Annotated in this window: 51 protein-coding genes, 1 other RNA gene and 2 pseudogenes (1 of these 54 cut by a window edge); 17 read left to right on the forward strand and 37 right to left on the reverse strand. The window is 63.5% G+C overall.

Features of this window, described 5'->3' with window-relative positions:
- Positions 1-222 carry the 3' end of a carboxypeptidase M32 gene (locus LB543_RS20495; RefSeq protein WP_140754794.1) on the forward strand. 1,266 nt of this gene lie to the left of the window's left edge, so the window shows 222 of its 1,488 coding nt (coding positions 1,267-1,488); the start codon falls outside the window, past its left edge; the stop codon is at positions 220-222.
- Between the two features lie 35 nt (positions 223-257).
- Here the strand turns inward: LB543_RS20495 and LB543_RS20500 are convergent, their stop codons facing one another.
- The gene (locus tag LB543_RS20500) at positions 258-2,057 is read right to left on the reverse strand and encodes an ABC transporter transmembrane domain-containing protein (protein ID WP_224615350.1); all 1,800 of its coding nucleotides are present in this window, start codon (positions 2,055-2,057) and stop codon (positions 258-260) included.
- A gap of 205 nt (positions 2,058-2,262) precedes the next feature.
- Here LB543_RS20500 and rpmE point away from each other — a divergent pair, with 205 nt between their 5' ends.
- Positions 2,263-2,484 carry a 50S ribosomal protein L31 gene (gene rpmE / locus LB543_RS20505; protein WP_010912060.1) on the forward strand — a complete coding sequence of 74 codons (222 nt, stop codon included), beginning with the start codon at positions 2,263-2,265 and terminating at the stop codon, positions 2,482-2,484.
- An 82-nt stretch (positions 2,485-2,566) separates the two neighbouring features.
- On the opposite strand, the gene LB543_RS20510 is transcribed toward rpmE, so the two are convergent.
- The gene (locus LB543_RS20510; RefSeq protein WP_224615351.1) at positions 2,567-3,196 is read right to left on the reverse strand and encodes a TetR/AcrR family transcriptional regulator; all 630 of its coding nucleotides are present in this window, start codon (positions 3,194-3,196) and stop codon (positions 2,567-2,569) included.
- A 147-nt stretch (positions 3,197-3,343) separates the two neighbouring features.
- On the opposite strand from LB543_RS20510, the gene LB543_RS20515 reads away from it, so the two are divergent.
- On the forward strand, positions 3,344-3,823 hold the full coding sequence (locus LB543_RS20515; RefSeq protein ID WP_224615352.1) for a DUF1772 domain-containing protein: 480 nt from the start codon (positions 3,344-3,346) through the stop codon (positions 3,821-3,823).
- 58 nt (positions 3,824-3,881) lie between these two features.
- Positions 3,882-4,043: a DUF3482 domain-containing protein gene (locus LB543_RS20520; RefSeq protein WP_224615375.1), complete on the forward strand. Its 162-nt coding sequence runs from the start codon at positions 3,882-3,884 to the stop codon at positions 4,041-4,043.
- A gap of 24 nt (positions 4,044-4,067) precedes the next feature.
- Here the strand turns inward: LB543_RS20520 and LB543_RS20525 are convergent, their stop codons facing one another.
- The 4 genes from LB543_RS20525 to LB543_RS20540 all read right to left on the reverse strand — a co-directional run bounded on the left by LB543_RS20525 (position 4,068) and on the right by LB543_RS20540 (position 6,516).
- A complete protein-coding gene (locus LB543_RS20525; RefSeq protein ID WP_140810707.1) occupies positions 4,068-4,361 on the reverse strand; it encodes a SelT/SelW/SelH family protein in 294 nt (97 codons plus the stop codon).
- A complete protein-coding gene (locus LB543_RS20530) occupies positions 4,358-5,149 on the reverse strand; it encodes an RDD family protein (protein ID WP_181178219.1) in 792 nt (263 codons plus the stop codon). Before LB543_RS20530 ends, LB543_RS20525 begins: the two co-directional genes overlap by 4 nt.
- Positions 5,150-5,245: 96 nt before the next feature.
- Positions 5,246-5,995 (reverse strand): YebC/PmpR family DNA-binding transcriptional regulator, encoded by a 750-nt coding sequence (locus LB543_RS20535; RefSeq protein WP_140810704.1) that lies wholly within the window; start codon positions 5,993-5,995, stop codon positions 5,246-5,248.
- A 197-nt stretch (positions 5,996-6,192) separates the two neighbouring features.
- Complete coding sequence (locus tag LB543_RS20540; RefSeq protein ID WP_224615353.1) at positions 6,193-6,516, reverse strand: ArsR/SmtB family transcription factor; 324 nt, start codon at positions 6,514-6,516, stop codon at positions 6,193-6,195.
- A gap of 51 nt (positions 6,517-6,567) precedes the next feature.
- Between LB543_RS20540 and LB543_RS20545 the strand changes: the two genes are divergently transcribed.
- Complete coding sequence (locus LB543_RS20545) at positions 6,568-7,050, forward strand: SRPBCC domain-containing protein (protein ID WP_224615354.1); 483 nt, start codon at positions 6,568-6,570, stop codon at positions 7,048-7,050.
- Positions 7,051-7,066: 16 nt separating this feature from the next.
- On the forward strand, positions 7,067-7,429 hold the full coding sequence (locus tag LB543_RS20550) for a hypothetical protein (RefSeq protein WP_224615355.1): 363 nt from the start codon (positions 7,067-7,069) through the stop codon (positions 7,427-7,429).
- A gap of 122 nt (positions 7,430-7,551) precedes the next feature.
- Here LB543_RS20550 and LB543_RS20555 read toward each other — a convergent pair whose 3' ends face one another.
- The 4 genes from LB543_RS20555 to ssrS form a co-directional block, all read right to left on the reverse strand.
- Positions 7,552-8,319 (reverse strand): TerC family protein, encoded by a 768-nt coding sequence (locus LB543_RS20555; RefSeq protein ID WP_224615356.1) that lies wholly within the window; start codon positions 8,317-8,319, stop codon positions 7,552-7,554.
- A gap of 68 nt (positions 8,320-8,387) precedes the next feature.
- Complete coding sequence (locus LB543_RS20560) at positions 8,388-9,212, reverse strand: YmdB family metallophosphoesterase (protein WP_224615357.1); 825 nt, start codon at positions 9,210-9,212, stop codon at positions 8,388-8,390.
- Positions 9,213-9,275: 63 nt separating this feature from the next.
- Entirely contained in the window at positions 9,276-9,863 is a 588-nt protein-coding gene (locus tag LB543_RS20565; protein ID WP_224615373.1) for a 5-formyltetrahydrofolate cyclo-ligase, read from the reverse strand.
- 96 nt (positions 9,864-9,959) lie between these two features.
- A non-coding RNA gene (gene ssrS, locus LB543_RS20570) (6S RNA) lies at positions 9,960-10,115 on the reverse strand.
- A 144-nt stretch (positions 10,116-10,259) separates the two neighbouring features.
- On the opposite strand from ssrS, the gene LB543_RS20575 reads away from it, so the two are divergent.
- The 6 genes and pseudogenes from LB543_RS20575 (at position 10,260) to msrB (ending at position 14,655) form a co-directional block, all read left to right on the forward strand.
- Entirely contained in the window at positions 10,260-11,099 is an 840-nt protein-coding gene (locus LB543_RS20575; protein ID WP_224615358.1) for an AAA family ATPase, read from the forward strand.
- 91 nt (positions 11,100-11,190) lie between these two features.
- Positions 11,191-11,637 carry a GNAT family N-acetyltransferase gene (locus tag LB543_RS20580; RefSeq protein WP_224615359.1) on the forward strand — a complete coding sequence of 149 codons (447 nt, stop codon included), beginning with the start codon at positions 11,191-11,193 and terminating at the stop codon, positions 11,635-11,637.
- 106 nt (positions 11,638-11,743) lie between these two features.
- Positions 11,744-12,136 carry a type II toxin-antitoxin system HicB family antitoxin gene (locus LB543_RS20585; protein WP_224615360.1) on the forward strand — a complete coding sequence of 131 codons (393 nt, stop codon included), beginning with the start codon at positions 11,744-11,746 and terminating at the stop codon, positions 12,134-12,136.
- A gap of 9 nt (positions 12,137-12,145) precedes the next feature.
- A complete protein-coding gene (locus LB543_RS20590) occupies positions 12,146-13,336 on the forward strand; it encodes a vWA domain-containing protein (RefSeq protein ID WP_224615361.1) in 1,191 nt (396 codons plus the stop codon).
- An 18-nt stretch (positions 13,337-13,354) separates the two neighbouring features.
- Positions 13,355-14,135, forward strand: a pseudogene (locus tag LB543_RS20595) (MBL fold metallo-hydrolase); the annotation flags it as partial.
- Between the two features lie 115 nt (positions 14,136-14,250).
- Positions 14,251-14,655 (forward strand): peptide-methionine (R)-S-oxide reductase MsrB, encoded by a 405-nt coding sequence (msrB, locus tag LB543_RS20600; protein WP_027141754.1) that lies wholly within the window; start codon positions 14,251-14,253, stop codon positions 14,653-14,655.
- A 63-nt stretch (positions 14,656-14,718) separates the two neighbouring features.
- Here the strand turns inward: msrB and LB543_RS20605 are convergent, their stop codons facing one another.
- The 13 genes and pseudogenes from LB543_RS20605 to LB543_RS20665 form a co-directional block, all read right to left on the reverse strand.
- Complete coding sequence (locus LB543_RS20605) at positions 14,719-15,018, reverse strand: hypothetical protein (protein ID WP_224615362.1); 300 nt, start codon at positions 15,016-15,018, stop codon at positions 14,719-14,721.
- Entirely contained in the window at positions 15,019-15,459 is a 441-nt protein-coding gene (locus LB543_RS20610; protein WP_140754830.1) for a hypothetical protein, read from the reverse strand. It abuts the gene before it with no gap.
- 49 nt (positions 15,460-15,508) lie between these two features.
- The gene (locus LB543_RS20615) at positions 15,509-15,769 is read right to left on the reverse strand and encodes a DUF2312 domain-containing protein (protein ID WP_015315223.1); all 261 of its coding nucleotides are present in this window, start codon (positions 15,767-15,769) and stop codon (positions 15,509-15,511) included.
- Between the two features lie 161 nt (positions 15,770-15,930).
- Positions 15,931-19,389: a pyruvate carboxylase gene (gene pyc / locus LB543_RS20620; protein ID WP_224615363.1), complete on the reverse strand. Its 3,459-nt coding sequence runs from the start codon at positions 19,387-19,389 to the stop codon at positions 15,931-15,933.
- Between the two features lie 340 nt (positions 19,390-19,729).
- Positions 19,730-20,848 carry a branched-chain amino acid ABC transporter substrate-binding protein gene (locus LB543_RS20625; protein ID WP_023771718.1) on the reverse strand — a complete coding sequence of 373 codons (1,119 nt, stop codon included), beginning with the start codon at positions 20,846-20,848 and terminating at the stop codon, positions 19,730-19,732.
- Positions 20,849-20,985: 137 nt separating this feature from the next.
- A complete protein-coding gene (locus LB543_RS20630; protein ID WP_140810687.1) occupies positions 20,986-21,333 on the reverse strand; it encodes a DUF6867 family protein in 348 nt (115 codons plus the stop codon).
- A 16-nt stretch (positions 21,334-21,349) separates the two neighbouring features.
- Positions 21,350-22,078, reverse strand: coding sequence for an ABC transporter ATP-binding protein (locus tag LB543_RS20635; protein WP_140754836.1), 729 nt, complete (start codon positions 22,076-22,078; stop codon positions 21,350-21,352).
- Complete coding sequence (locus LB543_RS20640) at positions 22,078-23,550, reverse strand: ATP-binding cassette domain-containing protein (RefSeq protein WP_140754838.1); 1,473 nt, start codon at positions 23,548-23,550, stop codon at positions 22,078-22,080. The genes LB543_RS20635 and LB543_RS20640 overlap by 1 nt, the downstream gene beginning before the upstream one ends.
- Positions 23,550-25,043 (reverse strand): annotated as a pseudogene (livM, locus tag LB543_RS20645) (high-affinity branched-chain amino acid ABC transporter permease LivM); the annotation flags it as partial. The gene LB543_RS20640 and the pseudogene livM, both read right to left, overlap by 1 nt.
- A 106-nt stretch (positions 25,044-25,149) precedes the next feature.
- The gene (locus LB543_RS20650; protein WP_127276526.1) at positions 25,150-26,052 is read right to left on the reverse strand and encodes a branched-chain amino acid ABC transporter permease; all 903 of its coding nucleotides are present in this window, start codon (positions 26,050-26,052) and stop codon (positions 25,150-25,152) included.
- 335 nt (positions 26,053-26,387) lie between these two features.
- On the reverse strand, positions 26,388-27,389 hold the full coding sequence (locus LB543_RS20655; RefSeq protein WP_224615364.1) for a 4-hydroxyproline epimerase: 1,002 nt from the start codon (positions 27,387-27,389) through the stop codon (positions 26,388-26,390).
- Between the two features lie 30 nt (positions 27,390-27,419).
- On the reverse strand, positions 27,420-28,739 hold the full coding sequence (locus LB543_RS20660; RefSeq protein WP_224615365.1) for an NAD(P)/FAD-dependent oxidoreductase: 1,320 nt from the start codon (positions 28,737-28,739) through the stop codon (positions 27,420-27,422).
- A gap of 66 nt (positions 28,740-28,805) precedes the next feature.
- The gene (locus tag LB543_RS20665) at positions 28,806-29,699 is read right to left on the reverse strand and encodes a dihydrodipicolinate synthase family protein (protein WP_140754844.1); all 894 of its coding nucleotides are present in this window, start codon (positions 29,697-29,699) and stop codon (positions 28,806-28,808) included.
- 111 nt (positions 29,700-29,810) lie between these two features.
- Here LB543_RS20665 and LB543_RS20670 point away from each other — a divergent pair, with 111 nt between their 5' ends.
- Complete coding sequence (locus LB543_RS20670; protein WP_224615374.1) at positions 29,811-30,461, forward strand: GntR family transcriptional regulator; 651 nt, start codon at positions 29,811-29,813, stop codon at positions 30,459-30,461.
- 1 nt (position 30,462) lies between these two features.
- On the opposite strand, the gene LB543_RS20675 is transcribed toward LB543_RS20670, so the two are convergent.
- Positions 30,463-30,768 (reverse strand): hypothetical protein, encoded by a 306-nt coding sequence (locus LB543_RS20675; protein WP_224615366.1) that lies wholly within the window; start codon positions 30,766-30,768, stop codon positions 30,463-30,465.
- Positions 30,769-31,101: 333 nt separating this feature from the next.
- Positions 31,102-32,598 (reverse strand): CoA-acylating methylmalonate-semialdehyde dehydrogenase, encoded by a 1,497-nt coding sequence (locus LB543_RS20680; protein WP_224591644.1) that lies wholly within the window; start codon positions 32,596-32,598, stop codon positions 31,102-31,104.
- A gap of 207 nt (positions 32,599-32,805) precedes the next feature.
- Between LB543_RS20680 and LB543_RS20685 the strand changes: the two genes are divergently transcribed.
- From LB543_RS20685 to LB543_RS20695, 3 genes are all read left to right on the forward strand, one after another.
- A complete protein-coding gene (locus LB543_RS20685) occupies positions 32,806-33,687 on the forward strand; it encodes a LysR family transcriptional regulator (RefSeq protein WP_224615367.1) in 882 nt (293 codons plus the stop codon).
- A 152-nt stretch (positions 33,688-33,839) separates the two neighbouring features.
- Positions 33,840-34,283 (forward strand): hypothetical protein, encoded by a 444-nt coding sequence (locus tag LB543_RS20690; RefSeq protein WP_140754854.1) that lies wholly within the window; start codon positions 33,840-33,842, stop codon positions 34,281-34,283.
- Complete coding sequence (locus tag LB543_RS20695) at positions 34,280-36,433, forward strand: phospholipase D-like domain-containing protein (protein WP_140754856.1); 2,154 nt, start codon at positions 34,280-34,282, stop codon at positions 36,431-36,433. The genes LB543_RS20690 and LB543_RS20695 overlap by 4 nt, the downstream gene beginning before the upstream one ends.
- Before the next feature lie 87 nt (positions 36,434-36,520).
- On the opposite strand, the gene LB543_RS20700 is transcribed toward LB543_RS20695, so the two are convergent.
- From LB543_RS20700 to rsfS, 10 genes are all read right to left on the reverse strand, one after another.
- Positions 36,521-37,777, reverse strand: coding sequence for a D-amino acid dehydrogenase (locus LB543_RS20700; RefSeq protein WP_140755021.1), 1,257 nt, complete (start codon positions 37,775-37,777; stop codon positions 36,521-36,523).
- Between the two features lie 112 nt (positions 37,778-37,889).
- Positions 37,890-38,435: a nucleoside-diphosphate kinase gene (locus LB543_RS20705; RefSeq protein WP_224591651.1), complete on the reverse strand. Its 546-nt coding sequence runs from the start codon at positions 38,433-38,435 to the stop codon at positions 37,890-37,892.
- A gap of 14 nt (positions 38,436-38,449) precedes the next feature.
- Positions 38,450-38,869 (reverse strand): nucleoside diphosphate kinase regulator, encoded by a 420-nt coding sequence (gene rnk / locus LB543_RS20710; protein ID WP_140754860.1) that lies wholly within the window; start codon positions 38,867-38,869, stop codon positions 38,450-38,452.
- A gap of 272 nt (positions 38,870-39,141) precedes the next feature.
- The gene (alr, locus tag LB543_RS20715) at positions 39,142-40,281 is read right to left on the reverse strand and encodes an alanine racemase (protein WP_224615368.1); all 1,140 of its coding nucleotides are present in this window, start codon (positions 40,279-40,281) and stop codon (positions 39,142-39,144) included.
- A 90-nt stretch (positions 40,282-40,371) separates the two neighbouring features.
- Positions 40,372-40,887: an RNA pyrophosphohydrolase gene (locus LB543_RS20720; protein WP_140754864.1), complete on the reverse strand. Its 516-nt coding sequence runs from the start codon at positions 40,885-40,887 to the stop codon at positions 40,372-40,374.
- Positions 40,888-41,041: 154 nt separating this feature from the next.
- Positions 41,042-42,223 carry a divergent polysaccharide deacetylase family protein gene (locus LB543_RS20725; protein ID WP_140754866.1) on the reverse strand — a complete coding sequence of 394 codons (1,182 nt, stop codon included), beginning with the start codon at positions 42,221-42,223 and terminating at the stop codon, positions 41,042-41,044.
- Between the two features lie 186 nt (positions 42,224-42,409).
- A complete protein-coding gene (locus LB543_RS20730) occupies positions 42,410-43,741 on the reverse strand; it encodes a S41 family peptidase (protein WP_167531416.1) in 1,332 nt (443 codons plus the stop codon).
- 1 nt (position 43,742) lies between these two features.
- Positions 43,743-45,092 carry a murein hydrolase activator EnvC family protein gene (locus LB543_RS20735; protein ID WP_140754868.1) on the reverse strand — a complete coding sequence of 450 codons (1,350 nt, stop codon included), beginning with the start codon at positions 45,090-45,092 and terminating at the stop codon, positions 43,743-43,745.
- 159 nt (positions 45,093-45,251) lie between these two features.
- Positions 45,252-45,734 (reverse strand): 23S rRNA (pseudouridine(1915)-N(3))-methyltransferase RlmH, encoded by a 483-nt coding sequence (gene rlmH, locus LB543_RS20740; RefSeq protein WP_224615369.1) that lies wholly within the window; start codon positions 45,732-45,734, stop codon positions 45,252-45,254.
- An 83-nt stretch (positions 45,735-45,817) separates the two neighbouring features.
- Entirely contained in the window at positions 45,818-46,195 is a 378-nt protein-coding gene (gene rsfS / locus LB543_RS20745) for a ribosome silencing factor (protein ID WP_140754872.1), read from the reverse strand.
- 241 nt (positions 46,196-46,436) lie between these two features.
- Here rsfS and LB543_RS20750 point away from each other — a divergent pair, with 241 nt between their 5' ends.
- A complete protein-coding gene (locus LB543_RS20750) occupies positions 46,437-47,282 on the forward strand; it encodes a mechanosensitive ion channel family protein (RefSeq protein ID WP_140810675.1) in 846 nt (281 codons plus the stop codon).
- Here LB543_RS20750 and LB543_RS20755 read toward each other — a convergent pair whose 3' ends face one another.
- Both LB543_RS20755 and LB543_RS20760 read right to left on the reverse strand, forming a co-directional pair.
- Positions 47,283-48,581: an MFS transporter gene (locus tag LB543_RS20755; protein WP_224615370.1), complete on the reverse strand. Its 1,299-nt coding sequence runs from the start codon at positions 48,579-48,581 to the stop codon at positions 47,283-47,285. It abuts the gene before it with no gap.
- A 97-nt stretch (positions 48,582-48,678) separates the two neighbouring features.
- A complete protein-coding gene (locus LB543_RS20760) occupies positions 48,679-49,266 on the reverse strand; it encodes a nicotinate-nucleotide adenylyltransferase (protein ID WP_140810769.1) in 588 nt (195 codons plus the stop codon).
- Positions 49,267-49,419 lie beyond the last annotated feature (153 nt).

Here is a 49,419-nt window from a genome sequence, read left to right on the forward strand (position 1 = left end):
ATGGCGGCGCAGCAATGGGCCGCGCTGGTGCGCGAACATCCTTCAGCCGACGACGACCTTGCGAAAGGGAATTTCGCGGCCATCAACGACTGGCGCCGCAAGAAGATATGGTCGCAGGGGTCGCGCTGGTCGACGCCTGACCTGCTCGAACGCGCCACCGGCGAAAGACTCAACGCCACGTATTTCACGGAGCATTTGCGCAAACGATATGGAACCGCGTGAGGCGACAGCTGTAGTCGCCGGCCGAAAAGCGCCCGCTATTCCGCCGCGCCCCTGAAGGCACTGGCGCCGGTCTCGAATTGCAGCTTGGCCAGCCGCGCATAGATGCCGCCCTTGACGACAAGGCTCTGATGCGTGCCTTCCTCGACGATGCGGCCGCCATCCATGACCAGGATCCTGTCGGCCTTGAGCACCGTCGCCAGCCGGTGGGCGATGACGATGGTGGTGCGGCCCTGCATCAACCGCTCGAGCGCCGTCTGCACCAGCGTCTCGCTTGCGGCGTCAAGCGCCGAGGTCGCCTCGTCGAGCAGCAGGATCGGCGCGTCACGCAGGATGGCGCGGGCGATCGCCACCCGCTGGCGCTGGCCGCCCGACAGCGTCACGCCGCGCTCGCCGACCTGGCTGTCATAGCCTTTCTCGAGCTTGAGGATGAATTCGTCGGCCAGCGCATCCTTCGCCGCCGCCCCGATCTCGGCCTCGCTGGCACCTGGTCGGCCAAAGCCGATATTGTCGCGCGCGCTCGCCGCGAAGATGGTGACGTCCTGCGGCACGATGGCGATGCGCTGCCTGACCGAGACGGGATCGGCCTCGCGCACGTCGACGCCATCGATCAGGATCTGGCCGGTTTCGGGATCATAAAAGCGCAGAATCAGCGAAAAGACGGTGCTCTTGCCGGCACCGGAGGGACCGACGATGGCCACCGTCTCGCCGGGCTTGACCGAAAAACTCAAGCAGTGGACGGCGGCGCGGTCGGGCCTCGCCGGATAGGAGAAGGAGACGTCATCGAAGACGATCGCGCCCTGGTCGGCCGCCGGCATCGGCTTCGGATCGGCCGGAGCCTGGATTGCCGGCGTCTCGGCCAGTATCTCGGTCAGCCGTTCGGCGGCACCGGCTGCTTGCGCGAGTTCGCCCCAGACTTCCGACAGTGCGCCGAGCGCGCCAGCGGCAAACACCGAATAGAGCAGGAACTGGCCCAGTGTGCCGGGTGACAGATTGCCGTCGAGCACGTCGCGCGAGCCGAACCACAGCACCGCAACGACCGACGAGAAGATCGTGAAAATGGCAAAGAAAGTGAGGAAGGAGCGCGCGAAGATCGAGGCGCGTGCGGCTTCGAAGGCGGCTTCCACCGCGCCCGAAAAGCGTCCGGTGACCAGTTTCTCGTTGGTAAAGGCCTGCAGCGTGCGCACCGCGCCTATCTGCTCGCTGGCATAGGCTGTCGCCTCGGCGAGTGTGTCCTGCGCCTGCCTTGACTTGCGCCGCACGGAGCGGCCGAAGGCGACCAGCGGCAGCACGATGATCGGAATGGCCGCTATGACCAGGCCTGACAGTTTCGGGCTGGTGACAACCATCATCCCGAGAGCGCCGAGGCCGAGGATGACGTTGCGCAGAGCGACCGAGGCCGTGGCACCTACCGCCGACTTGACCTGCGTGGTGTCGGCGGCGAGCCGCGACACGATCTCGCCCGACTGGGCGGTGTCGAAGAAGGCCGGCGACAGCGTCGTCACATGAGCGAAAACGTCGCGCCTGATATCGGCGACGACGCGCTCTCCAAGCGTGATGACGAAATAGTAGCGGCCGGCCGAGGCGGCCGCCAGCACGGCGGCCATCGCCACCAGCGCTGCAAAGTATTCGGCGATGAAGGTCGTGTTGGACGACGAGAAGCCGTGATCGATCATGCGTCGTACGGCCAGCGGCAATGTCAATGTCGTTGCCGCCGCGATGACCAGCGAGATGATGGCGCCGACGACCAGCGTGCGATAGTGCGCAATATAAGGGAACAGGCGCCTGAGCGGCTTGAGCGAGCGGCGGCGCTCGTCTGCGCTGCTGGATTGCTCCATCTCGGTGTTTCCTCTAGCCGCCTCAGCATATGCGCCTCAATATGCGCTAGCTGCGGCCTTGTGATTCAATTTCGGCTGATGTATAGCCACGCCGACCGTTTTAGAAGCCGTGGCTCCTCAATAGCTGCGGCTTCGAGTTTTAAAAAGGGGCGCATCGACGCAGGCTTATGCCAGTCAGCCGCGCCAGCAAGCCAGGAACCGAGCCATGAAGAGCGCTATTCATCCCGACTACCACACCATCAAGGTCGTCATGACCGACGGCACCGAATATACGACCCGTTCGACCTGGGGCAAGGAAGGCGATACGATGAACCTCGACATCGACCCGACCACCCACCCGGCCTGGACCGGCGGCCAGCAGACCCTGCTCGACCGCGGCGGCCGCCTGTCGAAGTTCAAGAAGCGCTTCGAAGGTTTCGGCCTCTAAGGCAAAGCGCTTTTTCGCAGATCAAGAGCCCGCCCTCGTGGCGGGTTTTTTGTTGCTTGGCCGAAGGCTGAGTTTTCGGCTCCTACTCCGCCAGCAATTCCGTGAGCGCCATGCGCTTGTAGGCCGCCACCAGCCTGTCGCCCTCCTGCCGCTCGACCGAGATAGCCAGCCGCATGGCCGCCTCGCCCATCTGCCAGACGAGAAACGCCGTGGTCTCCAGGGAGACGGGGTCGGCGCCGGGACGTAGCCGCTTCAGCACCGCACCGAGGAATTCGGCATTGGCCCGGCTGTCGGCAAGCTCGAGCTGGCGCAGCGCCTTGTCGGCCTGTGTGCCCGACCAGATGTCGCGCATCACCGGTTCGGCCAGGAACAGTCGGTAGTAGATGTCGACCAGCTCCGAAAACGCTCGGCCCAGCCCCTCTGCATCCGTAACGTCCTTGAGCGCCGCCGAGATGCAGGCCTGACTTTCCACCGTATAGCGTTCGGCCAGCGCCCAGACGATCGCCCGCTTGTCCGGGAAGAACTGGTAGAGCGATCCGATCGACACCCCGGCCCGTTCAGCGACTTCCCCCATACGCATGGCATCGCTGCCTTGCTCGGCGATCATCGCCGAGGCGGCGGCCAGCATGCGCTCGACCCGCTCGCGGCTGCGCTGCTGGCTTGGTGCCCGGCGCGGCGAAGCGATCTGCTCGTTGGCCGGTGTACCTTCCATGACTGTCTCCAACAAACGCGCTCGGCAAAATCGCCTCGAATGGCTTGACTCGCAAAATACGAGGGTTTATCACGTTTTGCAAATGTGAATATAACTCACATTTCCAAGCAGAGCAAACCGCCGCAACCGGCATCTGGAGCAACCGACATGATCGTCAAACTTCTTCCCACCCTCACCTTCATCGCGGCCCTGGGCGCAGGCGTGGTCGGCGGCGTGTTCTTCGCCTTCTCCAACTTCGTCATGCCGGCGTTCGCTCGCCTGCCGGCGGCGGGCGGCATCGCCGCCATGAATTCGATCAACGTCACCGTCATCACGCCGATGTTCATGACGGCACTGTTCGGCACCGGGCTGGTCTGCCTCGTGCTCATCTCCGGCGCCATCATCGGCTGGAGCCAGCCGGGTTCGTTCTGGCTTCTGGCCGGCGCGCTGATCTATCTCGTCGGCAACCCGATCGTGACCATGGTCTTCAACGTGCCGCTCAACGATGCGCTGGCCGCCGTCGATCCGGCCAGCAGCAATGGCGCAGCCGTATGGACCGGCTTTCTCCGGGACTGGGTGATGTGGAACCACGTTCGCACCGTCACCGCCATCTTGGCCATGGCATCCTTCTGGTTCGCCTCGCGTTGACATGTTTGCGGGCCGCCCATCCGGGCGTCGTGGCGGCCACATTTTCGGGAGAAGAGCCGTGAACGATCCTTATTCGACTATGGCCATCGGCATTGCAATTGTGGTCGGCCTCGGCGCTGCCCTTGGCGCGGCGATGGATGACCCCGCCGTCGGTGTCGGCATGGGCATGGCGATCGGCGCCGGGATCGGTGCCGTTTTCGGAAGGAAGCGCGGCAAATGATCGTCCTGCTTTCGCAGGAAGATCTCAGCTCTTCTTGCGGTCGGCGTGACCGAGATCACGATCCGGATCGATCACGTCGCGGACCAACTGCTTGAGTTTCGCCGCGTCCGGAAAGCCGCCGTCGCGCTTGCGGTCCCAGACCAGCACATCGTTGCACGAGATGGTGAAGATGCCGCCGGTGCCCGGCACCAGCGTCACTTCGCCGAGATCGGTGCCGAAGGTGGAGAGCAGCTCCTGCGCCATCCAACCGGCACGCAAGAGCCACTGGCATTGCGTGCAGTAGGTGATGGCGACGCAAGGCTTCCCCGACGCGTTCATTGGTCCGTCTCGAGAACGCGCACGGTCGTGCCGGCGGCCCGGTCATGTATTGGCTCGTTGCCGAATGCGATGGCCAGCGCGATCCAGCATGGCCAGAGAAAAGCTAGGGCAGACGCGGCGAAGGCGATTACGATTTCCAGTCGGGAATAGTTCAGCACGGGTGCCGGAACGGTTTTCCAGGTCTCGAAAGCAAAGAAAGCTCCGACCAGCGTGGCAGGCAGATAGCCCAAGAATTTTACCACCTGCCGACGAACGGCTTTTTGCAAAGCGAGGCCTTCCCTATGCCAATCCAATTCGTCATGGACGAAGAGTGCCAGGATCCCCTTGCCAAGCGAACGGCTGAAAGCCCCCTCCATAACAAGAAGATAGGTCGCCAAGACTAGCACTTGGAGGAAGCCTAGATCCAGTGCCGCAGGTCGAAATTTTCCGTTTGAATCAAGGTCTATCGAAAGCGTTGAGACTGCCTTCGATTGAGGGTCTGTGCTTGTGCCGGCTGCCCATCTGGCCACCGGAAAACCGAAGAAGGATGTTGCACAAACCTGCCAATCGTAGCGGGAAAGTAAAGGATCGACTGTTCCGTTCAGACTGGCGGACTGGCACGTTTTCCAGTTCAGCCAAAAGCTGCCTTTCACACCGCCGTCGGTCAACAGAAACAAGGCCGCAACCAGCGAATAAAGAGCGACGAAGATGACGAGATAGTCGATAAGCGAAGCGAACAGCCGTCGCCAAAAGCCACCGCGCCGAGGCCAAGCAATCGCATTGGCAAGTTGAATCCCTTCGTCAGTCATCTCCCCTCCCGCCGACAACTGACCCATCTATACTTTAGGCAAGGACTCCTTGGCTATATGTCCGCGTACACTTCCGCCCGCGCGGCGCTCTGCAACTCACGCCGCGCTGAGCTTGGCCAAGGTTTCGTCGTCGACTTCAAAGTTGGCGTAGACGCTTTGCACGTCGTCATCGTCCTCAAGCGTCGCAACCAGCTTCATCAGCGACTGCGCCCGCTCTTCGTCGACCGGGACATTGTTCTGCGGCTTCCAGATCGCCTTGACCGATTCGGCCTCGCCGAGCGAGGCTTCAAGTGCCTTGGACACCTCGCCGAGAGTCTCGAAGGCGCAATAGATCGTGTGGCCTTCCTCGTCCGATTCGACATCGTCGGCACCGGCATCGATGGCCGCGTCCATGATCTTGTCGGCACTGCCGGTCGAGGCCGGATAGTAGATTTCGCCGGCGCGGTCCCACATGAACGACACCGATCCGGTTTCGCCGAGCGCGCCGCCGGCCTTGGTGAAGGCGGCGCGGACATTGGACGCCGACCTGTTGCGGTTGTCGGTCAGCGCCTCGACGATCACGGCGACGCCACCCGGCCCATAACCTTCGTAGCGCACGGCTTCGTAGTTTTCGGCATCGCCCATCGAGGCCTTGTTGATGGCGCGCTGGATGTTGTCCTTCGGCATCGACACCGCCTTGGCGTTCTGGATCGCCAGGCGCAGGCGCGGATTCATCGATGGATCGGGCGTCCCGCTCTTGGCGGCAACGGTGATTTCGCGCGCCAGCTTGGAAAACATTTTCGACCGCACCGCATCCTGACGGCCCTTGCGGTGCATGATGTTCTTGAACTGTGAATGGCCAGCCATGGCACCCCTGTCGTGTTCGGCTAGAGCGTCCTGCCGCGAGATGCGTCACCTCGCCTTTGCAAAAGGCTCGAATTCAATTTCAGAACGTCCTTGATGCGTCCAGAGGACGTACGGCGCTCTTTGTCGGAATGGCCGGCTTATAGATAAATCGGCTCAATTCGTCCAGCCGCGCCGTGCTGCGGCGATCCCGGCCGTGCCTATGCTTCCAGATCGGACTTCAGCCGGTCGATGATGCTGAGCGCATGGCCGGCATACTGGCTGATCCAGCGATCGTGGATCTGCTTGATCGGCAGCGCATTGAGATGGTTCCAGCGCTCGCGTCCGTCACGGCGCGCGACGATCAGATCTGCCTCCTCCAGCACCTTGAGATGCAGCATGACGGTGCAGCGGTCGATGTCGGGAAAGGCATCGCACAGCATGCCGGTGGTCTTGGGCTCGTCTTTCAACCGATCCAGTATTTCGCGCCGGCGCGGATGCGCCAGCGCCTTGAAAACATTGTCGTCCTGCGATTGGCTTGACATGTTATATTTCTATAACATATTATTGTCGCGATCAAGCAAGGAGCTGTGGATATGTCTCTTGGATTCAGTGTTTCAGGACGCATCGGCAAACCGGTCGCCGAAGTCTTCGACGCGGTCGTCAATCCGAAGAAGCTCAGCGGTTATTTCACCACCATCGGTGGCGCCAGCGCGCCATTGGTTGCCGGTTCGGGTGTCGTCTGGTGGGGCAAGGTGCCGGTCGAGGTCGACGAAGTGGTCAAGGATAGCCGCATCGTGCTGCGCTGGGATGCCACCGACGCCGACGGCAAGCCCGCCTACAAGACCCGCATCGAGATGAATTTCGAGCCGCTCGACGATGGCGGCACCTTCGTCACCATAGCCGAAAGCGGCTGGCAGGAAGGCGCGGCCGGCCTGAAGAAGTCCTATCTGAATTGCGAGGGCTGGTCACAGATGCTGGCCTGCATGAAGGCCTATGTCGAATACGGCATCAATCTGCGCGACGGTTACTACCGCAGCGAGATGAAAGGCGAACCCGCCAGCGAAAACAACATTTGAAAAAACGGAGCCCAGCATGACCGCGAAGATCGCCGGCGGCGTCAACATCGCCATGAAGGTGCCATCGCACCAGTACGAAGCGACGATCGCCTTCTACCGCGACGTCGTCGGCCTCAAGCCGTTCACCGCCAAGCCGCCGGCGATCGGCTTCGAACTTGGCCCTGTCAGGCTGTGGATCGACGAAGCGCCGATGATGAGCCAGGCCGAGATCGGGCTGGAGCTTTTCACGCAGGATTTTCCAGGCACCGCGGATCATCTGGCCAAGGCAGGCATCGTGCGTTGCGATGCCATCGAGCCATTGGGCGCGCATTTCCGTGGCGGCTGGATCAGCAATCCGGCCAACATCATCCACATGGTGCGCGAACCCGACGCCTGGTGAGCGCTTAGACGAGGTCGGACTAATTCCGGGCCCGAGCTTCCGCATCAAAAGCATCATCTCGCTATCAGGCAAGGCAGCCCCTGGCTAACCGATCGCGCTGGCCCCTGCTGAACTCTGTGCTGTCAGCGCCCTTCGCCGGACTTCGCTTTCTTGCGGCGCCGCGCCAGCATGTTGAGCCCCTCGACCAGCGCCGAAAAACCCATCGCGGCATAGATGTAGCCCTTGGGCACATGATAGCCCATGCCGTCGGCGATCAGCGTCATGCCGATCATCAGCAGAAAGCCCAGCGCCAGCATGACGATGCTCGGGTTCTTGGCGATGAAGTCCGCCAGCGGACCGGCTGCCAGCATCATCGCCGTGACGGCCACGATGACCGCGATGTACATGATGGCGATCTCGTCGGTCATGCCGACGGCGGTGATGATGGAATCGATCGAGAAGACGAGGTCGAGCAGCAGGATCTGGAAGATCGCGCCGGCAAGCGAGATCTTGAGCGTTTCGCCCAGCATCGTGTCCTGATGGTCGTCGGGGTCGACCGTGTGATGGATCTCCTTGGTCGCCTTCCAGACCAGGAACAGGCCGCCGGCGATCAGGATCAGGTCGCGCCAGGAGAAGCCGTGGCCAAACGCCGTGAAGACCGGCGTCGTCAGCTGGACGATGACGGAGATGGTGGCGAGCAGCACCAGGCGCATGATCAGCGCAGCCGAGATGCCGAGGCGGCGCGCACGAGCCCTCAGCTCCACGGGCAGCTTGTTGGTCAGGATGGAGATGAAGATCAGATTGTCGATGCCGAGCACGATCTCGAGCACCACCAGCGTCAGCAATGCGACCCATGCGGTCGGGTCGGAGACGAATTGAAAATGCGGCGCCAGGAATTCGAAAAGCTGCATGGAGGTCGTCCCCTACGATCTAGAGCAGTGTCGCCGGCAATTAGGTACTGCGAACTCCCATATCAATGTCACGACCAGAAGGTCGGCGCGGTTTCCTCCAGTCGTGGCCCGCGACGAAACGGCGCGATCTTCTCGGTCAGTCCGGTGCGGTCGGAAATATCGACGCCGACGCCGCACAATGTCGCCGGGCCGGTCGCTGCCTCGAAACGGCCTTTCGGCACCTTCGACAGGAACCGGTTGAGCGGTTCTTCCTTGTCCATGCCGAGCGAGGAATCATAGTCGCCGCACATTCCGGCGTCGGAGAGATAGCCGGTGCCGCCATTGAGGATCTGGTGATCGGCGGTGGGCTGGTGCGTGTGGGTGCCGACGACAAGACTGGCACGGCCGTCGACGAAATGCGCGAAACACATTTTCTCCGAGGTCGCCTCGGCGTGGAAGTCGATCACCACCGCATCCGCCTGCTCGCCAAGCGGACAGGCGGCGAGTTCACGTTCGCCGGCCTGGAACGGATCGTCGAGTTCGGGATGCATGAACACCCGGCCCATGATGTTGGCGACCAGCACGCGCGCGCCGTTTTTGGCGATGTAGACGCCGGAGCCGCGCCCGGGCGTGCCTTTGGGAAAATTGGAGGGCCGCAGGAAACGTTGCTCGCGCGGCGCGAAGGCCAGCGCGTCGCGCTGGTCCCAGACATGGTTGCCGGTGGTCACGACATCGCAGCCTGCCGCGATCGTCTCGCGAAAAATCTCTTCGGTGATGCCGAAGCCGCCGGCGGCGTTCTCGCCGTTGACGATGACGAAATCGAGTTTGAAGTCGGAGATCAGGCCAGGCAATTGTTCCCACACCGCAGTGCGGCCCGTCTTGCCGACCATGTCCCCGAGGAAGAGAAGTCTCATCTATGCCTGATCCCGAAAAGTTGCATGACTTTTCGGCAAAGATCATGCGTTTCAAAGAACTATCTACAATTTTGGCGCAAAGCGGCGCAACCCGCTCTCGGTGAGTATTTCCGGGATGACCACGTCATGGGGCTCGTCGGGAACTTGCGAAACTTCTTGGCAGTCGAAGGCGATGCCGACCAACCGGGGCGCATGCCCCTTGTCGACGAGCCTCGCGATCGCGCGATCGTAATGGCCGGCGCCATAACCGATGCGATGGCCGCGCGCGTCGAAGGCGGCGAGCGGCACCAGCATCACCGAGGGGTCGAGAACTTCGGCCTCCGCGTGCGGCCCGACCGTGCCAAAGCCCATGTCGACCATCGGCGCGCCACGAACCAGCTCGCGAAAGACGATGGTGGTCTTGTCGAGAATGGCGGGCAGGCAGAGCCGTGCGCCCTGCTCGCGCAAGGCGAACATCAATGGCCTGACATCGACCTCCGAGCGCATCGGCCAGAAACCGGAGACGATCTCACCGGGCCCGATCTCCAGACTATCGCGCGCCGTCTCCGCCATTTCGAGCGCGGCCTCGACCCGCCAGAATTCATCGAGCGCGTCGCGGCGGGCTAGTGCTTCGAGGCGCAGCTGTTTTTTCAGGTCTTTGGGAGAGGTCATGCGGCCAAGGTAGAAAAGGTCAGAGCTGTGTGAGGTCTCAAGAGCGACGTTTTCCACCGCATCATCCACGGAGAGGGACGGACGCCTTGCGACAAGTGACGATCCACACAACCGGTGGAGAGGTCGATCCCGGGTGCCTACAAAGTAGGTGGGCGCCGTGTGAGAAAACCCACGGGTCTTCCCAGGGACAGCTCCCTAAGGATCATTAAGGCCCCGGGGAAAAGTGTCTCCTGCCGGGAAGCGCAGACCGCCTCCGCCAATATAGGCCGATGGTGGCCCAAGCGCCAGAGAGACGGCGCTCTTTCCGAACCGGTTGGCCTGATCGCCGTTGCAGACCCGCCCTTGCGCGGACCAGAGGGCCTCCTTACGGTCCCCGGAATGAACCGAGGAGCAAAAATGCGTTTCGAAGGCACGGCGGCCTATGTCGCCGACAAGGATCTGATGGTGGCGGTCAACGCGGCGATTGCGCTGGAACGGCCGCTGCTGGTCAAGGGCGAGCCCGGCACCGGCAAGACGGAACTTGCCCGCCAGGTGGCGGCGGCACTCGGCCTCGACCTCATCGAATGGCATGTCAAATCGACGACGCGGGCGCAGCAAGGTCTTTACGAGTACGACGCCGTATCGCGGCTGCGCGACAGCCAACTCGGCGATGTCAGGTTCAACGACATCAAGAACTACATCAAGCGCGGCAAGCTTTGGGAGGCATTCGCGGCCGGCAAAAAGGTCGTGCTCCTGATCGACGAGATCGACAAGGCCGACATCGAGTTCCCCAACGACCTGCTGCAGGAGCTCGACCGGATGGAGTTCTTCGTCTACGAGACCGGCGAGACCATCCGCGCCGCCGTCCGGCCCATCGTCATCATCACTTCCAACAACGAGAAGGAACTGCCGGACGCCTTCCTGCGCCGTTGCTTCTTCCACTACATCCGCTTTCCCGATGTCGATACGCTGCACAGGATCGTCGATGTCCACTATCCCGGCATCAAGCAGAACCTGGTGCGCGCGGCGCTTACCCAATTCTACGAAATCCGTGACGTGCCGGGGCTGAAGAAAAAGCCATCGACGTCGGAGGCGTTGGACTGGATCCGCCTGCTGGTCGCCGACGACATCGCGCCCGAGGATTTGCGCGTCGACGCCAAGAGCGCGCTGCCCAAGCTGCATGGCGCCCTGTTGAAGAACGAACAGGATGTGCATCTGTTCGAGCGGCTGGCCTTCATGGCGAGAAGACAGCAATAGCAAGGCAGCGTTAGCGCTTTCCCGGCTGTGGACCGTTGCCGCCGGCCGAAGACCACGTCAGCTTCGGCCAGAACCCTTCGGAGGAGATAAAATGTCTGAGATCATTGTCCGCCCGCTCATGCAATCCGACCGCGCCGACTGGCGCCGCCTGTGGACCGACTACCTGACCTTCTACGAAACCAAGCTGCCGGAAGAGGTCTACGCCGTCACCTGGAAGCGCCTGTTCACGACAGGCGAATTCGAGCCGAAGGGTTTTATCGCTACCCTCGACGGCAAGGCCGTCGGCCTCACCCACTATCTCTACCACCGCTCGGGCTGGTCGGAGAAAAACAATTGCTACCTGCAGGACCTGTTCGCCGACCCGGATGTGCGCGGCAAGGGCATCGGCGCGGCCCTCATCGAGGCGGTGAAGCAGGAGGCCGGCAAGATCGGGGTAAAAAACGTCTACTGGATGACGCACGAGACCAATGCCACCGCGCGCAAGCTCTATGACCACGTCGCGCGCAGGACAGGCTTTATCGAGTATGATTTGCTCTGACGCTAAGTAATTGAAATAGTCACCATCGCGAACAATCGCCTGGTGTCGCGCGGTCGATCGCCCGGCTCGCCGGATGGATCTGAGGACGGAACGCATGACGCACTATGTGGGGATTCTCGACGGCGCGGACGATGTTTGGGGTGTGCGGATCCCTGATCTTCCCGGTTGCCATGGTGGCGGCGCAAACCCCGAAGAGGCGATTGCCGATGCGACATCGGCTGTGCGCGAATGGGTCGAAGCACGATTGGCGAAGAGCGCTTCCTTGCCCAAGGCACGCACGCTGGCAGATCTGTTGAGAGCGGACGAGATCGATAGCTCTGCGGGCGAATCCGCCGTCATGATTCCGGTGCTGATCGATTCAGGGCGGCCCGTTCGAGCCAATCTGTCGCTCGACGCCGGCCTGCTGGCGGCCATAGATGCCGAGGCCAGCCGTCGCGGACTGACGCGCTCTGCCTTTATCGCAAGCGCCGCACGAGAAAAGATCGAGGGCCACAGGTAACGGCCGGCCATGTTCATCCCCTTCTTCCTCGAACTGAAGGCAGCGCGCGTTCCCGTCTCGCTCAGGGAATACCTTTCTCTGCTGGAAGGGCTGGAAGCCGGACTGGTCGACTATGACGTCGAAGGTTTTTACTATCTTGCCCGCGCCGCCCTGGTGAAGGACGAGCGCCATATCGACCGCTTCGACCAGGTGTTCGCGCATGTCTTCAAGGGCATCGAGGCGCTGGGTGGCCCGGATGCCGTCAATGTCGCCGACATTCCCGAGGAATGGCTGCGCCGGCTCGCCGAAAAGCACCTGACCGAGGAGGAGAAAAAACTGGTCGAGGCGCTTGGCGGCTTCGACAAACTGATGGAGACGCTGAAACAAAGGCTCGAGCAACAAAAGGGCCGCCACCAGGGCGGCTCGAAATGGATCGGCACCGGCGGCACCTCGCCCTTCGGCGCCTATGGCTACAATCCCGAAGGCGTGCGCATCGGCCAGCATGAAAGCCGCAACCGCCGCGCGGTGAAAGTCTGGGACAAGCGCGAGTTCAGGAATTTCGACGATGCCGTCGAACTCGGTACCCGCAACATCAAGATCGCGCTGAAGCGCCTGCGCCGCTGGGTGCGCGAAGGCGCCGAGGAAGAGTTCGACCTGCCCGGCACCATCCACGCCACCGCCGAGCACGGCTATCTCGACGTCAAGACACGGCCCGAGCGTCGCAATGCGGTGAAGCTCCTGATGTTCTTCGATGTCGGCGGCTCGATGGACGACCATATCAAAAGCGTCGAGGAGCTGTTTTCGGCCGCCCGCGCCGAATTCCGCCAGCTCGAATATTTCTATTTCCACAACTGCCTCTACGAAGGCGTGTGGAAGGACAATCGCCGCCGCCATGCCGAGGTGATTCCGACCTTCGACCTCATTCACAAATACGGTCCCGACTATAAGGTCATCGTCGTCGGCGATGCCTCGATGAGCCCTTACGAGATCGCCCATCCTGGCGGCTCGGTGGAACACTGGAACCCCGAGGCAGGAGCCGTCTGGCTCGGCCGGCTCCTGCAGCAATGGCCGAACGCGGTGTGGCTGAATCCCGAGAGCGAAAAGAACTGGGGCTTTACCCATTCGATCGCCATGATCCGTGACATCTTCGACGGCCGCATGTTTCCGCTGACGCTGGCCGGGCTCGAAGGTGCCACGAAGCAGCTTTCAAGAAAACACTGAAGGACCACCGGAGATCGGATGACCTGCTTCCTCTGCTTGCAGTGCGGTGTCCAGTTCGCGGCGACGGAGACGCCACCGCAACATTGCACGATCTGCGAGGACGAGCGGCAGTATGTGCGCTGGGAAGGCCAGGCCTGGATCACGCCGCAACAACTCGCCGCCGAGGAAGGACGATGCCGGCGTGCTCGCCTTCGGCATCGAGCCGCGCTTCGCCATCGGCCAGCGGGCGCTGCTGGCGCATTCACCACACGGCAATGTGCTGTGGGACTGCGTCTCGATGGTGAGCGACGAGGCGGTGGCGGAGATCAACCATCGGGGCGGGCTGGCGGCTATCGCCATCTCGCACTGCCATTACTATTCGGTGATGGTCGAATGGAGCGAGGCGTTTGGCGGCGTACCGATCTATCTCCATGCCGACGACCGGCAGTGGATCATGCGGCCGCATCGCTCGATTGTCAGTTGGCAAGGCGAGACGCTGGCCATCAACCCGTCGCTGACACTCATCCGCTGCGGCGGCCACTTTGCCGGCGGCCAGGTGCTGCACTGGAAACGCGACGGTGCCGATGCGCTGCTGACCGGCGACATCCTGCAGGTGACGCCGACACGCCGCCATGTCAGTTTCATGTACAGCTATCCGAACCAGATCCCGCTCAATGGCGCCGCCATACGCCGCATCGCGGCAGCCCTTGCACCGTTCGCCTTCGACGACATCTACCGCGCATGGTGGAACCAGAACATCATCGGCGATGCGAAAACGGCGCTGGCCGCCTCCGTCGCGCGCTATCTCGCGGCGATCGCCTTAGGAATTCCAGGTGGTCCGCTCGAAAATGCGGGCAAATCCCGTAACAAACGCCTATCTTGTTGCGAATATCGGGTTGCAACCAAGAACGAGCCGCCAAGGCTGAGGAGATCAAATGGACACCCACACTTACCCCGTCACCCGCACCGATGCCGAATGGCGCGCCCGGCTGACGCCGGAGCAATACGCGGTCATGCGAAACCATGGCACCGAGCGGCCGGGAAGCTGCGCCCTGCTCTATGAGAAGCGTGCCGGCACTTTTTCCTGCGTTGGCTGCGACCAGCCGCTCTTCCAGTCCACGCTGAAGTTCGAGAGCGGCACCGGCTGGCCGAGCTTCAACGATCCCGTTCCGGGCTCGGTCGAGAACACAGTCGATCGCAGCTACGGCATGGTCCGCACCGAATGCCACTGCTCTCGTTGCGGCAGCCATCTCGGCCATGTCTTCGAGGACGGCCCGCCGCCGACCGGCCTGCGCTACTGCATCAACGGCGTGGCGCTGAAATTCGAGCCGGCCGCCTGAACAGGCGTTATCATTTCTTGCGAAGGGCGGCTCCGGCCGCCCTTTTTCGTATGGGCAGCCTCGTCAGACTACGATCGTGGCGATCAGCCAGAGCGCTGATCCCAGCATAAAGAGGGAAGCCCTGGCACCGCCGGCCTTCTCAGCCGTGCGCCAGACTGCCAAAGTCAGGAAGATGTTGTAGAGCACCGGTGCAAAATGCACCGCCAGGACAAGGCCGAGCGGCATCTTCAGTCCAAGCAGGATCAGCGCCGCAGCAGACGACGCCATATTGATCACGGTCCCGACAAGCATCATATCGCGCCAGAACAGCCGGTCGAGCGACACCTCGCCAAGCCAACGCGAGCGGAAGAAATCCGCGATCACTTACCGCTGCCCCAGAACCGCAACAACGGCGTGCTCGACACGCGAGCACTCCGTTACCAGCCAGTCGGTCATCGCCGGCCAGTTGTCCTCGGCAAAGCAATTGACCCGCCACATCGAATTGATGCCGAGGCCTTCGCAGCTTTGTTCCGGTCTCAGTTTCAGCCTGTCTTCGATCGCCGGCCGGAACGGCTCCAGCCGCGACCAGCTTTGCGTGGCGCCGAACTTCTCGTTGCGGCCAAAGAAGACACCGACATGGTTCTGCGCCGGCGCGACATACATGGAAAGGACCAGTGCGAAGTCGGGCAGCCCGCGCTGCCAGAACCAGGGTCCGCGCCGCGCCAGCCGGGCTCTTTCTTCCGGATGCCGTTCGGCAAACAGCGACCAGAAGCCGCGATGGCGGAATTCCAAGGCACGGCGGCCGCCGAAGTCGAATTCGCTCATGGTTCGAACCGTTGAGGGCGCCGCATGGCGCCCTAGACTGTTTCCAGTCTTAGACCATGCCGAGCGCGGCCATGTACAGATCGAGGATGGCATCCTCCTCCTGGCGCTCGGCCTGATCCTTCTTGCGCAACCGGATGATGGTGCGGATTGCCTTGGTGTCGAAGCCGGTGCCCTTGGCCTCGGCGAAAACTTCCTTGATGTCGTCGGAAATCGTCTTCTTTTCTTCCTCGAGCCGCTCGATGCGCTCGATCAAGGCACGCAGCTGGCCGGCGGCAACAGTCTGGCTGGTCTCGGTGATATCGTCGGCCATGTTTTTCTCCAAGGATCGGTTCCGCGCCGCGACTCGGGGAACGTGCCGCGGCGAATTTCAGCGGTTCGATGCCCGACCCGGGCCGGCGGGTCAAGCCGTTATCGAACAGCTCGCCAGCCCTGCCGCCAGAAGCCGACAGCCTGCCCGCTCCTTGCGAACTCTTAGCTGAACGCGATCAGGAGATCCTTCGCATCGATCTGGTCGCCGGCCTTGACCAGCACCTCGGCGACCGTGCCATCACGCTCGGCATGCAGCGCCGTCTCCATCTTCATCGCTTCGATGGAAAGCAGCACGTCGCCTGCCTTGACCGCTTGGCCGGCGGCGACCGCAAGCGCCGAAACCACACCCGGCATCGGCGCCCCGACATGCGCCTCGTTGCCGGGCTCGGCCTTGCGGCGCGCCTTGGCTGCCGACGCACCATGCGCGCGGTCGGGCACCTTCACACGCCGCGGCTGGCCGTTCAGCTCGAAGAACACGGTGACCATGCCCTTCTCGTCGACATCGCCGAACGCCTGGCAGCGCACGACCAAGGTCTTGCCCCTTTCGATATCGACGAAAATCTCGTCTTCCGATTTCATGCCGTAGAAATAGGTCGGCGTCGGCAGAACGCTGACCGGGCCGTAGGTTTCCTGGGCGACGACGAAGTCGGAAAACACCTTCGGATACATCAGCCACGAGGCGAATTCGTATTCCGTCAGCTTGCGCTCCAACTTGTCCTCGATCTCCTTGCGGCTCTTCTCGAGGTCGGCCGGCTTCAGCAACGAACCGGGCCGCGCCGTGATCGGCTTGTCGCCCTTCAATGCCTTCTTCTGCAGCGTCCGCGGCCAGCCGCCCGGGGACTGCCCGAGGTCGCCGCGCAGCATCGAGACGACCGAGTCCGGGAAGGCGATATCCCGGGCCGGGTTTTCGACATCGGCAACGGTCAGGTCCTGGCTCACCATCATCAGCGCCATGTCGCCGACCACCTTGGACGACGGCGTCACCTTGACGATGTCGCCGAACATCAGGTTGACGTCGTGATACGTCTGCGCCACTTCGTGCCAGCGTGTCTCCAGTCCGAGCGAACGGGCCTGTTCCTTCAAATTGGTGAACTGCCCGCCTGGCATTTCGTGCAGGTAGACTTCGGAGGCCGGCCCTTTCAGGTCGCTCTCGAAGGCGGCGTATTGGTTGCGAACGGCTTCCCAATAGAACGAGATTTTGCGGATCCATTGCGGGTCGAGGCCGGGATCGCGCTCGGTGCCTCTCAACGCCTCGACGATCGAACCGAGACATGGCTGAGAGGTGTTGCCGGAGAAGGCGTCCATCGCCGCGTCGATGGCGTCGACGCCGCTTTCCACCGCCGCCAGCACGGTTGCCGCCGACAGGCCCGATGTGTCGTGGGTGTGGAAATGGATCGGCAGATCGGTCGCCTCGCGCAGCGCCTTGAATAGTACGCGGGCGGCACTCGGCTTCAACAGGCCGGCCATGTCCTTGACCGCGATGATATGGGCGCCGGCCGCCTGCAATTCCTCGGCCAGCCCGACATAGTATTTCAGGTCGTACTTGGCCCGCGCCGGATCGAGAATGTCGCCGGTATAGCACATCGCCGCTTCGATCAGCTTGCCCTCGGCCCCCACGGCGTCCATGGCGACGCGCATGTTCTCGACCCAGTTCAGGCAGTCGAAGACGCGGAACAGGTCGATGCCGCCGCTTGCCGCCTGCTTGACGAAATGCTGCACGACATTGTCGGGATAATTGGTATAGCCGACGCCGTTCGCGCCACGCAGCAGCATCTGCAGCAACAGGTTGGGGGCTGCTTCCCGCACCAGCGACAGCCGCTCCCACGGATCCTCGGTGAGGAAGCGCATGGCCACGTCGAAAGTGGCGCCGCCCCAGCATTCCAGCGACAGGAGTTGTGGCAAGGCGCGCGCGTAGGTGCCGGCGATGCCGGCAATGTCGTGCGTGCGCACGCGGGTGGCGAGCAGCGACTGGTGGCCGTCGCGCATCGTCGTATCGGTGACCAGCACTTCCTTCTGCTCGCGCATCCAGGCGGCGAACTTTTCCGGCCCGAGCACATCGAGCTTCTGCTTGCTGCCACCAGGCACATTGCCGTTGAGATAGGGCACGACGGGCGGCGCCGCGTCGGCCTTTGGCGTCGGCCGGCCGCGCGTCTCGGGATGGCCGTTGACGCTGACGTCGGCCAGATAGTTGAGCAGCTTGGTGGCGCGATCCTGGCGCTTGACCTGCTGGAACAGCTCCGGCGTCGTGTCGATGAACCTCGTCGTATAGGAATTGTCGGCGAAGCTCGGGTGATTGATGATCGCTTCGAGGAAGGTAAGGTTGGTGGCGACGCCGCGGATGCGGAACTCGCGCAAGGCTCGGTTCATGCGGGCGATCGTCTCGGCCGGCGTCGGCGCCCAGGCCGTGACCTTCTCCAGCAGCGGATCGTAGAAGCGGGTGATGACCGCGCCGGAATAGGCGGTGCCGCCGTCGAGGCGGATGCCGAAGCCGGTGGCGCCGCGATAGGCGGTGATGCGGCCGTAGTCCGGAATGAAATTGTGTTCCGGGTCTTCGGTGGTGATGCGGCATTGCAAGGCATGGCCGTTCAGCCGAATGTCCCTTTGCGCCGGCACGCCCGATTCCGGCGTACCGATGGCGAAGCCGTCGAGGATGTGGATCTGCGCCTTCACGATGTCGATGCCGGTCACCATCTCGGTGACTGTGTGCTCGACCTGGATGCGCGGATTGACCTCGATGAAGTAGAACTTGCCGGTGTCGGCGTCCTGCAGGAATTCGACGGTGCCGGCGCCGATATAGCTGGTCTCGCGCGCGATCTTCAGCGCGTAGCCGCATAGCTCTTGGCGCAGGTCCTCGCTGAGATAGGGCGCCGGCGCGCGCTCGACGACCTTCTGGTTGCGGCGCTGGATCGAGCAGTCGCGCTCGAACAGGTGCACGGCATTGCCATGCGTGTCGCCGAGCACCTGCACCTCGACATGGCGGGCGCGCTCGATCAGTTTTTCGAGATAGACCTCGTCCTTGCCGAAGGCGGCTTTCGCCTCGCGCTTGCCTTCCATGACCTCGCGGGCGAGGTCGGCCTCGGAACGGATGGCGCGCATGCCGCGGCCACCGCCACCCCACGAAGCCTTCAGCATGACGGGATAACCGACAGTCCTGGCGAGTTCCTTGACCGCCTCCATGTCGTCGGGCAACGGATCGGTCGCCGGCACCACCGGCACGCCGACCTCGATGGCCAGATTGCGCGCGGCGACCTTGTTGCCCAGCCGGCGCATCGTGTCTGGCTTCGGACCGATGAAGGTGATGCCTGCTTGCGCGCAGGCTTCGGCGAATTCGGGGCTTTCCGACAGCAGCCCGTAGCCGGGGTGGATGGCATCGGCGCCTGAAAGCCTGGCGACGCGGATCACCTCCTCGATCGACAGATAGCTCTCGATCGGACCCATGTCCTTGCTGAGATGCGGTCCGCGCCCGACCTGGTAGCTCTCGTCGGCCTTGAAGCGGTGCAGGGAGTATTTGTCTTCCTCGGCCCAGATCGCCACGGTTTTGAGGCCCAGCTCATTGGCCGCGCGAAAGACGCGGATGGCGATTTCTGACCGGTTGGCGACGAGGATCTTCGTGATGGCCAAGGACTGGGCTCCAGCAGCGGAAGGGACGGGAAATCGAGGCAATGATTAACGCGAAAATGCTGCAGTGCAAACAAAATCGACGTCGATTTAAACCGATTTAAACCGATTATTCAGTCAACACTCGCACGCATTCGTTCGAACGGACGGAACAACGGCGACAATTTCGATCCTGGATGCGATCTTTCGAGGCCAATGCATGTCGCCCGGAAGTGTCCTCGGTTCCGGGATAACGACATGCATAAGATCAAGGAAAGCTGGCAGGGATGTCACCGCTGCCAGCATGTCAAAGAAAATGCCCGGCGCGAGGCGCCGGGCATCATTGGTTTCGGATCTGAATGAATTACGACTTCGGGAACCAGGAATACTTCCCGTCGTCCTTCTTCTTCCATTCGTACATGATGTAGCCCGGCAGCTTCGGATCGCCCTTGGCGTCATAGGCAAGATCGCCCAGGACGGTCGGGAACGGACCGCTTTCATGCATCGCCTTGGCGACGGCCTGCGGATCGTTCGTCTTGGCGGCGGCGGCTGCCTCGGCGACCACCTGCACGGCGGCATAGGCGTAGAGCGTGTAGGCTTCCGGCTCGAAACCCTGCGCGCGGAACTTCTCGACGAGTTCCTTGTTGGCCGGGATCAGCCGCGGGTCGGGGCCGAACGTGTTGAGCGTGCCGGCGACGGCGTCGCCCGCGATCGCGGCGAGTTCGTCCGTCACGATGCCGTCACCCGACATCATCGGCGCCTTGAGGCCTTGGTCCGCGGACTGGCGGATGATCAGGCCGGCTTCGGTGTGCAGGCCGCCCCAGTAGATCAGGGTGACGCCGGCTTCCTTCATCTTGGCGATCAGCGCCGAGAAGTCCTTGTCGCCGACATTGACGCCTTCATACATCACTTCCTTGACGCCCGCGGCGTTCATCGCCTTCTTGGTTTCGTCCGCGAGGCCCTGGCCGTAAGGGGTCTTGTCATGGATCACGGCAACCTTGGCATCCTTGAAGTTCGCGGCGATATAGGCGCCGGCGATGCTGCCCTGCTGGTCGTCGCGTCCGCAGGTACGGAACACATTCCATAGGCCGCGCTCGGTGAACTTCGGGTTGGTTGCAGCCGGCGTGATTTCGACGATATTGTTTTCCGCGTAGACCTCGGAGGCCGGGATCGACACGCCCGAGTTGAAGTGGCCGATCACGAACTTGACGCCGTCGCCGACGAACTTGTTGGCGACCGAGATGCCCTGCTTCGGATCGGAGACGTCGTCGCCGACTTCGAGCTTGATCTGCTCGCCATTGATACCGCCCTTGGCATTGATATCGGCGACCGCCGCTTCGGCGCCCTTCTGCAGCTGTGCGCCGAAGGCCGCGTTCGGACCGGTGATCGGACCGGCGACGCCGAACATTACATCAGCCCACGCGTTGCCGCCGAACGCGACGAGCGCGGTCAGGGCTACGGCGGACAAAAGTGACTTTTTCATTTAAACGCTCCCATTAACGGAGTGGGCGTGGATGAAGCTTTCATGCGATGCCCACCCTTATCGCAGAAAGCATAGTTTGCCGATTTTCAGGCACTTGTCACGCCGATTCATCCCTGACGCGGCGTTAATGATGAACGTCAACCTTTCGGTTTCCAGCTCAAGATTGAAGCTCTTTCGTAGAGCCAATTATACTGTGTGACCATCTGGTTGGTTCGTGTGTATTGATAGCCTATAAAGCCCAGTATCATCAGCACGATTGTGTCGACGATATAGTAATGCAGCGAGAACATCGTGCCGTCGAACAGCGCGTGGTGGATGAAACGGACGCCGATGCCAAGGCCGAGCATATAGGCGAACAGCTGGATGAAGCTGCGCCATGTCTGGGCACTGGCCTTGCCGGTCATCCAGGCTGCCCAGCCGCCGAGGAGGCAGGTGACGAAGAAGAACTGCCAGATCGACTGTTCCTCGTAGAGAATGCCTTGCATGGGAAGTCTCCTGAACTCAGTGATGTCCGCCTTCGAGATAGGCGGCGCGCACTTCCGGATTGGCGAGCAGCTCCTTGCCGGTGCCGCTCATCGTCACATTGCCGTTGACCATGACATAGCCGCGCGTGGCGAGCTTGAGCGCGCCGAACGCGTTCTGCTCGACCAGGAACACGGTCAGCCCTTGGGTGCGGTTCAATTCGCGGATGGCATCGAAGATCTGCTTGACGATCAGCGGCGCCAGACCCAGCGACGGTTCGTCGAGCAGAAGCAGTTTCGGCCGCGCCATCAATGCGCGTCCGATCGACAGCATCTGCTGTTCGCCGCCCGACAACGTACCGCCCCGCTGGGCGATGCGCTCCTTCAGTCTGGGGAACAGCGTGAACACCTTCTCGACGTCCTCGCCATAATGTTTGAGGTTGTCGAGGCTTGCGCCCATCTGCAGGTTTTCCATCACCGTCATGCGCGGAAAGATGCGCCGGCCCTCGGGCGACTGGGCAATCCGCATGCGTGCGATTTCGTGCGTCGGCAACTGGGTGATATCGGTCCCGGCGAAGGTGATGGTGCCCGTGCGGGCGCGTGGAGCCCCGAAGATGGTCATCATCAGCGTCGACTTGCCGGCGCCGTTGGCACCGATCAGCGCCACGATCTCACCTTGCTTGACGGTGACGTTGACGCCGTTCAGCGCACGGATGTTGCCGTAATAGGTCTCCACGCCCTTGATATCGAGCAGCGTTGTCGTGGCCATCACTTGCCCCCTCCACGCTTGCCCTGAGCGGGCTTGCCTGTGCTCGCGGCCTTGCCGGAAGCATGACTGGTCGCCACCTTGCCCGCATCGACACGGCGCGAGAATTCCGTATCCTTGCCCTGGCCGAGCAGCTTCGCCTGCTTGACCCATTCCTCGCGCGCGATGCGTCCGTCAAAGGCGAGATAAGCCTCGACTGCCTCGACATCGGCCTTCTTCCAGGCGCCGATCTGGTCGAAGTGGAAGATGCCGTGCTCGTTGAGCTTCTTCTCGTTGACCGCACCGATGCCCTTGATGCGGGTCAGATTGTCGGCCTTGCCGCCACGGGGGGCAGTGAGGCGGTTCGAAACGCCTTCGGCCTTCACGGCAGGGGCCTTGGCGGCCGTCTTCCTTGGTGCCGCTTTCTTCGCAGCGGGCTTGGCCGGCGCCGGTGCGACAGGCCTGCTTGCCACGGTCGCGGCGCGGGCATCGACCTGCGCTGCCTTCGAGGCGCCTTTCGACACTGTCACGCGTTCGCCTTCGCTATGGCCGACGGTGTCGCTCACCGGCCCGGCCAGATACGACGAAGATGTTCCCGGGCCATGCGCGGAGTCGGGACCGGTATCGAGCCGTTCGATGACGTCCTCGTCGCCGACTTCGGTCAGCACGGTCTCGACCTCCTCGTCGTCGACGCCGAGATAGGCGGCGATGACGCGCGGGTCGGTGCGCACCGATTGCGGATTGCCGTCGGAGATCTTGCGGCCATATTCCAGCACCACGACATGGTCGGAAATCTGCATGACCACCGACATGTCGTGCTCGATCAAGAGGATCGAGGTGCCTGAGGACTTCTTGATGTCCATCAGCAGCTCGTTGAGCGCCGCCGATTCCTTCGGGTTGAGGCCGGCCGCCGGCTCGTCGAGGCACAGCAGTTCAGGACCGGTGCACATGGCGCGCGCGATCTCGAGCCTCCGCTGCGCGCCATAGGGCAGGTCGCCGGCCGGATCGTCGGCGCGATCGACGAGATCGGCCTTTTCCAGCCAGTGCTTGGCAAGCTCCACCGATTCGGCTGAGGCCTTGCGGTAGCCGCTGAAGCCGAACAGGCCCAGGATCGTATAGCCCGAAGCCTTCATCAGCTTGTTGTGCTGGGCGACGAGCAGGTTCTCCAGCAGCGTCATGCCCGAGAATAGGCGGATGTTCTGGAAGGTGCGCGCCACCTTGGCGCGCGCCGGGATCTCGTGGTTGGGCAGCCGTTCCAGCAGGTAGCTGGAGCCATCGGCCCGGCTGAGCGTGATCATGCCTTCCGACGGCTTGTAGAAGCCGGTGATGCAGTTGAACACTGTGGTTTTGCCGGCGCCGTTGGGGCCGATCAGCGCGGTGATCTCGCCGCGCCTGGCGGTGAAGGACAGGTCGCCGATGGCGACCAGGCCGCCGAACTTCATCGACAGATGCTCGACCTGCAGGATGGCGTCGTTCATTTGCGTGGTCGCATTCATCAGCCGTGGCCCTCCTTGGTGAAGGAGCCTGAGACAGCCCTTCGCTCCTTGAGGAAGGCGGTCGGTTCACGGCTGCCGACGAAGCCGCGCGGCTTCCACAACATGACGATGACCATGGCCATGCCGAACAGAAGCATGCGGTAGAGTTCCGGTGTGAAATCGGGCCCGAAGACCTGCTTGAGGAAGTCGAGTTCGCGCAGCGCCTCGGTGCCGCCGATCATCACCATCGCGGCGACGGCGATGCCGACCAGCGACCCCATGCCGCCAAGAACGACGATGGCGAGGATAATGGCCGATTCCAGGAAGACAAAGGATTCGGGGCTGACGAAACCTTGCCGCGCGGCAAAGAACGAACCGGCGAAGCCGCCGAACATGGCGCCGGTGGCAAAGGCCGTCAGCTTGGTGGTGGTGGTGTTGATACCGAGCGAGCGGCAGGCGATCTCGTCCTCACGCAAGGCTTCCCAGGCGCGGCCGACCGGCAGGCGCCGCAGCCGGATGGTGACGAAGGCGGTTAGCAGGCAGAGCCCAAGGATCAGGTAGTAGAGGAAGATCTTGTAGTAGGCGCTGGACGTGGCGAGGTTCAGCACCTTGGCGATGTAATTCGGGTCCGACACGTTGAACGACATCAAGCCGAAGAAGCTGACCTTGGGAATGCCGGAGATGCCGGCCGACCCATTGGTGACTTCGCGCCAGTTGATCAGCACGAGGCGGATGATCTCGCCGAAGGCGAGCGTCACGATCGCCAGATAGTCGCCGCGCAGGCGCAGCACGGGAAAGCCGAGCAGCACCCCCCAGAGCGCGGCCATGGCGCCCGCGGCGGGCAACAATATCCAGAACGACAGGCCGAAATGGGTGGCGAGAAGCGCATAGGCATAGGCGCCAATCGCATAAAAAGCGACGTAGCCGAGATCGAGCAGACCGGCGAGGCCGACGACGATGTTCAGTCCCCAGGCCAGCATCACATAGATCAGGATCTGGATGCCGAAATTATCGACCCATTTCAACGAACCCTGCAACCCTCCGGTGATCGACCAGGCGTTGAGTGACAGCACCGCGACGACGAGGATCGGGTACAGCACCAACGCCGAGATGCCCAATTTGGTGAAGTTGGCATGGATGAAGGCGCGGAAGTAATAGATCACGCAGGCCAGCACATAGATGACCGCCAGGGCACGCAGGAATTGCAGATAGCCGGCCGGTTCTGCCCCAACCCATCCGGCGAGAGAGCTGTTGAACACGAACAGCAGCACCATGGCGACGACCGCTCCGATGAAGGTCGGCAGGGTGAAGGAGCGGGATGCCACACTTGCCGGCATGAGCCCGGTGGCGACATCGGCGATCTTCTGGTTGGCCATGAAGGGCTGGCCGTAGGCGACATAGAGGAAACGCCCGACGGCGGTGGCGATCACCACCGCGGCAAGCAGGCCCCAGCGCTGCACCACGACCAGTTCGTTGGACATGTTCTGGTCGGTCTTGAGGCCGATGAACAGTACGAACAGGCCAAGCGCGATGGCGCCGGCATAGAAGCCCTCGCGCAGCGCGCGCTGCATGGGCTTGGCGACGGTGTCGCTCGCACGAGATACGGTCACGGCCATGATCTCACACCTTTTCGACTTCTGGCCGGCCCAATATGCCGGAAGGCAGGAAGATCAGCACGATGGCCAGGATCGAGAACGCGGCGACGTCCTTGTAGTCGATCGAGAAATAGGCCGACCACATGCTCTCGATGAAGCCGATCAAGAGCCCGCCGAGCACGGCGCCCGGAAGCGAGCCGATGCCGCCAAGCACCGCGGCCGTGAACGCCTTCACGCCCGGCACGAAACCGTCCGAGAAGGCGATGACGCCGTAGTACATCAGGAACAGCGTGCCGGCGACGGCGGCAAGGGCTGCACCCATGATGAAGGTGATCGAGATGGTGCGGTCGACGTCGATGCCAAGCAGTGCGGCCATCTTGCGGTCCTGCTCGCAGGCGCGTTGCGCCCGGCCAAGCGAAGTCTTGTTGACCAGGTACCAGAACACCGCCAGCAGCAAAGCGGTGACGATGACGATGATGATCTGCTTCAGCGACACGCTGACGCCGTTGATGTTGTAGACTTGGCTTACCATCGGCGGGATCGGCTTGTTGCGCGGGCCTTGCGTCACCTGGACGAAGTTCGACAGCGCGATCGACATGCCGATGGCGGTGATCAGCGGTGCCAGCCGGAACGAACCGCGCAGCGGCCGGTAGGCCACTTTCTCGATCGTCCAGTTGTAGAGGCTGGTAAGCAGCATCGCCACGATCATCATGACCAGCAGCGCGATGACCACGGGCACCGAATAAAACAGCGCGCCGAGGATGAGGAAGACGATCAGCGCCGTGAAGGCGCCCACCATGAAGATGTCGCCATGGGCGAAATTGATCATGCCGATGATGCCGTAGACCATCGTGTAGCCGATCGCGATCAGCCCATAGATCGATCCCAGCGTCAGCCCGTTGATAAGCTGCTGGACAAAGTACTGCATGTGTACATGGCTCCCCTGGAATGTCGCCCATGCAGACGCATTCCTTTTCGTATTTCCCCTAGTCGTAAAGTTTCGAGCCCGGATTGCAACGTGATTTTTTCGACCGCTCCGCGTGGTTCCAAGTCACGTCTTCCCGATCGCCCGCTTTTCGCGCCCAGCCCCTGGACTATCGCGGACCCTATCATTGGCACAACGCAATGTCTTTGACGATTGGGCTGCATCATGCGCTCCGTTTCGAAGAAATCGCCGTCAAAATTAGGTGATGAGAAGAATCGTTGCGTTCCTGACATGGTTCGTTTTTTCGTCACACTCCTTTCCGCAAGGTCAGGATTCTCCTACTTGACCACGAAACCATGCGCGAACGGATCGCGGTCGTCGATGAAGATGGTGTTCAGTCCGGTCATGCGTGCCCAGCCGCCGATCGAAGGGATGATCGCCGGCTTACCAGCCACGGTGACCTCCTTTTCGACCTTGCCCTTGAACAGCGAACCGATGATCGATTCATGGACGAAGGCGTCGCCTGCACTAAGCTTGCCCTTGGCGTGAAGCTGCGCCATGCGCGCCGATGTGCCGGTGCCGCAGGGCGAGCGGTCGATCGCCTTGTCGCCGTAGAAGACGGCATTACGGGCATCGGCTCCATCGACCGTCGGCTTGCCGGTCCACAGCATGTGCGACAACCCGGTGATGCCGGGATTCTCCGGATGAACGAAGGAATATTTCTCGTTGAGCCGCTGCCGCACCACCGGGCTCCAGGCGATGAGGTCGCCGGCGGAATAATCGGCCATGTCGCGATAGTTCGCCTGCGGTTCGACGATGGCGTAGAAATTGCCGCCATAGGCGACATCGACGGTGATCTCGCCGAGCCCGGGACATTCGACCGTCAGGCCTTCGGCGTGGAGGAAGGACGGCACATTGGTGATGCGCACCTCCTCGACATACTCGCCGACCTGCTTGTATTCGGCGATGACCAGGCCGGCCGGTGTGTCGAGCCTGAGCACGCCGGGCGTCTTCGGCTTGATCAGCCCGTGTTCGATGGCCATCGTCACCGTACCGATGGTGCCGTGGCCGCACATGGGCAGGCAACCGGACGTCTCGATGAACAGGATGGCGATGTCGCAATCCTCGCGTGTCGGCGGATAGAGGATCGAGCCGGACATCACGTCATGGCCGCGCGGCTCGAACATCAGGCCGGTGCGGATCCAGTCATATTCGGCGAGGAAATGCGCGCGCCGTTCCATCATCGTCGAGCCCTGCAGCAGCGGACCGCCGCCGGCGACCAGCCGCACCGGGTTGCCGCAGGTGTGGCCGTCGATGCAGAAGAAGGATTTCTTGGCCATGTCGCTCCTCAAGATCAAAACCCGAAAAAATCAAAATCGTTGTGGGCCGAAGGGGGCCAGATCGACGGACGAAGTCTGCCCCAGAACGAATTCCCTGATCAACCGCCCGGTTGCAGCAGCCTGGGTCAGGCCGAGATGGCCGTGGCCGAAGGCGTAGATCACCGAGCGGCTTCGCGTCGCCTTGCCGATCACGGGCACCGAATCCGGCAGCGAGGGCCGGAACCCCATCCATTCGCGCCCGCCCGAGGGATCGAGCCCCGGCAGGAATTTCTGCGCCTTCTGCAAGAGCGCTTTCGACCTGTTGAAATTGGGCGGCCGCTCGATGCCGCCGAGCTCCACGGCACCGCCGACGCGCAGGCCCGTTTCGAGCGGAGTGATGACGAAGCCATGACCGGAAAAGATCAGCTGCCGCCTGACGTCGAAGGCGCTCGTCGGCAGCGTCGTGTTGTAGCCGCGTTCAGTCTCCAGCGGAATGCGATCGCCAAGCTGCCGCGCCAGGAGGTGCGACCACGCGCCCGCCGCGACAACAAGGCGCCTGGCTTGCCTGCTCGTGCCATCGGCCAGCGTCAGCGTCACGCCGTCCTGATCCGCGGCGACACGGTCGACGCGGGCCACCTCGAATCGGGCGCCCTTGGACTGCGCGTAAGCCCATACTGCCTTGCCGAGCAGTTTCGGATCGGCGACCGTCTTCCATCCCGGCACGAAGGTGCCCTTGACGAAACGCGGTGACAACCCCGGCTGCAAGCCCGCCAGTTCTTCGCCTTCGACATGACGGAAGCCGATCCCGAAACGCTCGCGCGCCGCCCAGCCCGACAGCGAGGCGCGGAAATCGGCTTCGCTTTCGTAGAGCTCGAGCGAACCGTCCTCGCGAAGCATCGGCCGTGTGCCGGAACGATCGAGCAGATCCATCCATTCGGCTTCGGCAAGTTTCATCATGCCGGCCTGTGCCATCAGGCTCGCCTCGTATTTCGCAGGCGCGCCGGCGCGCCAGAACCGGATCAGCCAGGGCAGCAGCTTCGGCAGATAGGCCGGCGGGATGCTGAGCGGGCCGAGCGGATCGGCGAGCCATTTCGGCAGCTGCCGGATCATGCCCTTGTGCGCCAGCGGCAGCACGTCGGAAAAGGCAAAGGCAGCGGCGTTGCCGGAGCTCGTCTCCTCGCAGATGCCCGTGCGGTCGAAAACCGTGACATCCAGCCCCGCCTCGGCAAGGAAGGCAGCCGCGCAGATGCCGATGATGCCGCCGCCGACGATGGCGATGTCTGTCCCTTCTCCCCGTTCACGGCCAGAAGGTGCCCGAAGGGCGGATGAGGGGCGAATCCCCTCGTCTGTCGATTTGGACTTTCCTTGCACGTGGGCGCTGCCCCTCTTCTGGCTGCCGCCATCTTCTCCCCGCGAACGGGGAGAAGAGAACTCTCCTTAGAACTGCGGCAGCGTCGGCCGTACCGCGAGCGCATCCTTGACGATCTTCTCGACGGTCTTGCGGCGTTCGCCCGACAGCGGCATGCGCGGCATGCGCACGCGGTCATTGGTGTTGATGGCGAACACTTCGGCAAGCTTGATGTTCTGCACCAGGTAGGTCGAGACATCGAGGTCGAGCAGCGGCCGGAACCAGCGGTAGATGGCGAGCGCCTCTTCGCGGCGGCCATGCTTCATCAGCTGGTAGATGGCGACGGTCTCGCGCGGGAAGGCGGTGACCAGGCCGGCCACCCAGCCGATGGCGCCGACCGACAGCGCCTCGAAGGCGAGATTGTCGACGCCGGTGAACAGGTCGTAGCGGCTGCCCAGGCGGTTGATGATCTCGGTCGAGCGGCGGATGTCGTCGGAGGATTCCTTGATGGCGACGAAGCGCTTGTCCGATGCCAACTCCTCCATCTGGTCGACGGTGACGTCGACGCGGTAGGCGAGCCGGTTGGAATAGATCATGACCGGCAGGTCGCCGGCCTCGGCGACGGCGCGCAGGGCCGCCACCGTCTCTTCGGCGTTGGTGTGGTAGATCGGGCTCGGCACCACCATCAGGCCGTTGGCGCCTTCCTTGGCGGCGCGCCTGGCAATGCTGGCGGCCTCGCGGGTGCCGGCCTCGTTGACGGTCAGCAGCACCGGCTTCTTGCCCGCGACCTTCTGCGCGGTCTTCAGCACCTCGATCTTCTCGTCAGGCGACAGCATCGGCCCCTCGCCGAGCGAGCCGCAGACAATGATGCCGTCGCAGCCGGCCTCCATCTGCAAGCTGAAGCAACGCTCCATCTCCGCGTGATCGAGCCGGTCGTCGGCGGTGAATTTGGTCGTGACGGCGGGGAAAACTCCGGTCCACATGGCTATCTCTCCATCTGATATATCAGCCGTATATCTGTTAGGAAAGCCGCTGTCAATGCGGAATCTGTTATGATATATTTTTGATATATCAGGAGACCGCCTTTGATATCCATGGAAGCAAGCACTGTGTCCGAGCCTGCGGCGATCAAGGCTTATCGCATCCTTGAACACATGATCGTCACGCTCGAACTGGCCCCGGCGAGTTTTATCACCGAGGGTTCCTTGATCGAGCGGCTGGCGCTCGGCCGCACGCCCGTGCGCGAGGCGATCCAGCGGCTGGCCTGGGAAGGACTGCTCGACGTCAGGCCCCGTGCCGGCATTGCGATAGCGCCTCTGCATCCCGGCGACTGGCTGCGCGTGCTCGACGCCCGGCGCGGCGTCGAGGTGGTGCTCGCACGATCAGCCGCCCGCTTCGTCACCCGCGAGGCCGCCGACCTGTTTCACGAGGCCGCGCTCGCCATGCAGAAAGCGGTCATCTCGGGCAATGTGCTTGCCTTCATCCAGGCCGACAAGGCACTCGACGAGTCGCTGGCGCTGGCCGCCGACAACCCGTTCGCCGCCCGGCTGGCCGCCCCCCTGCAGACCCACAGCCGCCGCTTCTGGTTCCGCTACAAGGCGGACACCGGACTGGCTGAATCCGCCGAGCACCATGTCGCATTGATCCGCTCGATCCTGGACGGCGACGAGGAAGGCGCCGCCAAGGACGCCAAGAAACTGATGGCGCTGCTGCGCGGCCATGCCGAGGTGGCCGCGACACGCTGAGTCAAGCGCCTGGCAAAGCCGCCTTGATCGTTGGGCTGTCCCAGCCCTCGCCGACCGACAGGATGCAACTCTGGCCCTTCGTGTCGGAAGCCAGAACCGTCCAACTGCCTTGTTCCGAAACGAACACCTCGAGGACCACATTGGGGTTGATCAGGCCGCGCCCGGCTTCGCTTTCGTGGAAGTTCTCACCGAGCGCTTTCACGATATCGGCGCGCGCCGCGCATTGCCCGGCCGCATTTGCCTGAGCAGCGCCCGAGCACATCGCCATCGCCGCAACGAACATTGTCGCCATAAGACGTCGTGTCATCTGACACCTCCTTGCGCCGGACGATGCAATGCCACCGGCCGCCGTGCGGCGCTCTGGTTGTCTGCCGCGCCTCCTCCACGGCAGGATTGCAGCCCTAAGTCCTGCGAGCCTCGCCGGTTCCATCACATTAGCGTTTGCAAAACAAAAGGCCCAAGTCCGGGGACTTAGGCCTCAGGTTCAATCGATCTTCTCATCCGCCCTGCGGCGAGTAAGACCGGACGAAGAAATCGTCCGGCTAGTTCATCGTCGGAATGACGAACTCGGCGCCGTCCTTGATGCCTGCCCGCGCGCCCGCAGCCGAAGGCGAGGACGCGCAAGCAAGAAATCGTCCGGCTAGTTCATCGTCGGGATGACGAACTCCGCACCATCCTTGATGCCGGACGGCCAGCGCGAGGTCACCGTCTTGGTCTTGGTGTAGAAGCGGAACGCGTCCGGGCCGTGCTGGTTGAGGTCGCCGAAGGAAGACGCCTTCCAGCCGCCGAAGGTGTAGTAGGCGATCGGCACCGGGATCGGCACGTTGATGCCGACCATGCCGACCTGGACACGGCTGGCGAAGTCGCGCGCCGCGTCGCCGTCGCGGGTGAAGATGGCAACGCCATTGCCCATCTCATGGTCGTTGGCGAGCTTGAGGGCATTCTCATAGGTCGGCGCGCGTACCACGGACAGCACCGGCCCAAAGATCTCTTCCTTGTAGATGCGCATGTCGGGCGTGACGTTGTCGAACAGGCAACCGCCCATATAGTAGCCGTCCTCATAGCCCTGCATCCTGAAGCCGCGGCCGTCGACGACGAGCTTGGCGCCTTCCTTGACGCCGGTGTCGACGTAGCCCTTGACGCGCTCCAGCGCCTGGGCGGTGACCAGCGGGCCGAAATCGGCGGCCGAATCCGTCGACGGGCCGACCTTCAGGCTCTCGACGCGAGGGACGAGCTTCTCCATCAGCCGGTTGGCGGTGTCGTTGCCAACCGGCACGGCCACCGAGATCGCCATGCAGCGCTCGCCGGCCGAGCCGTAGCCGGCGCCGATCAGCGCGTCGACGGTCTGGTCCATGTCGGCGTCGGGCATGATGATCATGTGGTTCTTGGCGCCGCCGAAGCACTGCACGCGCTTGCCGGCCGCACAGCCGCGCGCATAGATGTACTGAGCAATCGGCGTCGAGCCGACAAAGCCGACGGCCTTGATGTCGGGATCGTCGAGGATGGCGTCGACCACCTCCTTGTCGCCGTTGACGACGTTGAGAATGCCGGCCGGCAGACCGGCCTCCAGGAACAATTCGGCGATGCGCATCGGCACGCCCGGATCGCGCTCGGAAGGCTTCAGGATGAAGGCGTTGCCGCAGGCCAGCGCCGGGGCAATCTTCCACAGCGGGATCATCGCCGGGAAGTTGAACGGCGTGATGCCGGCGACGACGCCGAGCGGCTGGCGCATCGAATACGCGTCGATGCCGGGGCCGGCGCCGTCGGTGAACTCACCCTTCATCATATGCGGCGCGCCGATGCAGACTTCGACCACTTCGAGGCCGCGCTGGATGTCGCCCTTGGCGTCGGCGATGGTCTTGCCATGTTCGCGCGCCAGGATCTCGGCCAGTTCGTCATAGTCGCGGGCGACCAGTTCGAGGAATTTCATCAGCACGCGCACGCGGCGCTGTGGATTGGTCGCCGCCCATTTGGGCTGTGCGGCCTTGGCGTTCTCGACCGCCGCGCGCAGTTCCGCCTGCGAGGCCAGCGCCACCGTGCCGCGCACGGTGCCGTCCATCGGCTGCATGACGTCCTGCTTGCGGCCGCTGGTGCCGGCGACACGCTTGCCGCCGATGAAATGACCGTAGTCGATCATGATTTCTCTCCCTTTGTTTGTGATGGCAGCATTGTCCGCCTTTGCGGCGGCGAAGGCAACGCGAGGGAGAACGCAACCGTTGTGCGAAAAATAGATAACAAGCAAGGCCTGTCCATCAATTGCCGCAAATGGTAGGGATTCTCATCATCGCTGGAATGGTTATGTTGAGTTCCGTGGCGCCCCCCTCTGTCCTGCCAGAGCATCCCCATGAATTGGGATGACGTCCGCATCTTCCTCGCCGTGGCGCGCGCCGGCCAGATCCTTGGCGCGGCGCGGCGGCTGGAGCTCAACCATGCCACCGTCTCGCGCCGCATCGCGGCCCTCGAGGAAGCCCTGAGGACGAAACTCTTCCGCCGGCTGACCACCGGCAGCGAGCTGACGCCGGCCGGCGAGCGCTTCCTCGACATCGCCGAGCGCATGGAGGGCGACATGATCGCCGCCCGCTCGACCATATCAGGCGAGGGCGACGATGTTTCCGGAACCGTGCGCATCGGCGCGCCCGATGGCTTCGGCGTCGCCTTCCTGGCCAAGCGGCTGGGCGAACTCACCACCCTTCACCGCGAACTCACCATCCAGCTCGTGCCAGTGCCGCGCTCCTTCTCACTGTCGCGGCGCGAGGCCGATATCGCGATCACCGTCGAGCGGCCGACCGAAGGCCGGCTGGTGGCGGGAAAGCTGGTCGACTATTCGCTCGGCCTGTTCGCCTCTCGCGCCTATGTCGACGCGCATGGCCTGCCCAAAACCGCCGCCGAACTCGGCCAGCACACCCTCATTGGCTATGTGCCGGACCTCATCGTCAGCCCTTCGCTCGATTATGCCGCGGAATTCAGCGCGGAATGGCGCACCAGTTTCGCCATCTCCTCGGCGCTCGGCCAAGCCGAAGCCGTGCGCTCCGGCGCCGGCATCGGCATCCTGCACACCTTCGTCGCCCGCTCGATGCCGGAGCTGGTGGCCGTCGATGTGGTCGCGCCCATCCGCCGCGCCTACTGGCTGGTCTATCACGAATCGGTCAGGCCGCTGCGCCGCGTCCAGATCGTCGCCAGTTTCATCACCAAGGCGGTGGAGCGGGAACGAAGCCTCTTCCTGTAGAAGCACCGTCACGGCAAAAACACGGCCCAGGTCCCCACACGCCGTCTTTTCCTTGCCACAAAACCAGCCAGTGTGGCATCAGGCATGCGGCCTCGGCCATGAGAGGCGGGGCGCCGGGTGGGAAATCTTTCAGAAAGCTGGCGCGGATAGATATGCGAGCCGTTCTTGCCATCCTGCCGCTGCTGTTCGTCTCCGCATGCGCCAATCCATGGACAAAAATGCCGGAAGCCGAATTGCCCAAACCGATCCGCTACGTCATGGCGCGTCCCTCGCCTTTCGTCATCGGCAATTACTGCGGTCCCGGCACCCGCACCGGCGATCTGTCGGCCCGGCCGGTCGACCGCCTCGACGCCGTTTGTCGAATCCATGACGCCTGCTACATCGCCCGCCGCAACCATTGCGATTGCGATGGCGCCCTTGTCGCCTCGGCCAGGGCAATCCGCGATGACAGGACGGCGCCCCGCAAGATGCGCAGAGAGGCGGACCTACTGATCGCCACCTTCGCCATCCCTGTCTGCAAGGTCTTTCCGCACGGGTTCATGCCGCCGCGTGACCCGGCGCAGTTGAGCGCGATGAAGGCCGGAGCCGCCGGTTGAACCTCCGCACGGCCGTCATCCTCGCCCTGTTCGGGCTCATCGCCCTTGCCGGTTGTGCCGGTACGGGCCGCAATGCCTGCGACCTCCTGGCGGGACAAGAGGCTTGCGCACGGCCCTCGCTGTCGGCCGGCACGCCCGGGCCGCGGATCGCGGCGGCGCAGTTCTTTGGTAATGACGGCGGCAGCGACTATGAAAAACGGTTCCTGGCGCTGCTCGCCAATAACCAGCTCGGCGCCATGGACCGTGCCAACGGCACCGGCCCGTTCGGGCGCAACCGCCGCGATGTCCAGAACCGCGATTTCCAGGCGACATATTCGACGCTGCGGCAACTGGCCGGACCCGTCGCCAACGCACATCTGCCGCCGGCCGGCACAGGCAGCGGCGACGGCCATTTCGACGGCCGCTGGCGGGCGTCGCGGCAGACGCTCTACATCGATGCGGCGGCGCGGCCCTCGGCCCCCAAGACTTTCGATTTCTCCGGCCTGCAGGCACGCAGCACCGAGATCGTCGTGCGCCAGGCGGGCGAGCAGCCTGCCGACATCGAAGGCACTTGCGACGGCGCATTGGCGATCCGCGCCGCCGGAGCCTCACGCACCATCTCCGCCGGCTCGGCATTTCGCTTTCGCCTGTCGGGCGGAGACGACACCGTCAGCCTGTTCCCGGGCGACAGCCTGAACCGCTGCACGGCAAGAATCCGCTCCAGCCTTGCCCCGGCCGGCGCGCCACTCATGATCCTGCGCGAAGAGACCGCGGATCCGGGGCTCTCCAGCTTCGACAGCCGCTACCAGCGCTGCCCGGTCCCCAATGGCGTCGGCCTCGACGCGCTTGAACGCGCCTTCTATGCCAGCCGCTGGCTGTCGCAGACCTGCGCCTTGCCGATCGGCGAGCCCAAGCTGCTGCGCAAGTCGAGAGACGGCTTCAACGCCAAGGTCGAGGCGCTGATGGGGGCGCCGCTGTCGGATGCGGCAATAGACAGAGGCGACCCCGAGCTGCCGCTCGATTTCTCCAGGGCGCCAAGGCTGAAGCTGATCTATCTGTCCTCGCTCGAATTCAAGGCCGACTTTTCCGGCTGCATCATGGAACGGCTGATCCGCCACCATGCAGCGCTTGGCACCAAGGTCCGCATCATGGTCACCGACGTGCTGGAGCGCGACAAGGACGACGCCATGCTGCACCGCCTGGCGGCCGAATTCCCCAATGTCGAGCTGCAGGAATATCGCTGGCAGGCAGACCATGGCGCGCCGATCGACGAACAGATTTCACAACTGCACAAAGTCCATCATATCAAGATGCTGGCGACGCTGGCGCGGGACCCCGCGCGTTCGCGCGTCATCATCGGCGGCCGCAACATCCATGACGGTTTCCTGTTCCATCAGCCGATCGACCTGTCGCGCTACCCGGACCTCGAGCAATACGGCAAGACCGACGGCTTTTCGCTGAACTACTATTCGAACTGGAGCGACTTCGACATCGAGTTCGCCGACAAGGCGACGGTCGAGACACTCGCCGCGCATCTGTCGACGATATGGCTGCGCGACGCCGACACCAACCTGGCGCGCCCCTTCTCCATCCCGGTCCACGCCGGCGGCCACCCCCGAGGCAATGCCCGGCATTTCATTTCGATGCCCTATGAGGACGACCATGCGCTGGAGGCCTATTTCGTCGAACTGGTCGACGCCGCCCAGCACCATATCCAGATCGTCAACCCTTACCTCAATCTGACGCCGAGCCTCGCCCGCGCCTTCGACAGGGCGCTCGCCCGTGGCGTCAAGATCGACATCGTCGGTCGCATCGACCTCAAGGGCGATATCGGCGGCAAGTTCCTCACCGCGCTCAACAAGCTGTTCGTCGAGAAATATGGCGACCGCATCGACATCCGCGAGTTCAAGGCACCCGACGTGGTGCTGCATTCCAAGATCATGATGATCGATGAAAGGCTGGTCGCCATCTCCTCGGTCAACCTCAACAACCGCAGCTTCTTCCACGATTCGGAGAACGGCATGATGGTGCTCGACCCCGCCTTCTACGCCAGGATGAAGCCGGTCTATGACGACTACCTCGCCCACTCGAACCCGGTTTCCACCAATGTGATGATCCCGTGGGCCTACCGGCTGCTGTTCGACGAGGCCTGGGTCAGGCAGGCGTTCTGATGCATGTCGCCCAAAGGTGGCCCGGTTTTGGGGCGACGACATGCGTCAAAGCAAAGAACAATGCGAGTCGGCCAGACGCGCGGGCGGCTATTTCAGATAGCGCTCCTGCGCCAGGGCGCGCACGTCGATGTCGGGCACCCGGTTCGAGATGATGTCGGCCAGCACCTTGGCCGAGCCGCAGGCCATGGTCCAGCCGAGCGTTCCATGGCCTGTGTTGAGAAAGAGGTTGGAAAGTTCGGTGCGGCCGATCAGCGGCGGTCCGTCCGGAGTCATCGGCCGCAGCCCGCACCAGAACGTCGCCTCGCGCATGGCGCCGGAGCCGGGAAAGAGATCGCCGACCGAGTGTTCGAGGGTGCGGCGCCGCGATTCGTGCAGCCTGAGATCGAAACCGGAAATCTCGGCCGTGCCGCCGACGCGGATGCGGTCGCCGAGCCGGGTGATCGCGACCTTGTAGGTTTCGTCCATCACCGTCGACACCGGGGCCAAGGCGGCGTCCTTGATCGGCACTGTTATCGAATAGCCCTTGACCGGATAGACCGGGATCGGCCGCTTCATCCGGCGCATGAAGCCCGCCGAATAGCTGCCCAACGCCATGACGTAGGCATCGGCCCCCTTCCAACCCTTGCTGGTGCTCAGGTTGGCGACCCGATTGCGACTGCGGATGACGCGCCAGATCGTCACGTCGTATTCGAACTTGACACCGCGCGCCACGCAGAGCTCGGTCAGCTTGTCGGTGAACATCTTGCAGTCGCCGGTCTCGTCATGCGGCAGCCTGAGACCGCCGACGAACTTCTCGCGCACCCCGGCCAGCGCCGGCTCGGCCGCGACACAGCCGTCCGGATCGAGGACTTCATAGGGCACGCCATATTTCTTCAGCACCTCGACATCGCCTGACGTGCCGTCGAGCTGCTTTTGCGTGCGAAACAGCTGCAGCGTGCCCTGGGTCCGCTCGTCATAAGCAATGCCCGTTGCTTCGCGCAGCGCCTTCAGCATGTCACGGCTGTATTCCGCCAGCGGCACCATGCGCGATTTGTTGATGGCGTAGCGCTCGGCGGTGCAGTTGCGCAGCATCTTGACCAGCCATGTCCACATAGGCGGGTCGAATGCCGGCCGCACCACCAGCGGGCCATGCTTCATCAAGAGCCACTTGATCGCCTTGAGCGGAATGCCGGGGCCGGCCCAAGGCGAGGCATAGCCGGGCGAAATCTCACCGGCATTGGCAAAGCTGGTCTCCAGCGCCGGGCCTTTCTGGCGGTCGATCACCGTCACCTCGTGGCCGGCCTCGGCGAGATAGTAGGCCGTGGTCACCCCGATGACGCCGCTGCCCAGCACCATGATCTTCATCATTCACTCCTTACGCCATGTCCTTCACGCCGATGGACACGGCAGCATCTGCGATTTGCGCACGATCACCGGCGAAAATCGATTCGTCTTCGCGACCATGCGCCGTGGCTTTTCACGCCGCCGACGGACCCGGATCGTCGTCTCTCCCTGTCTGCCGCATTCCTGCCGTCCCGCCAAGAGGCCGGATGGAGGTGTCGGCGCTGTAGACGAGGGTCAGGCCGTGCGGCCGCGGTCCGCCGGCGGCGGCTCTTTCCCGGGCTGCCCGCCGCGCGGCTTCCGGCTGATAGAGCACCGCCTTGATCCGGATCGATTCGCGCCTGCCGTCGGGATGCTCGAGCGAGGCCGTCTGGCCTTGCGCCATGCCAAGCATGCACAGCCCGCGTCTGGTTGCCAGCGACAGGCTGGAGCCGACCGGTCCGCGCACTTCGTTCTGCACCAGGGTGCGCGTCTCGGTCGCACCGGCATCGACGCAAAACACCACCCGGCTGTTCAGCGTCACGATATCGGGTTCGACCGACTCGATGGGCACGACGCGGGCATTGGAAAGCTTCTCTTCGATCATCCGGACCATCGGATCCGCGAAGGCCCGTCGGCGCTCGAGCATCACCTCCAGGACGGCGAAATCCTTCGTGGTCAGCTGGCAGCTCCCGCTTTTCATCACCGCCTCCACGATCAGTGCTCGCCGCCGCCGGCGGGCGTATCGACGGCCTCCACGGTCACCGACAGTTTGTGGCCGCCACGACCGCTCCAGCACACCACTTGCCCGATGCTGGCGCCGACAAGCGCCGTTCCCATCGGCGTCAGCACCGAGATCCGGTTTTCGGCAATGTCGGCGTCGCCCGGATAGACCAGCGTGATGCGCTTGATGTCACCGACTTCACCGCGAACCGTGACTGTCGAGCCCATTCGCACCACGCCGGCCGGAATTGCCGCCGCTTCGGTGACCACCGCCCGATCCAGTTCCGCCAGCAGCTCTTCGGCCGTCTCGGGCGCGCGGTCGAGCACGGTCCTGGCCAGGCCGGTCAACCTTTCATGCTCGGTGTCGCTGATCAGAACCTGGGCGGATGGACGCAGTCCCGTTGCATGTTGCATGGCAAACCTCATGGATCGGCGCATCGGACGGATGCGCGCTTGCCGCGCTGATGGCGGCCTGATGAAAGCCGGCAGCCGCGGGGAGCGGTGCGGCTTGATGGCGATGGGTGGATGTATGGATGCCCCGGTACGGACGAACGCCGGAAGGCGGCCGCGCCGGGGCTACGATCCCGCGATCGGGCAGACCCTGAACAAGGTTCTGATATAAGCGAGGTTGCTCATGCGCCGAACCTTGCCGACAGACGTCCGCTTGTCAAGCGCGGCCAAACCGCTCAACCACCGACATAGCGCCGGTGGAACCGCCTGCCGAGACTGGCCAGGATTTCGTAACCGATGGTGCCGGCATGGCCGGCGGCTTCGTCGACGCTTTGCGAAGGGCCGAGCAGTTCGACGAGATCCCCTTCGCGAAGCTTGCCGGACGGCAAGGCGGAAATGTCGAGAATGATCGAATCCATCGACACGCGTCCGAGGAAAGGCAGGCGCGCCCCCTCGAACCAGGCGGCCGACGCGGACCGGCGCAGCCAGCCATCCGCATAGCCGAACGAGATCGTCGCCAGACTGAGCGGCCCTTCCGCATGATAGGTATGGCCATAGCCGATGCCTGTGCCTTTTTCGGCGTTGCGCGTCTGCGCCACCTTGGCCTGCAGCCGCACCACCGGCAGCATCGGGTTGGGTTCGGCAGGCGTCGGATTGATGCCGTAGAGCGCGGCGCCGGGGCGGACGAGACCATGATGATAGGACGGCCCGAGAAAGATGCCGGAGGAATTGGCGAGCGAGGCGGGCGCCCCTGGCAGCATGGCGCGCAACCGTTCGAAGGCCAGCCGCTGCTGTTCATTGGCGGGATGGCGCGGCTCGTCGGCGCAGGCCAGGTGGCTCATCACATATCTGACGCCGACGCCGTCGAACGCGCTGCCATCCCGGGCCAGCGCCTCGACTTCGGCTGGTGCCATGCCAAGCCGCGACATGCCGCTGTCGACCTGGATGGCGGCCGGAAGTTTTCGGCCAGCGCGATGTGCCGCCGCACGCCAGGCCTTCAACTGCGCGCTACTGTTGACGACCGCGCAGAGATCGGACGCGACCGCTTCCGGCTCGGAGCCCGGCGGCAGTCCGTTCAGCACGTAGATTTCAGGTCCGGCCCCGATCGCCTTGCGGAGCGCGATGCCTTCGGCCAGCAGCGCGACGAAGAAGATGTCGCAGCCTTCTTCCGCCAGCGCCGATGCCACTTGGCTCGCGCCGAGACCGTAGCCGTCGGCCTTGACCACGCCGGCGCAGCGTGCACCGCCCAGCCTTGCCTTCAGCCGCCGATAGTTTTCGCGGATCGCACCGAGATCGATGGTGAGAATCGCCCCGGCCGCCGCCTCGCTTACGGCAGCGACATCATCGGGCAGCAATGTTGTGGGGGCGTCGTTCATGGCGACCCTCCTTGTAGCGGATTAGCATCAATAGAACCGACGCGCCGGCGCGGCAACCAAGGTCCTTCAAACCCAGTCGCACTCGTCCAGCTATGGCACCAAGTGCCGGAACGCCGCCACCACGTCTTCATAGACGCTGCGCTTGAACGGCACGATAAGGTCGGGAAGATCCTGCATCGACCGCCACGACCATTTGTCGAATTCGGCGGTGTGGCCGCCCGGCGGCGGATTGATTTGGATCTCGCTGGTATCGCCATGGAAGCGGAACGCGAACCATTTCTGCGTCTGACCGCGATACCTGCCCTTGAACGCAATGCCGACGAGATGATCCGGTAGGTCATAGTTGATCCAGTCCGGCGCCTCGGCCAGCAGCGAGACGCTGCGCATGCCGGTCTCCTCATAGAGCTCCCGCTCTGCCGCCTGCAGCGGCTCCTCGCCCGTGTCGATGCCGCCTTGCGGCATCTGCCAGAGCTGCGTCGTGCCGGCGAACTCGCTGTCGGGTTCGGCGATGCGATGCCCGACCCAGACCAGCCCCTCGCCATTGAGAATCATCAACCCGACACAGGGGCGATAGGGCAGCGTTTCGCGGTCGACTTTTTTTGCCATAAGTAAAGTTCCAGCCGTTTTGAGAATTCGCTCTGGTGAGGCAGGTGGCGAGTGACTTCGAGAACCGGAGCGGAGCGTACTTAAAGTGCGCGAGGACCGGAAGCGCAGAAAGCGCCGCCAGATGCCCGCCGGAGTAGAATTATCAAGACGGCTGTCAGCCTTTTTGCGGATCGACAGCCACCGCTGAAATCGGCACGATCTCGATGCCTCGTTTCTTGGCCTCGACCACCCATGACGACACCGTGTCGACCGTCAGGTCGAAAGCCGAGCCGATGCCGACGGCGGTACCCTTGGCACGCGCGGTCGCTTCGAGACTGTCGAGCTTCTTCAGGATGGCGCCGCGATCCTGCACCGCGTCGATCGCCATGTCGCCGGCGACGAAGGGCACGCCGTCCTTCAGCGCCATGTCTGGAGCCAGGCTGCGCGCCGACGAGCCGTCGTCGATATAGGCGAGGCCCCTTTTGCCGAGCTCGGCCATGAACGGCTGCATCGCCGCCGCGTCGGAGGAAAAACGCGCGCCCATATAGTTCATGACACCGGTATAGTTCGTCGTCCGCGACAGCGCCCAGTGCAGATTCCTGAGATTCTCGTCGGGGGTCGCCGCCACCGTCAGCGTGTTGCGGCCGGGGTTGACGTTGGGGTAGTCGAACGGTTCGAGCGGCACCTGCATGACGATCTCGTGGCCGCTCTGCCTCGCGGCCTGCATCCAGCGACCGATACTGTTGCCCTGCGGCGCGAAGGCCAGCGTCACTTCCGCCGGCAGCTTGGCAATCGCCGCCTGGGTACCGGTCTGTGAAACAGCGAGCCCGCCGATGACGATCGCCACACGTGCGCCACGCGCGCCGGACCATGGCCGCGCATAGACGTCGAACGGCCGCCGACCATCGGCGGAACGCATCGGCAAGGGCCCGGTTTCACTGGTTTCGATCAGCGCCCTATCGGGAATATGCGCGATCTTGAGGTTCTGGCCGACGGTCGACGGATCGCGAATGACGATTGCCGCCTTGGGCGGGCCATCGCCTTCTTCCGTCTGTACATGGATGATCTGCGGACCGCCCGTCTTCGCCGGCGTATCCACCTTTGGCGTCGCTGCCGGGGCCAACCCGGGAGGCGACGCGGCGGGCTCGGCAGCCGCTGTCACTTTCGGCATCGAAACGGCGACTTCCTGCGGTTTTCGAAACGGCTTTTCCCTGAGCGCGATCGCGGCCGAGACGCCGACCACGGCCAGCACCACCGCGCTTGCCGCGATCATGCCTACGCTGATCTTGCCGGCGGCACGCGGCGCCCGGACAGTCTGTCCAAGCGGGCGTTCGATGTCCTTGCCGATATCAGCCAAGCCCTGTCCCCGGTGCACGGTCCGAAGGCGACCTCCTTCGGCAACACATGCACGAATTCATCAATCCTGGCGCCCTTTGGCGCCGTATCTGGAGGTCCGGTCCTGCCCCCGAATCAAACTGCCGGAACCTTTCGGCCCCGGCAGCATCGCATTGCTTCGTTCAACCGGCCAGACCGGTTGCCGGCCTTACTGGTTGAGCACGGCCTTTTCCGGATTGGGCGGGAAGGCCGGATCGGTCTTCTGGCCGCGCAGCAGCTGCTCGGCGTAGATGAGCTGCAGGTCGTCCTTCGGATCCGGCGGCACATAGGCTGCAGAGCCGGAGCCGGTCTTGCTCTCGTCGGCGCCCTTGATATGGCCCTTGAGGTCGGACTCGCCGCGCGTCAAATCCCTGCCCTGCAGTTCCGGCGGCAACGGCTGGTCGACCTTGATGTCGGGCGTGATGCCCTTGCCCTGGATCGACTTGCCCGACGGCGTGTAGTAGAGCGCCGTCGTCAGCCTGAGCGCGCCATTCTCGCCGAGCGGAATGATGGTCTGCACCGAGCCCTTGCCGAAGGACTGCGTGCCGACCACCGTGACGCGGCGCAGATCCTGCAGCGCACCGGCGACGATTTCCGACGCACTGGCCGAGCCGCCATTGACAAGCACGATCATCGGCTTGCCGTTGATGTCGTCGGTCTGCTTGGGCTTGGCGTCGAAGCGGGTGACGTCCTTCGGATCGCGGCCGCGTGTCGAGACGATCTCGCCGCGCTTGAGGAAGGCGTCCGAGACGCTCACCGCCTGGTCGAGCAGGCCGCCCGGGTTGAGGCGCAGATCGAGCACATAGCCCTTGAGCTTGTCGTCCGGCACCTGCTTCTTGATGGTGTCGATGGCGTTCTCGAGGTCGTCATAGGTCTTTTCGGTGAAGGAGGTGATCTTCATGTAGCCGATGTCGTTCTCGACCCGGAACTTGACCGCCTTGACCTTGATGATGTCGCGCACGACGGTCAGCTCGATCGGCTTGTCGGCGCCCTGGCGCAGGATGGTCAGCTTGATCGGCGTATTGACCAGGCCGCGCATCTTGTCGACCGCGTCGTTGAGCGTCAGGCCGCGAACCTCCTCGCCGTCGATCTTGGCGATATAGTCGCCAGCCAGCACGCCCGCCTTGGCGGCCGGCGTGTCGTCGATCGGCGTGATCACCTTGACCAGGTCGTTCTCCATGGTGACCTCGATACCGAGGCCGCCGAACTCGCCCTTGGTCTGCACGCGCATGTCCTGCGCCTGTTCGGCGTTCATGTACGAGGAATGCGGGTCGAGCGAGGAAAGCATGCCGTTGATGGCGTTCTCGACCAGCGACTTGTCGTCGGGCGGGGTCACATACTGTGCCCGCACCCGCTCGAAGATGTCACCGAAGATCGCCAGTTGCTTGTAGGTCTCCGACCCTGCAGCGTTCGCCGCCGAGCCGGGTGCGCCATAGACAAGGCTCATGGCGGACGCGCCCATCAGCGCACCGGCAAACAGAAGCGACAGTTTCCGCATCATTTCACGTCCTTCCAGAAAAACGGTCCGCCCACCATGGGGCCGGATCGACGGGTTTTCCATCCTTGCGGAACTCGACATAGAGTTCCGGCGTGGCATTTCCATTCTTCGAAACCGAGGTGCTTGCCACCCGGGCTTCTCCCATCGCGCCGACCGGCTCTCCTGCGAGCACTGACTGGCCAGTCGCGACGCTGATTCTGCTCATCCCAGCCAGGACGACATGATAACCGTCGCCGGCATTGAGGATCAAGAGTTGACCATACGAGCGAAACGGCCCCGCATAAAGCACATTCCCATCCGCCGGCGCGGTAACGATGGCTCCCGATTGTGTCGCAACCATGTCCCCAAGCATCAAGGCGCCGTTACCGTCGTCGGCGCCGAACCGGCGTTTGATGCGGCCGGTGACCGGCAAGGCGATCTGTCCCTGCAGTGCCGAGAAAGGCGCCGCCGCGGTCAACCTGTTGCCTTCGGGAACCGGCAGCGATGCCGTCTGGTCGCCACCGGGCTCGGTGCCGCCGGCCTGGCCCGCGGCGGCTGCCTTCGCGGCATCGGCGGCCTTGCGGTTCTTGTCCGCCTGCGCTTCGAGCGAGGCGATCAGATCCTTCAGGCTGCTGGCCCTGGCCGCCAACTGCTCGGAACGCTGCTGTTCGGCCGCCATCTGTGCCTTCGTGTCGGCCTCGAGCTTCTGCTTGGCCTCCAGCAGCATGCCGAGCCGCTTCTTCTCCGCCGCCTGGTCGCCGACCGCAGCCGTCAGCCGCGCCCGTTCGGCCTCGATCGAGGCCGTCACCCGGGTCTGCTCCTTGAGGTCGGCCAGCAGGCTGTCGGTCTGCTGACGCAGTTCCGGCACCACGGCGCCGAGCAGGATGGCGCTGCGCACCGACGAGAGCGCGTCCTCCGGCTTGACCAGGATCGCCGGCGGCGGATTGAGCCCCATGCGCTGCAGGGCGCCCAGCACTTCTGCCAACACGTCGCGCCGCGCCGCCAGTGAGGCGCGGATCTTCTGTTGCTGGCCCTTCAGCCCTTCCAGCTTGGCGCCGATGTCCTCGATGTCCTGGCCAAGCTTCTGTTCGGTCATCGCCGACTGGATGAGTGCCGCGGTGATCGAGGCGTGGTCCTTCTTGACCGCGGCGATATCGGCGGCGAGCTTTGCCAGCCGTTCCGACGACAGCGTTATTTCCTTGGAAACCTGCTCGTATTCGGCGCGGCTCTGGTCCGGATCGGGGGCCATGTCGAGATTGTTTTCGGCCCGCACCGCATGGAGCGACAGAAGCACCGCCGCCGCCGCGATACCGCAGCGCGCGCGCCAGGAGCCCCCGGTCGATGAGCCCGTCGTCGATTTCCAGCCTTCAGCCATTCGCGATCGATTCTATCCGCGGCTTCGTTAACGAATCATCAACCATGTTGGCGCCCGCCACCCCAAACGGTTCGCAATAACGCCCTGCGAACGAAAAGCAGCCTCCCACGGTGAATTTTACGCGGCATTGGGGCTAAATTCGGTGCGACCCGGCGGCTTTCAGGATCTGTGATAGGGATGGCCCGACAGGATCGTCGCCACCCTGTAGAGTTGTTCGCCCAGCATCACGCGCACCAGCTGATGCGGCCAGGTGAGCGCCCCGAACGACATCACCAGCTCGGCCTGGTCACGCAGTGGCGGATCGTGGCCGTCGGCGCCACCAATGGCCAGCACCAGCGCCTTGCGTCCGCCATCGCGCAACTGTCCGATTCGGTCGGCGAAATCCTGCGAGGACAGGCTCTTGCCTCTTTCATCGAGCAGGATCAATGCCGTGCCTGGCTGCAGCTGCGCCTGCAGGCGCGAACCTTCGTCGCGCTGGCGCTCGCTGGCGCTCTGCGCGCGGCCCTCGGCGATCTCGATGATGCCGGCGAATTCGAGCCCCACGGCGGGTCCGCTCTTGGCGAAGCGCTCGAAATAGCGGTCGGCCAACTCCCGCTCGGGGCCGGCTTTCATTCGGCCCACGGCATGAACTGAAATCTTCATCCTCGCCTCTATGAGCCGCTAATGCATGTCACCCAAGGGGAAACCGATTTTGGGACAACGACATGCATCGAAACAAAATCGGCTCAGTGGAGGGTCTCTTCCTCGAGATCCGGCGCCTGCCACATCTTTTCGAGATTGTAGAATTCGCGGACTTCGGGGCGGAAGACATGGACGATGATATCGCCAGAATCGATCAGGACCCAGTCGGCGCCGGAGAGCCCCTCGACGCGCGCGGAGCCGAGGCCGGCATCCTTGAGCGCCTTGAGGAGATGATCGGCGACAGCCGCGACATGACGGTGCGATCGACCCGACGCGACGACCATGTAGTCGCCGAGGCTCGATTTCCCCTGAATGTCGATTGAGACAATATTCTCGGCCTTGGAGTCTTCCAGACTGGCAAGGACTGTCTTGATGGCACGGGACACGGCGTCGTCTACGCTGATCCTGGCCGGCGAAGGCATGATATCGGCCTTCTTCCGCAGTGCTGTTCTCAGTGTATTTCCTTTCGCAGCAAGAACAACCAAATCACCCCTGAAAGCAGGTGACACCCCTTAGATAGGCAGAGTTCCGTTGCAGTTTCAAGACGGAGCCCCAACTCATGCGAACTCGCCGACCGGCATATTGTTCCGCGCGAGACGCAAAACATCGGAACCCAGGCGTTCCGCAGCGGTTATCGGCTGACCGACCAACCGGAATCACGTCATGCCGATCGACCCGCAAAACACCCTTCTCACCGTCCAGGCCGGCCTTGCGCAGATGAGTACGCTGATCGTCTCCTATTCCTTCTCCGCCATCGGCGCCGTCATCCTCCTGGTGGTCGGCTACATCGTTGCCAACCTTGCCGAGCGCTCGATCTCGGCTGGCCTCGGCCATATCCACGGATTCGACGCGACCCTGCGGCATTTCTTTTCCAAGATCGTCCGCTACGCCATCCTGATCCTCGTCGTCATCATGGTGCTCGGCCAGTTCGGCGTGCAGACCGCATCGATCATCGCTGCGATCGGCGCCATCGGCCTGGCCATCGGCCTCGCTTTGCAAGGCACGCTGCAGAACATCGCGGCCGGCATCATGCTGCTCGCGCTGCGGCCGTTCCGCATCGGCGAATCCGTCGAGGTCGGCGCCATTGCCGGTTCGGTCGAGGAAATCGGCCTCTTCGCCACCAAGCTCAGGACCGCCGACGGCGTCTACATACTGGCGCCCAATTCGACGCTGTGGAACCAGCCGGTACGCAATTTCACCCGCAACGGCGTGCGCCGCACCGACATCACGCTCGGCATCGGCTCCTGGAACGACATAGACGGCGCGCAGAAGACATTGCTTGCCATTGCCGGCGCCGAGAAGCGCATCCGCCGCGAACCGGGACCGATCGCCTTCGTGGCCGGGCTCGGCGATACGACCGTTTCGCTCACCTTGCGCTACTGGACCGCGGCTGCGGACTATTTCGCCACCCAGATCGACATGACGAAACGCGCCAAGCAGGCCTTCGACAGCGAGCGCATTTCCATCCCACTGCCACCTCCGGAAGCGCCCGAAGCCCACAAGCAGTAATCAGTCGCTCCTGTGGCGGCCCTCTTCGTCCGGCGCGAAGGCGAGTTCCACCGGCAACGGTGCTTGCGCCGACATCGGCGCGAAACTGCCGGTGGCGGCCGCCGGAACGGGCCGCGCCGCGATCACCCGCCACAATACGAACAGGCAGAATGCCGAGGCGATGACGATGCCGACATAGATAAAGGTTGCCGTGCCGAAGACGGCGGAAAGTACGGTGACGATGCCTGGCACGATGAAGCCGGCGAGCGACCAGGCAAACAGCATCGAACTCGACAGGGCAAGCAGTTCATCCTTCCTGGCGCGGTCGGCGGCATGCGCGCTGGAGAGCGCGTAGATCGATTCCGCCGCCCCGTCCCAGATCAGGTAGATCACCACCAGGGCCATCAGCGCACCGCCGTCGAAGGCGACGGCCAGCACGCTGGCGACGACCGCGAGCGCCGCGGCGCCGGCAAGCACGTAGCGCCGGTCGGTGCGGTCGGAAAGCCAGCCGAGCGGTATCTGCAGGATCAGCGTGCCGACCGGCATTGCCGACAACAGCAGCGCGACATCGGCCTGGCTGTAGCCCTTTGCTGTGGCGTGGATGGGCGCGAAGCCGGAAATGATCATCGACAGGCCGCCGACCGCCAGCATACCGGCGACGCCGACCGGCGAAATCCGCCACGCCTGGCGCAACGCCACCGAAGCCGCCCGCGGCGCCGGCGGCTGGGCAAGGCGCGTCATGCCGACAGGCAGGATCGACAGAGCGGTAAAGGCAATGCCGATCAGCGACGCGGCGGCCGTGTGGATGTCGATGACGGCAAGCGTCGCATAGCCGACGCCAAGGCCGGCAATGTAGGCGACGTAGAACACGGCCATCACCCGGCCGCGTATGGCGTTCGGCAGCGCGTCGTTGAGCCAGCTCTGCGCGACGATGAACAGGCCGCATATGGCAAAGCCGTAAAGCGCGCGTGCGACGATCCACAGCAGCGGGTGCGGCCCGGCGCCGATGGCCGCATTGGACAGCGCGATCAGCGCCGACAGCACCATGAAGGCACGTGCGTGACCGACCCTGCGCACCAGCGGCCCGGTCAATATGCAGCCGGCAAGGCCGCCGGCCGACAGGCCGGTGACGATCAGCCCTGCCCAGGTCGGATCGAAACCCTCGGCGCCGAGCCGAACGGGGATATAGGCGAACATCAACCCGTTGCCGATCGCAATCAGCGCCATCGACACGATGACGCTGGCAATCGCGATCAGCGGCGTGGGTGCACTGCCTTGTTGCGGATCGACTGCGGATTGGGTCTTGGTTTGAATTGCCATGGCCGGCCAGCATCGCTGATTGGCTGGGAAACCACCGCTGTAAAAACGACATGCCGGGCGTCCGAAAAACGCTGGCTCTTCCCGCTCCGGGGAGGCCTTATCCCCTCGCCAGCTTGCGGATCGCGGTCGACGACAGCGAGGAACGCGGACCGTGAATGAAAGTCCAGGCCGGCGCCTTCATCCGCGCAAGCCTTGGCGCATCTCCTTCGTCGATGCGGGCGTAATCGAAGGTCTTGGCGACAACCGACGATAGGAACGACAGCGTGGCGCCCGGGCGGTCGATGACCGCGATCGGAAAGGTGAGCACAATCTCGCGCCAGCGCTGCCAGTGATGGAAATCGCGCAAGCTATCCGCACCCATGATCCAGACGAAGTCGACGCCGGGATTGCGCGCCTTGACCAGAGCCAGCGTGTCGGCGGTGTAGCGCACATTGTGTGCCGCCTCGAAGGCGGTGACCTTGATCTTCGGGTTCTTGGCGATCCGCTCCGACAGCTGCAGCCGTTCGACCAGCGGCGCCAATTCCCTGGCGCTCTTCAACGGATTGCCTGGGGTTGCCATCCACCACAGCTGGTCGAGCGCCAGGCGCCGCAAAGCGATTTCGGCAACCAATGCGTGGCCGGCATGCGGCGGGTTGAACGAACCCCCGAATAGGCCGACGGCGAGGCCTTTTTCGGCGTGAGGCATCTTGAGGTAGCTGGCGGGGGCCGTGGGCTGAGGGGACGAAAGCATGGTGCTAGGCGCCCCCCTCTGTCCTGCCGGACATCTCCCCCTCAAGGGGGGAGATCGACTGCCATTACCGGTTTCGTCAATCGCCGGCGTTGTAGAATTAGCGCTGCC

Origin of the sequence: Mesorhizobium sp. ESP7-2, from assembly GCF_020164715.1 — a bacterium.
Lineage (GTDB): Bacteria > Pseudomonadota > Alphaproteobacteria > Rhizobiales > Rhizobiaceae > Mesorhizobium.

What these genes read in the sequence shown, in the direction of transcription:
- LB543_RS20500 (WP_224615350.1), bottom strand. Translation starts at nt 2,057, where the DNA reads ATGGAGCAATCCAGCAGCGCAGACGAGCGCCGCCGCTCGCTCAAGCCG.
- rpmE (WP_010912060.1), top strand. Translation starts at nt 2,263, where the DNA reads ATGAAGAGCGCTATTCATCCCGACTACCACACCATCAAGGTCGTCATG.
- LB543_RS20510 (WP_224615351.1), bottom strand. Translation starts at nt 3,196, where the DNA reads ATGGAAGGTACACCGGCCAACGAGCAGATCGCTTCGCCGCGCCGGGCA.
- LB543_RS20515 (WP_224615352.1), top strand. Translation starts at nt 3,344, where the DNA reads ATGATCGTCAAACTTCTTCCCACCCTCACCTTCATCGCGGCCCTGGGC.
- LB543_RS20525 (WP_140810707.1), bottom strand. Translation starts at nt 4,361, where the DNA reads ATGAACGCGTCGGGGAAGCCTTGCGTCGCCATCACCTACTGCACGCAA.
- LB543_RS20530 (WP_181178219.1), bottom strand. Translation starts at nt 5,149, where the DNA reads ATGACTGACGAAGGGATTCAACTTGCCAATGCGATTGCTTGGCCTCGG.
- LB543_RS20535 (WP_140810704.1), bottom strand. Translation starts at nt 5,995, where the DNA reads ATGGCTGGCCATTCACAGTTCAAGAACATCATGCACCGCAAGGGCCGT.
- LB543_RS20540 (WP_224615353.1), bottom strand. Translation starts at nt 6,516, where the DNA reads ATGTCAAGCCAATCGCAGGACGACAATGTTTTCAAGGCGCTGGCGCAT.
- LB543_RS20545 (WP_224615354.1), top strand. Translation starts at nt 6,568, where the DNA reads ATGTCTCTTGGATTCAGTGTTTCAGGACGCATCGGCAAACCGGTCGCC.
- LB543_RS20550 (WP_224615355.1), top strand. Translation starts at nt 7,067, where the DNA reads ATGACCGCGAAGATCGCCGGCGGCGTCAACATCGCCATGAAGGTGCCA.
- LB543_RS20555 (WP_224615356.1), bottom strand. Translation starts at nt 8,319, where the DNA reads ATGCAGCTTTTCGAATTCCTGGCGCCGCATTTTCAATTCGTCTCCGAC.
- LB543_RS20560 (WP_224615357.1), bottom strand. Translation starts at nt 9,212, where the DNA reads ATGAGACTTCTCTTCCTCGGGGACATGGTCGGCAAGACGGGCCGCACT.
- LB543_RS20565 (WP_224615373.1), bottom strand. Translation starts at nt 9,863, where the DNA reads ATGACCTCTCCCAAAGACCTGAAAAAACAGCTGCGCCTCGAAGCACTA.
- LB543_RS20575 (WP_224615358.1), top strand. Translation starts at nt 10,260, where the DNA reads ATGCGTTTCGAAGGCACGGCGGCCTATGTCGCCGACAAGGATCTGATG.
- LB543_RS20580 (WP_224615359.1), top strand. Translation starts at nt 11,191, where the DNA reads ATGTCTGAGATCATTGTCCGCCCGCTCATGCAATCCGACCGCGCCGAC.
- LB543_RS20590 (WP_224615361.1), top strand. Translation starts at nt 12,146, where the DNA reads ATGTTCATCCCCTTCTTCCTCGAACTGAAGGCAGCGCGCGTTCCCGTC.
- msrB (WP_027141754.1), top strand. Translation starts at nt 14,251, where the DNA reads ATGGACACCCACACTTACCCCGTCACCCGCACCGATGCCGAATGGCGC.
- LB543_RS20610 (WP_140754830.1), bottom strand. Translation starts at nt 15,459, where the DNA reads ATGAGCGAATTCGACTTCGGCGGCCGCCGTGCCTTGGAATTCCGCCAT.
- LB543_RS20615 (WP_015315223.1), bottom strand. Translation starts at nt 15,769, where the DNA reads ATGGCCGACGATATCACCGAGACCAGCCAGACTGTTGCCGCCGGCCAG.
- LB543_RS20625 (WP_023771718.1), bottom strand. Translation starts at nt 20,848, where the DNA reads ATGAAAAAGTCACTTTTGTCCGCCGTAGCCCTGACCGCGCTCGTCGCG.
- LB543_RS20630 (WP_140810687.1), bottom strand. Translation starts at nt 21,333, where the DNA reads ATGCAAGGCATTCTCTACGAGGAACAGTCGATCTGGCAGTTCTTCTTC.
- LB543_RS20635 (WP_140754836.1), bottom strand. Translation starts at nt 22,078, where the DNA reads ATGGCCACGACAACGCTGCTCGATATCAAGGGCGTGGAGACCTATTAC.
- LB543_RS20640 (WP_140754838.1), bottom strand. Translation starts at nt 23,550, where the DNA reads ATGAATGCGACCACGCAAATGAACGACGCCATCCTGCAGGTCGAGCAT.
- LB543_RS20650 (WP_127276526.1), bottom strand. Translation starts at nt 26,052, where the DNA reads ATGCAGTACTTTGTCCAGCAGCTTATCAACGGGCTGACGCTGGGATCG.
- LB543_RS20655 (WP_224615364.1), bottom strand. Translation starts at nt 27,389, where the DNA reads ATGGCCAAGAAATCCTTCTTCTGCATCGACGGCCACACCTGCGGCAAC.
- LB543_RS20665 (WP_140754844.1), bottom strand. Translation starts at nt 29,699, where the DNA reads ATGTGGACCGGAGTTTTCCCCGCCGTCACGACCAAATTCACCGCCGAC.
- LB543_RS20670 (WP_224615374.1), top strand. Translation starts at nt 29,811, where the DNA reads ATGGAAGCAAGCACTGTGTCCGAGCCTGCGGCGATCAAGGCTTATCGC.
- LB543_RS20675 (WP_224615366.1), bottom strand. Translation starts at nt 30,768, where the DNA reads ATGACACGACGTCTTATGGCGACAATGTTCGTTGCGGCGATGGCGATG.
- LB543_RS20680 (WP_224591644.1), bottom strand. Translation starts at nt 32,598, where the DNA reads ATGATCGACTACGGTCATTTCATCGGCGGCAAGCGTGTCGCCGGCACC.
- LB543_RS20685 (WP_224615367.1), top strand. Translation starts at nt 32,806, where the DNA reads ATGAATTGGGATGACGTCCGCATCTTCCTCGCCGTGGCGCGCGCCGGC.
- LB543_RS20690 (WP_140754854.1), top strand. Translation starts at nt 33,840, where the DNA reads ATGCGAGCCGTTCTTGCCATCCTGCCGCTGCTGTTCGTCTCCGCATGC.
- LB543_RS20700 (WP_140755021.1), bottom strand. Translation starts at nt 37,777, where the DNA reads ATGAAGATCATGGTGCTGGGCAGCGGCGTCATCGGGGTGACCACGGCC.
- LB543_RS20705 (WP_224591651.1), bottom strand. Translation starts at nt 38,435, where the DNA reads ATGAAAAGCGGGAGCTGCCAGCTGACCACGAAGGATTTCGCCGTCCTG.
- rnk (WP_140754860.1), bottom strand. Translation starts at nt 38,869, where the DNA reads ATGCAACATGCAACGGGACTGCGTCCATCCGCCCAGGTTCTGATCAGC.
- alr (WP_224615368.1), bottom strand. Translation starts at nt 40,281, where the DNA reads ATGAACGACGCCCCCACAACATTGCTGCCCGATGATGTCGCTGCCGTA.
- LB543_RS20720 (WP_140754864.1), bottom strand. Translation starts at nt 40,887, where the DNA reads ATGGCAAAAAAAGTCGACCGCGAAACGCTGCCCTATCGCCCCTGTGTC.
- LB543_RS20730 (WP_167531416.1), bottom strand. Translation starts at nt 43,741, where the DNA reads ATGATGCGGAAACTGTCGCTTCTGTTTGCCGGTGCGCTGATGGGCGCG.
- LB543_RS20735 (WP_140754868.1), bottom strand. Translation starts at nt 45,092, where the DNA reads ATGGCTGAAGGCTGGAAATCGACGACGGGCTCATCGACCGGGGGCTCC.
- rlmH (WP_224615369.1), bottom strand. Translation starts at nt 45,734, where the DNA reads ATGAAGATTTCAGTTCATGCCGTGGGCCGAATGAAAGCCGGCCCCGAG.
- rsfS (WP_140754872.1), bottom strand. Translation starts at nt 46,195, where the DNA reads ATGCCTTCGCCGGCCAGGATCAGCGTAGACGACGCCGTGTCCCGTGCC.
- LB543_RS20750 (WP_140810675.1), top strand. Translation starts at nt 46,437, where the DNA reads ATGCCGATCGACCCGCAAAACACCCTTCTCACCGTCCAGGCCGGCCTT.
- LB543_RS20755 (WP_224615370.1), bottom strand. Translation starts at nt 48,581, where the DNA reads ATGGCAATTCAAACCAAGACCCAATCCGCAGTCGATCCGCAACAAGGC.
- LB543_RS20760 (WP_140810769.1), bottom strand. Translation starts at nt 49,266, where the DNA reads ATGCCTCACGCCGAAAAAGGCCTCGCCGTCGGCCTATTCGGGGGTTCG.